This is a genomic window from Nocardioides cremeus (genome assembly GCF_030518195.1).
GTDB classification, from domain to species: Bacteria; Actinomycetota; Actinomycetes; order Propionibacteriales; family Nocardioidaceae; genus Nocardioides; species Nocardioides cremeus.
In genome coordinates this window covers 111,562-165,361 of record NZ_JAULSC010000007.1, presented here as the reverse complement: position 1 = coordinate 165,361, position 53,800 = coordinate 111,562, and the positions used below count along the sequence as shown (strand labels likewise).

Annotated in this window: 55 protein-coding genes and 1 riboswitch (1 of these 56 cut by a window edge); of the genes, 29 read left to right on the top strand and 26 right to left on the bottom strand. The window is 73.1% G+C overall.

The genetic code is table 11. The features are described 5' to 3' along the window. Together QWJ41_RS09820 and QWJ41_RS09815 are read right to left on the bottom strand one after the other, a co-directional pair. Window positions 1-180: the 5' end (the start) of an SRPBCC family protein gene (locus QWJ41_RS09820; RefSeq protein ID WP_302707756.1), read on the bottom strand. Its footprint begins 258 nt before the window's first position; only the first 180 of its 438 coding nucleotides appear in the window; its start codon is at window positions 178-180; its stop codon lies off the left edge, out of view. Next, window positions 180-1,373, bottom strand: coding sequence for a serine/threonine-protein kinase (locus QWJ41_RS09815; protein WP_302707754.1), 1,194 nt, complete (start codon window positions 1,371-1,373; stop codon window positions 180-182). The genes QWJ41_RS09820 and QWJ41_RS09815 overlap by 1 nt, the downstream gene beginning before the upstream one ends. 74 nt (window positions 1,374-1,447) lie before the next feature. Here QWJ41_RS09815 and QWJ41_RS09810 point away from each other — a divergent pair, with 74 nt between their 5' ends. After that, window positions 1,448-2,149, top strand: coding sequence for a haloacid dehalogenase type II (locus QWJ41_RS09810; protein WP_302707753.1), 702 nt, complete (start codon window positions 1,448-1,450; stop codon window positions 2,147-2,149). A 91-nt stretch (window positions 2,150-2,240) separates the two neighbouring features. Here the strand turns inward: QWJ41_RS09810 and QWJ41_RS09805 are convergent, their stop codons facing one another. Further along, on the bottom strand, window positions 2,241-4,403 hold the full coding sequence (locus tag QWJ41_RS09805) for a hypothetical protein (RefSeq protein ID WP_302707751.1): 2,163 nt from the start codon (window positions 4,401-4,403) through the stop codon (window positions 2,241-2,243). A gap of 413 nt (window positions 4,404-4,816) precedes the next feature. Between QWJ41_RS09805 and QWJ41_RS09800 the strand changes: the two genes are divergently transcribed. The 5 genes from QWJ41_RS09800 to QWJ41_RS09780 all read left to right on the top strand — a co-directional run bounded on the left by QWJ41_RS09800 (window position 4,817) and on the right by QWJ41_RS09780 (window position 9,643). Beyond that, window positions 4,817-5,329, top strand: a complete 513-nt coding sequence (locus tag QWJ41_RS09800; RefSeq protein WP_302707749.1) for a sigma-70 family RNA polymerase sigma factor — start codon at window positions 4,817-4,819, stop codon at window positions 5,327-5,329. Further along, entirely contained in the window at window positions 5,326-6,045 is a 720-nt protein-coding gene (locus tag QWJ41_RS09795; RefSeq protein ID WP_302707747.1) for a zf-HC2 domain-containing protein, read from the top strand. Before QWJ41_RS09800 ends, QWJ41_RS09795 begins: the two co-directional genes overlap by 4 nt. A gap of 181 nt (window positions 6,046-6,226) precedes the next feature. After that, window positions 6,227-7,603, top strand: coding sequence for an ABC transporter substrate-binding protein (locus QWJ41_RS09790; protein ID WP_302707746.1), 1,377 nt, complete (start codon window positions 6,227-6,229; stop codon window positions 7,601-7,603). A gap of 124 nt (window positions 7,604-7,727) precedes the next feature. Continuing rightward, on the top strand, window positions 7,728-8,690 hold the full coding sequence (locus QWJ41_RS09785; protein ID WP_302707744.1) for a carbohydrate ABC transporter permease: 963 nt from the start codon (window positions 7,728-7,730) through the stop codon (window positions 8,688-8,690). Next, window positions 8,687-9,643, top strand: coding sequence for a carbohydrate ABC transporter permease (locus QWJ41_RS09780; RefSeq protein ID WP_302707742.1), 957 nt, complete (start codon window positions 8,687-8,689; stop codon window positions 9,641-9,643). Before QWJ41_RS09785 ends, QWJ41_RS09780 begins: the two co-directional genes overlap by 4 nt. 38 nt (window positions 9,644-9,681) lie before the next feature. Here the strand turns inward: QWJ41_RS09780 and QWJ41_RS09775 are convergent, their stop codons facing one another. Beyond that, on the bottom strand, window positions 9,682-11,049 hold the full coding sequence (locus QWJ41_RS09775) for a GH1 family beta-glucosidase (RefSeq protein ID WP_302707740.1): 1,368 nt from the start codon (window positions 11,047-11,049) through the stop codon (window positions 9,682-9,684). Window positions 11,050-11,096: 47 nt separating this feature from the next. Here QWJ41_RS09775 and QWJ41_RS09770 point away from each other — a divergent pair, with 47 nt between their 5' ends. Continuing rightward, window positions 11,097-12,173 (top strand): LacI family DNA-binding transcriptional regulator, encoded by a 1,077-nt coding sequence (locus tag QWJ41_RS09770; RefSeq protein WP_302707739.1) that lies wholly within the window; start codon window positions 11,097-11,099, stop codon window positions 12,171-12,173. Further along, a complete protein-coding gene (locus QWJ41_RS09765; protein ID WP_302707737.1) occupies window positions 12,170-13,063 on the top strand; it encodes a DUF1353 domain-containing protein in 894 nt (297 codons plus the stop codon). Before QWJ41_RS09770 ends, QWJ41_RS09765 begins: the two co-directional genes overlap by 4 nt. 6 nt (window positions 13,064-13,069) lie before the next feature. Here the strand turns inward: QWJ41_RS09765 and trhA are convergent, their stop codons facing one another. Then, window positions 13,070-13,804 carry a PAQR family membrane homeostasis protein TrhA gene (trhA, locus tag QWJ41_RS09760; protein ID WP_302707736.1) on the bottom strand — a complete coding sequence of 245 codons (735 nt, stop codon included), beginning with the start codon at window positions 13,802-13,804 and terminating at the stop codon, window positions 13,070-13,072. A gap of 111 nt (window positions 13,805-13,915) precedes the next feature. Here trhA and QWJ41_RS09755 point away from each other — a divergent pair, with 111 nt between their 5' ends. The 5 genes from QWJ41_RS09755 (at window position 13,916) to QWJ41_RS09735 (ending at window position 18,545) form a co-directional block, all read left to right on the top strand. Beyond that, window positions 13,916-14,689, top strand: a complete 774-nt coding sequence (locus QWJ41_RS09755) for an isoprenyl transferase (protein ID WP_302707734.1) — start codon at window positions 13,916-13,918, stop codon at window positions 14,687-14,689. A 619-nt stretch (window positions 14,690-15,308) separates the two neighbouring features. Beyond that, window positions 15,309-16,646, top strand: a complete 1,338-nt coding sequence (phoH2, locus tag QWJ41_RS09750) for an RNA 5'-3' helicase PhoH2 (RefSeq protein WP_302707733.1) — start codon at window positions 15,309-15,311, stop codon at window positions 16,644-16,646. Window positions 16,647-16,871: 225 nt separating this feature from the next. Further along, window positions 16,872-17,534: an aggregation-promoting factor C-terminal-like domain-containing protein gene (locus QWJ41_RS09745; protein ID WP_302707731.1), complete on the top strand. Its 663-nt coding sequence runs from the start codon at window positions 16,872-16,874 to the stop codon at window positions 17,532-17,534. Between the two features lie 25 nt (window positions 17,535-17,559). After that, window positions 17,560-18,021 (top strand): acyl-CoA thioesterase, encoded by a 462-nt coding sequence (locus tag QWJ41_RS09740; RefSeq protein WP_302707729.1) that lies wholly within the window; start codon window positions 17,560-17,562, stop codon window positions 18,019-18,021. A 35-nt stretch (window positions 18,022-18,056) separates the two neighbouring features. Beyond that, window positions 18,057-18,545 (top strand): hypothetical protein, encoded by a 489-nt coding sequence (locus tag QWJ41_RS09735; RefSeq protein WP_302707727.1) that lies wholly within the window; start codon window positions 18,057-18,059, stop codon window positions 18,543-18,545. A 4-nt stretch (window positions 18,546-18,549) separates the two neighbouring features. Here the strand turns inward: QWJ41_RS09735 and QWJ41_RS09730 are convergent, their stop codons facing one another. After that, window positions 18,550-19,959 (bottom strand): class II fumarate hydratase, encoded by a 1,410-nt coding sequence (locus QWJ41_RS09730; protein WP_302707703.1) that lies wholly within the window; start codon window positions 19,957-19,959, stop codon window positions 18,550-18,552. An 88-nt stretch (window positions 19,960-20,047) separates the two neighbouring features. Between QWJ41_RS09730 and QWJ41_RS09725 the strand changes: the two genes are divergently transcribed. After that, a complete protein-coding gene (locus QWJ41_RS09725) occupies window positions 20,048-20,614 on the top strand; it encodes a hypothetical protein (RefSeq protein WP_302707701.1) in 567 nt (188 codons plus the stop codon). Here QWJ41_RS09725 and QWJ41_RS09720 read toward each other — a convergent pair. Further along, window positions 20,611-21,309, bottom strand: coding sequence for a spermidine synthase (locus QWJ41_RS09720; protein WP_302707699.1), 699 nt, complete (start codon window positions 21,307-21,309; stop codon window positions 20,611-20,613). The genes QWJ41_RS09725 and QWJ41_RS09720 overlap by 4 nt on opposite strands. Window positions 21,310-21,417: 108 nt before the next feature. Between QWJ41_RS09720 and QWJ41_RS09715 the strand changes: the two genes are divergently transcribed. Continuing rightward, window positions 21,418-21,651: a hypothetical protein gene (locus QWJ41_RS09715; RefSeq protein WP_302707697.1), complete on the top strand. Its 234-nt coding sequence runs from the start codon at window positions 21,418-21,420 to the stop codon at window positions 21,649-21,651. 64 nt (window positions 21,652-21,715) lie between these two features. Here QWJ41_RS09715 and QWJ41_RS09710 read toward each other — a convergent pair whose 3' ends face one another. Then, complete coding sequence (locus tag QWJ41_RS09710) at window positions 21,716-23,401, bottom strand: fumarate hydratase (RefSeq protein ID WP_302707695.1); 1,686 nt, start codon at window positions 23,399-23,401, stop codon at window positions 21,716-21,718. A gap of 44 nt (window positions 23,402-23,445) precedes the next feature. On the opposite strand from QWJ41_RS09710, the gene QWJ41_RS09705 reads away from it, so the two are divergent. From QWJ41_RS09705 to QWJ41_RS09665, 9 genes are all read left to right on the top strand, one after another. Next, the gene (locus tag QWJ41_RS09705; RefSeq protein ID WP_302707694.1) at window positions 23,446-24,090 is read left to right on the top strand and encodes a DUF1707 SHOCT-like domain-containing protein; all 645 of its coding nucleotides are present in this window, start codon (window positions 23,446-23,448) and stop codon (window positions 24,088-24,090) included. A 433-nt stretch (window positions 24,091-24,523) separates the two neighbouring features. Next, a riboswitch (TPP riboswitch) is annotated at window positions 24,524-24,633 on the top strand. Beyond that, window positions 24,629-25,231, top strand: coding sequence for a thiamine phosphate synthase (locus tag QWJ41_RS09700; RefSeq protein WP_336623284.1), 603 nt, complete (start codon window positions 24,629-24,631; stop codon window positions 25,229-25,231). (Overlaps the previous riboswitch by 5 nt.) Beyond that, window positions 25,228-26,289 (top strand): FAD-dependent oxidoreductase, encoded by a 1,062-nt coding sequence (locus tag QWJ41_RS09695; protein ID WP_302707690.1) that lies wholly within the window; start codon window positions 25,228-25,230, stop codon window positions 26,287-26,289. Before QWJ41_RS09700 ends, QWJ41_RS09695 begins: the two co-directional genes overlap by 4 nt. Beyond that, window positions 26,286-26,480 carry a sulfur carrier protein ThiS gene (thiS, locus tag QWJ41_RS09690; protein ID WP_302707688.1) on the top strand — a complete coding sequence of 65 codons (195 nt, stop codon included), beginning with the start codon at window positions 26,286-26,288 and terminating at the stop codon, window positions 26,478-26,480. Before QWJ41_RS09695 ends, thiS begins: the two co-directional genes overlap by 4 nt. Continuing rightward, on the top strand, window positions 26,477-27,280 hold the full coding sequence (locus QWJ41_RS09685; RefSeq protein WP_302707687.1) for a thiazole synthase: 804 nt from the start codon (window positions 26,477-26,479) through the stop codon (window positions 27,278-27,280). Before thiS ends, QWJ41_RS09685 begins: the two co-directional genes overlap by 4 nt. Further along, complete coding sequence (locus QWJ41_RS09680; RefSeq protein WP_302707685.1) at window positions 27,277-27,882, top strand: thiamine phosphate synthase; 606 nt, start codon at window positions 27,277-27,279, stop codon at window positions 27,880-27,882. The genes QWJ41_RS09685 and QWJ41_RS09680 overlap by 4 nt, the downstream gene beginning before the upstream one ends. Then, a complete protein-coding gene (gene thiD / locus QWJ41_RS09675) occupies window positions 27,879-28,700 on the top strand; it encodes a bifunctional hydroxymethylpyrimidine kinase/phosphomethylpyrimidine kinase (RefSeq protein WP_302707683.1) in 822 nt (273 codons plus the stop codon). Before QWJ41_RS09680 ends, thiD begins: the two co-directional genes overlap by 4 nt. Then, on the top strand, window positions 28,697-30,379 hold the full coding sequence (thiC, locus tag QWJ41_RS09670; protein ID WP_302707682.1) for a phosphomethylpyrimidine synthase ThiC: 1,683 nt from the start codon (window positions 28,697-28,699) through the stop codon (window positions 30,377-30,379). The genes thiD and thiC overlap by 4 nt, the downstream gene beginning before the upstream one ends. Window positions 30,380-30,550: 171 nt before the next feature. Next, a complete protein-coding gene (locus QWJ41_RS09665; RefSeq protein WP_302707680.1) occupies window positions 30,551-31,630 on the top strand; it encodes an ABC transporter ATP-binding protein in 1,080 nt (359 codons plus the stop codon). A gap of 72 nt (window positions 31,631-31,702) precedes the next feature. Here the strand turns inward: QWJ41_RS09665 and QWJ41_RS09660 are convergent, their stop codons facing one another. From QWJ41_RS09660 to QWJ41_RS09640, 5 genes are all read right to left on the bottom strand, one after another. Continuing rightward, complete coding sequence (locus QWJ41_RS09660; protein WP_302707679.1) at window positions 31,703-32,905, bottom strand: ABC transporter ATP-binding protein; 1,203 nt, start codon at window positions 32,903-32,905, stop codon at window positions 31,703-31,705. A 24-nt stretch (window positions 32,906-32,929) separates the two neighbouring features. Then, the gene (locus QWJ41_RS09655; protein WP_302707678.1) at window positions 32,930-33,760 is read right to left on the bottom strand and encodes a carbohydrate ABC transporter permease; all 831 of its coding nucleotides are present in this window, start codon (window positions 33,758-33,760) and stop codon (window positions 32,930-32,932) included. Window positions 33,761-33,765: 5 nt separating this feature from the next. Next, a complete protein-coding gene (locus tag QWJ41_RS09650) occupies window positions 33,766-34,719 on the bottom strand; it encodes a carbohydrate ABC transporter permease (protein ID WP_302707676.1) in 954 nt (317 codons plus the stop codon). Further along, a complete protein-coding gene (locus QWJ41_RS09645; RefSeq protein ID WP_302707674.1) occupies window positions 34,716-36,044 on the bottom strand; it encodes an extracellular solute-binding protein in 1,329 nt (442 codons plus the stop codon). Before QWJ41_RS09645 ends, QWJ41_RS09650 begins: the two co-directional genes overlap by 4 nt. A 91-nt stretch (window positions 36,045-36,135) precedes the next feature. Continuing rightward, complete coding sequence (locus tag QWJ41_RS09640) at window positions 36,136-37,044, bottom strand: alpha/beta fold hydrolase (RefSeq protein ID WP_302707672.1); 909 nt, start codon at window positions 37,042-37,044, stop codon at window positions 36,136-36,138. Window positions 37,045-37,141: 97 nt separating this feature from the next. Here QWJ41_RS09640 and QWJ41_RS09635 point away from each other — a divergent pair, with 97 nt between their 5' ends. After that, a complete protein-coding gene (locus tag QWJ41_RS09635) occupies window positions 37,142-37,981 on the top strand; it encodes an esterase/lipase family protein (protein WP_302707671.1) in 840 nt (279 codons plus the stop codon). Window positions 37,982-38,020: 39 nt separating this feature from the next. On the opposite strand, the gene glpX is transcribed toward QWJ41_RS09635, so the two are convergent. Genes glpX through QWJ41_RS09610 form a run of 5 tightly spaced genes read right to left on the bottom strand, consistent with a single transcriptional unit; the run spans window position 38,021 to window position 42,021 of the window. Further along, entirely contained in the window at window positions 38,021-39,037 is a 1,017-nt protein-coding gene (gene glpX, locus QWJ41_RS09630) for a class II fructose-bisphosphatase (protein WP_302707669.1), read from the bottom strand. After that, window positions 39,034-40,047 carry an ABC transporter ATP-binding protein gene (locus QWJ41_RS09625; RefSeq protein ID WP_302707667.1) on the bottom strand — a complete coding sequence of 338 codons (1,014 nt, stop codon included), beginning with the start codon at window positions 40,045-40,047 and terminating at the stop codon, window positions 39,034-39,036. Before QWJ41_RS09625 ends, glpX begins: the two co-directional genes overlap by 4 nt. After that, window positions 40,044-40,871, bottom strand: coding sequence for an ABC transporter permease (locus tag QWJ41_RS09620; protein ID WP_302707665.1), 828 nt, complete (start codon window positions 40,869-40,871; stop codon window positions 40,044-40,046). The genes QWJ41_RS09625 and QWJ41_RS09620 overlap by 4 nt, the downstream gene beginning before the upstream one ends. Next, on the bottom strand, window positions 40,868-41,635 hold the full coding sequence (gene modA / locus QWJ41_RS09615; protein WP_302707663.1) for a molybdate ABC transporter substrate-binding protein: 768 nt from the start codon (window positions 41,633-41,635) through the stop codon (window positions 40,868-40,870). The genes QWJ41_RS09620 and modA overlap by 4 nt, the downstream gene beginning before the upstream one ends. Beyond that, window positions 41,632-42,021, bottom strand: coding sequence for a TOBE domain-containing protein (locus QWJ41_RS09610; protein ID WP_302707661.1), 390 nt, complete (start codon window positions 42,019-42,021; stop codon window positions 41,632-41,634). The genes modA and QWJ41_RS09610 overlap by 4 nt, the downstream gene beginning before the upstream one ends. A 119-nt stretch (window positions 42,022-42,140) precedes the next feature. Between QWJ41_RS09610 and QWJ41_RS09605 the strand changes: the two genes are divergently transcribed. Then, the gene (locus QWJ41_RS09605) at window positions 42,141-42,737 is read left to right on the top strand and encodes a DUF4245 family protein (protein ID WP_302707659.1); all 597 of its coding nucleotides are present in this window, start codon (window positions 42,141-42,143) and stop codon (window positions 42,735-42,737) included. Window positions 42,738-42,949: 212 nt separating this feature from the next. Here the strand turns inward: QWJ41_RS09605 and QWJ41_RS09600 are convergent, their stop codons facing one another. Beyond that, window positions 42,950-43,180, bottom strand: a complete 231-nt coding sequence (locus QWJ41_RS09600; protein ID WP_302707657.1) for an exodeoxyribonuclease VII small subunit — start codon at window positions 43,178-43,180, stop codon at window positions 42,950-42,952. After that, on the bottom strand, window positions 43,173-44,444 hold the full coding sequence (gene xseA / locus QWJ41_RS09595; protein WP_302707655.1) for an exodeoxyribonuclease VII large subunit: 1,272 nt from the start codon (window positions 44,442-44,444) through the stop codon (window positions 43,173-43,175). Before xseA ends, QWJ41_RS09600 begins: the two co-directional genes overlap by 8 nt. A gap of 88 nt (window positions 44,445-44,532) precedes the next feature. Here xseA and QWJ41_RS09590 point away from each other — a divergent pair, with 88 nt between their 5' ends. Next, a complete protein-coding gene (locus QWJ41_RS09590; RefSeq protein WP_302707779.1) occupies window positions 44,533-45,531 on the top strand; it encodes a 4-hydroxy-3-methylbut-2-enyl diphosphate reductase in 999 nt (332 codons plus the stop codon). A gap of 14 nt (window positions 45,532-45,545) precedes the next feature. Further along, window positions 45,546-46,166: an L-threonylcarbamoyladenylate synthase gene (locus QWJ41_RS09585; protein WP_302707654.1), complete on the top strand. Its 621-nt coding sequence runs from the start codon at window positions 45,546-45,548 to the stop codon at window positions 46,164-46,166. Here the strand turns inward: QWJ41_RS09585 and QWJ41_RS09580 are convergent. From QWJ41_RS09580 to QWJ41_RS09570, 3 genes are read right to left on the bottom strand one after another with little or no spacing between them, the layout of a single operon-like run. After that, on the bottom strand, window positions 46,087-46,602 hold the full coding sequence (locus QWJ41_RS09580) for a DUF6542 domain-containing protein (RefSeq protein ID WP_302707652.1): 516 nt from the start codon (window positions 46,600-46,602) through the stop codon (window positions 46,087-46,089). The genes QWJ41_RS09585 and QWJ41_RS09580 overlap by 80 nt on opposite strands. Before the next feature lie 41 nt (window positions 46,603-46,643). After that, entirely contained in the window at window positions 46,644-47,750 is a 1,107-nt protein-coding gene (locus QWJ41_RS09575) for a DNA recombination protein RmuC (RefSeq protein WP_302707650.1), read from the bottom strand. A gap of 32 nt (window positions 47,751-47,782) precedes the next feature. Next, window positions 47,783-48,562, bottom strand: a complete 780-nt coding sequence (locus QWJ41_RS09570) for an exodeoxyribonuclease III (RefSeq protein WP_302707648.1) — start codon at window positions 48,560-48,562, stop codon at window positions 47,783-47,785. An 88-nt stretch (window positions 48,563-48,650) separates the two neighbouring features. On the opposite strand from QWJ41_RS09570, the gene QWJ41_RS09565 reads away from it, so the two are divergent. After that, window positions 48,651-49,829 carry a DUF8462 domain-containing protein gene (locus QWJ41_RS09565; RefSeq protein ID WP_302707647.1) on the top strand — a complete coding sequence of 393 codons (1,179 nt, stop codon included), beginning with the start codon at window positions 48,651-48,653 and terminating at the stop codon, window positions 49,827-49,829. Between the two features lie 37 nt (window positions 49,830-49,866). On the opposite strand, the gene QWJ41_RS09560 is transcribed toward QWJ41_RS09565, so the two are convergent. From QWJ41_RS09560 to QWJ41_RS09550, 3 genes are read right to left on the bottom strand one after another with little or no spacing between them, the layout of a single operon-like run. Continuing rightward, window positions 49,867-51,069 (bottom strand): acyl-CoA dehydrogenase family protein, encoded by a 1,203-nt coding sequence (locus tag QWJ41_RS09560; RefSeq protein ID WP_302707645.1) that lies wholly within the window; start codon window positions 51,067-51,069, stop codon window positions 49,867-49,869. 46 nt (window positions 51,070-51,115) lie between these two features. Next, window positions 51,116-51,970: a poly(3-hydroxyalkanoate) depolymerase gene (phaZ, locus tag QWJ41_RS09555; protein ID WP_302707643.1), complete on the bottom strand. Its 855-nt coding sequence runs from the start codon at window positions 51,968-51,970 to the stop codon at window positions 51,116-51,118. Window positions 51,971-51,977: 7 nt separating this feature from the next. Continuing rightward, entirely contained in the window at window positions 51,978-53,723 is a 1,746-nt protein-coding gene (locus tag QWJ41_RS09550; RefSeq protein ID WP_302707641.1) for a PHA/PHB synthase family protein, read from the bottom strand. Window positions 53,724-53,800: the final 77 nt, after the last annotated feature.

The window sequence follows — 53,800 nt, the reverse complement described above, 5'->3', positions numbered from 1 at the left end:
GAGCAGCAGCACGACCTCGCCGCCGGCGCGGGGCGTGACCTCGATGCCGCCGAAGGTCTCCGGTGCGGGCGTGGAGGCGGGGTCCCACCACGCGCCCAGGTCGGTGAAGACCTCGAAGGCGCGGGCCGCGTCGCTGGCCACGTCGACCGCGTGGTGCAGCGGGTCGTCGGGCGCGCTCATCAGCGCCGGCTCTGCTCGTCCTGCTGCTGGCTCTGGCCCCGCTGGCCCGGGGGCTGCTCGCCGGACGCGTCGTCGCCCCCGGAGGCCAGCCCCGCGACGAGCACCAGCAGGAGGACCGCCGCCACCGCGCCGGCCACGCCGCGCTGGTGGGCGGGGGTCTCGCGCAGCCGGGCCCACAGCCGGCCCGGCGCGTGCGCGATCGCCGCGCCCGCCCGGTCGGGGAAGGTCTCGCCCGGCACCCGGGGCGCACGCCGCTGCTCGGGCTGCTCCTGGTCCTGCTCCGGCTGCTCCCGCTCGGGCTCCTCCCGCTCGGGGGCCGGCTCCTCGGGCTGCGCTACGGGCACCCGGGAGGTGACCGCCACCGGGGCGGTCATCACCGCGGTCGGGTCGGCCCCACGGGGCGCACGCAGGTCCTGCAGCGACGCGGCGACCTCGGGGGCGGTGGGGCGCTGGGCCGGGTCGGCTGCCGTCATCGCGAGCAGCAGCCGTCGCCAGCGGTCGTCGAGGGTGCTGGGCACCTCGGGGTCGCGGTTCAGCCGGGCCAGCGCCGACTCGGTGGGGCTGCCGGGGAAGGCGCGCTCGCCGGTCAGCGCCTCCAGCAGCACCAGGCCCAGCGAGTAGACGTCGACGGCGGTGCTGACGTCCTCGCCGCGGACCTGCTCGGGGGAGAGGTAGGCCGCGGTGCCGACCGCGGTGCCGGTGCGGGTGTGGCGCACGGTGTCGCCGATCAGCCGGGCGATGCCGAAGTCGGCGAGCTTGACGCGCCGGTCGTCGCCGAGCAGGACGTTGGCGGGCTTGAGGTCGCGGTGCACCACGCCCCGGTCGTGGGTGTGGGCCAGGGTGGCCGCCAGCTCGGCGCCCACCCGCGCGGTCTCCTCCGCGCCCAGCGGGCCCTCGGCGAGCGCGTCCGACAGCGAGCGGCCCTCGACCAGCTCCATCACCAGGAACGGGTGCTGCTCGTCGATGCCCGCGTCGAGGACGGTGACCAGGCCGCGGTGGGACAGGTTGGCCAGGGTGCGCGCCTCGGCGGTGAAGCGGTCGCGGTCGGCCGGGTCGCCGGCCACGTCGCGCAGCACCTTGACCGCCACCTGGCGGTCCAGGAGCCGGTCGGTGGCGCGGTGCACGTCGGCCATCCCGCCCGAGCCCAGCAGCGGGCCGAGCTCGTACCTGTCGTTGAGGAGGGGGGAGACCACCTGCGCAGTCTGGCACCATCCGGGCGCCCCTTCGGGGTGGTGGGGCGGGACCAGGGCGTCGTTAGGCTCGCCGGATGGACGATCAGACAGGTGCCCCCCGCGTGGTGGTCCTCGACGTCAACGAGACGCTCTCGGACCTCTCGCCCCTCGACGAGGCCTTCACCGAGGTGGGACTGGCCGCCCACGAGCGGCAGGCGTGGTTCGCCGGCGTGCTGCGCGACGGCTTCGGCCTCGGGCTCGCCGGCGCCTCGACCCCCTTCGCGGAGGTGGCGGCCGGGCTGCTGCGGGCCAGGCTGCTCGAGCAGGGCGCCGGCGCCGACGACGCCGAGGGCGCGGTCGAGCACGTGATGGGCCGCTTCGGCACCCTCACCGTGCACCGCGACGTGGGCCCCGGCATCCGGGCGCTGCGCGCCGCCGGGCTGCGGGTGGTGACGCTGAGCAACGGCTCGGCGGGAGTCGCCGAGGGGCTGCTGGACCGCGCCGGCCTGCGCGACCACGTCGACCTGGTGCTCTCGGTCGAGGACGCGCCCGCGTGGAAGCCCGCGGCTGCGGCGTACGCGCACGCGCTGGAGGAGTGCGGTGTCGAGGCGCACGAGGCGATGCTGGTGGCGGTGCACCCGTGGGACATCGACGGGGCGGCGCGCGCCGGGCTGCGCACCGGCTGGATCGACCGCAGCGGTCACGACGCCTACCCGGCGCACATGCGCGCGCCCGACCTGCGGGCCCCATCGCTGGCCGAGCTGGCCGGCGACGTGCTCACCGCCGAGCTGAAGTAGCCCCGAACGTGCCACCGGCCCGCCCGGGGCGAGGAGCCCCGGACGGACCGGTGGGTGTGCGTGGGCGCCTGCGGCGCTCAGCGCGGGTGGATCACGGGGTCGGCGGCACCGGGGTGCCGTCGATCGTGAAGACGCCGCCGTCGTTGTGGTTGTTCGGGCTGGTCGGCGCGGTGTTGCCGGTGATCACGACGTCGGTGACGGTCAGGACTCCGGTGCTGCTGTTCCACAGCCCGCCGCCCTCGTTGTCGGCGTTGTTGCCGGTGACCCGGCCGCCGTCGTAGGTCACCACACCGGCTGCGGTGATGTGCAGGCCGCCGCCGTTGCCCGGCGAGGCGCCGGTGTCGTTGCCGGTCATCACGACGTCGCGCAGGGCCACGGTCGTGTTGTCGGTGGTCTCGATCGCTCCGCCGGCGCGCACCGAGGTGTTGGCGTCGAAGCTGGTGCCGGTGACCTCGAGGACGCCCTTGTTGAGCAGGCCGCCGCCGGAGCCGGCGGTGCCGGTGGCGGTGTTGTCGTCGACGGTGGAGTCGCGCAGGGTCAGGGTGCCGCCGTCGTTGTAGAGGCCGCCACCGCCCTGGTCGGCGTCGTTGCCGCCGGCGGTGTTGCCGACGATGTCGGAGCCGGTGACGGTGAAGGTGCCCGACGCGCTGTTCCACAGCCCGCCGCCCTCGGCCGAGGCGGTGTTGCCGCTGACCTCGGTGCCGGTGACGTCGACGCTGCCGGCGCCGGTCAGGTGCACCGCGCCGCCGTTGCCGGGCGCCGCGCCCGCGGTGTTGTCGTTGAGCGAGGAGCGCAGCACCCGCGTGGTGCCGACGTTGGCCTCGATCGCGCCGCCGGCGCGCTGGGCGTCGTTGCCCGTGACGTCGCTCTGCACGACGCTCAGGGTGCCCTGGTTGTTGAAGACGCCGCCGCCGGAACCGGCCGCGCCGGGCGCGGAGTTGCCGGTGACGGTGGTGCCGCGCACGGTCAGGTCGCCCATCTCGTTGTAGAGCCCGCCACCGCCCTGGTCGGCGGCCGCGCCCGCGGCGACGTTGTCGGTGACCTCGGAGCCGCGCACGGTGAAGACGCCGCCGGCGCTGTTCCAGAGCCCGCCGCCCTCCGCGAGGGCGAGGTTGCCGCGCACCGTCGAGCCGACGACGTCGACGGTGCCGGTGCCGGTCAGGTGCAGGCCGCCGCCGTTGCCGGGAGCCGCGCCCGCGGTGTTGTCCTCGAGCGAGGAGCGGCGCACGGTCGTGTCGCCACCGACGGCCTCGATGCCGCCGCCGGCGCGCGGGGCCTCGTTGTCGGCCACCGTGGTCTCGACGACCTCGAGGGTGCCGAGGTTGTTGAGGATGCCGCCGCCCGAGCCGGCCGCGCCGGAGGCGATGTTGTCGCTCACGCGCGAGCCGGTGACCTGCAGGAAGCCGCCGTCGTTGTAGATGCCGCCACCGCCCTGGTCGGCGTCGGCGCCGCCGGCGGTGTTGCCCTCGACGCGGGTGCGCTCGACGATGAAGGTGCCGTCGGCGGAGTTCCACAGCCCGCCGCCCTCGGCGCCGGCGGAGTTGCCGCCGATCCAGCTGCTGGTGATCTCGACGGCGCCGGCGCCGGTCAGGTGCAGGCCGCCGCCGTTGCCGGGCTCGTCGCCCGTGGAGTTCTTGACCAGCCGGGTGCCGATGAGCTGGGTCAGCCCCTCGTTGGCCTCGATCGCGCCACCGGCGCGGGTCGCGGTGTTGCGCGCCAGGCGCGAGTCGGAGATGAGCACCTTGCCGCCGTCGTTGAAGACCGCGCCGCCCGAGGCGCCGGTGCCGGTGACCTGGTTGGCCAGCATCGAGGTGTTGCGCACGACGAGCTCGCCGTTGACCAGGATCGCTCCGCCGCTCTCGCCGGCGGCGGGTGCGCCGCGGCGCAGCCGGGCGTTCTTGACCACGAGGCGAGCGCCGTCGGCCACGGTGAAGACGCGGTCGACGCCGGCGGCGTCGATCGTGTAGCCGCGGGCGTTGAGCACCAGGTCGTCGGTGACCTCGATGGCCCCGCCGAGGCGACCGCTGAAGCGGACGTCGTCGCGCAGCTTGACGCGGTCGAGGCCGCCCTTGCGGTTGGCCTTGGCCACGGCCGCGCGCAGCCCGGCCTCGTTGTTGGCCTTCGAGCTGCGCTGCTCGGACGGCCGCTCGGCCGCCTGCGAGATGCTGGGGGCGGCCGCGACCGCTGCCAGCGCGAGCGCCCCGGCTGCGGCGCCGCTGAGCAGCCGCGCGCCTCGGGTCCTGGGTGTCGTCATGTCGTGCCCTTCTCCTGGGGTGCGACCGGGCGGTCGCGCGAGCGCGCCCCGACGGGACGCGGTGGTGTGTCAGGGGTGGGTACGCCGCTCGGGCGCCCCGCGTTCAGCCGTCCCGCGGAATTCCCGACCCGGCCCGAACTTCGCGCCGACCCGGCCCGAACTTCGCGTCGAGTCGGCTCGCGACCATCCCTGGCGGGCCGGGTTCCGAATGAACGGTGAGCAGGCCGCCGCCGTACACATCGACAGGGATGGGCGCGACGGGTCCTGGAGAGGGCGGCGACATCCACATGGGGACGCAGGTCGAGGGGTGGGCTGGTGCTCGGAGGACGGCGCGGGGCGCGCGGACGGGTCGAGGTGGGCGGAGTGCGGCCCGGCCCGGCGGCGACGGCGCAGGGCTGCACGACGAGGACGCCGTGCACGCCGCCTACCTGCGCCACGGGCCGGAGATCTACCGCTTCGTGCTGCGCTCGCTCGGTGACCGCGGCGCTGCCGAGGACGTCACCCAGGAGACCTTCCTCAAGGCCTGGCGGCACGCCGAGCGCTACGACCCCGCGCTCGCGTCGCTGCGGGTGTGGCTCTTCGGGATCGCGCGCAACGTCGTGATCGACCACGCGCGCGCCGCCCGGGTGCGGCCCTGGCAGTCGGCCCTCGCGGGCGACGAGGCGGTGCAGGCCGCGGTCCACGACGCCGGCGGCACCGAGGGCGACCCCTCCGAGCGGCTGGTGGGACAGTGGGTGGTGGAGGAGGCGCTGAGCCGCATCAGCGAGCACCACCGGGTCGCGATCGTGCAGACCCACCTGCGCGAACGGCCCTACGACGAGGTCGCCGCCGAGCTGGGGGTGCCGGTGGGGACGCTGCGCAGCCGCGTCTTCTACGGGCTCAAGGCGCTGCGCGCCGCGATGGACGAGATGGGGGTGGCGCCGTGAGCGACGACCACGAGCGGCTGCGCGAGCTGCTGGGTGCCCACGTGCTGGGCCACCTCGACGACGTCGAGGCCGGCGCGGTGCGCGCCCACCTCGACGGCTGCGTCGCCTGCCGGGCCGAGGTCGCCGACCTCGAGCCGCTGGTGGCGCGCCTCGACGCCGTCGACCCCACCCACCTCGACGAGCGACCCTCGCCCGCCGCCGGCCTCGGGGCCCGCATCCGCAGCGCCATCGCGGCCGAGCAGGCCGAGCACGAGCGGCGCGACCTCGCCGACCGGCGCGAGGCCGCGCACCACCGCTCCCGACGTCGTACGACGCTGCTGGCCGCGGCCGCCGCGGTGGTCGTGCTGGCCCTCGGCGTGGGCGTGGGGCTGGGCCGGGCCACGGCGCCGGCGCCCCCGGCCGTGCCGCTGGAGGCGATCAGCCTCGAGGTGGACCCGCCGGGGGAGCGCACCGGCATCGAGGTGGACAGCGCCGGGCTGGTCGCCCACACGTGGGGCACCGAGCTGCGCTTCGAGGGCGCCGGGTTCGAGGAGGGCGCGGTCTACCGGGCCGCGTTCCGTGACGACGCGGGCCGCCTGACGCCGGCGGGGGAGTTCCTCGGCACCGGCGAGGACGAGATGACCTGCCAGCTGCAGTCGGCCCTGCTGCGCGCTGACGTGACGGCCGTGGTGGTGCGTGACGAGGCGGGCCGCACGGTGCTCAGCAGCGCGCTGTAGGGGCTGCCCGTCCGAGGACCGCCCGGCGACTGCACTGGTCCAGACCAGTGGCGCACCGGCGCCCCGTGTGACCTGCGTTACAGAGTCGTGACCCGGTTTTCCTTGACGACGGCACTGCGTAAACGCTTGCATCGACGGTAACGCACCACCGTCCGGAGCACGTCACAGAGAGGGAGCCCCGATGCGCTCACGCAACATCAGGCACGCGACGATCGCGGCCATGGCCGCCACCGGTCTCGTCCTGGCTGGCTGTGCCAGCGACACCAGCACCAGCGAGACGAACACCGCCGAGGGCACCTCGCCCGGCGAGGGCGTCGAGGGCTGCGAGGACCTGACCCAGTTCGGCGACCTCAGCGGCACCGAGGTCAACGTCTACACCTCGATCATCGAGCCCGAGTCCGACGCCCACAAGGCGTCGTACGAGAAGTTCACCGAGTGCACCGGGGCCGAGGTCGCCTACGAGGGCTCCAACCAGTTCGAGACCCAGCTCATCGTGCGCGTGCGCGGCGGCAACGCCCCCGACATCGCCTACGTCCCGCAGCCGGGCCTGCTCGGCACCCTGGTCGACACCGGCTCGGTCGTGCCGGCGCCCGAGCCGACCGCCGAGAACGTCGACGAGTTCTGGGGCGAGGACTGGAAGAACTACGGCAGCGTCGACGACACCTTCTACGCCGCTCCTCTCGGCGCCAACGTGAAGTCGTTCGTCTGGTACTCCCCGAAGATGTTCGAGAAGGAGGGCTACGAGGTCCCCGAGACGTGGGACGAGATGCTCGAGCTCTCCGACGAGATCGCCCAGAAGGGCGACATGAAGCCCTGGTGCGCGGGCATCGAGTCCGGCGAGGGCACCGGCTGGGTGCTCACCGACTGGCTCGAGGACGCCCTCCTGCGCGACGTCGGCCCCGAGACCTACGACCAGTGGGTCAACCACGAGATCCCCTTCGACGACCCGCAGGTCGTGGAGTCGCTCGACCGCGTCGGCGGCATCCTGAAGAACTCCGACTACGTCAACGGCGGCCACGGCGACGTCAACTCCATCGCCACCACCACCTTCCAGGACGGCGGCCTGCCGATCATCGACGGCAACTGCGCGCTGCACCGCCAGGCGAGCTTCTACGCCGCCCAGTGGCCCGAGGGCACCGACGTCTCGGAGAACGGCGACGTGTTCGCCTTCTACCTGCCGGTGACCAACGAGGACAACGGGCGCCCGGTGCTCGGCGGTGGCGAGTTCACCGTCGCCTTCGACGACCGTCCCGAGGTGCAGGCCTTCCAGACCTACCTCTCCAGCGACGTGTGGGCCAACGAGAAGGCCGAGGCCACCCCGGGCGGCGGCTGGGTCAGCGCCAACACCGGTCTCGACATCGAGCTGCTCGGCAGCCCGATCGACCGTCTGTCCGCCGAGACCTTCCAGGACCCCGAGGCCGTCTTCCGCTTCGACGGCTCCGACCTGATGCCCAGCGCCGTCGGCGCCGGCTCGTTCTGGAAGGAGATGACCTCCTGGATCACCGGTGACGACAGCGAGGACGCCCTGCAGAACATCGAGGAGTCCTGGCCCAACTGATCCACCTCGCTCGTACGCCGGGCCGGCAGGGCCTGCGGCCCCACCGGCCCGGCGTACGAGCTGCACCACCCCACCTGCGGTGGGAGCCGTCGAGCCGGGCACGGAAGAAGGGGAGCGGTAGGACGTGACCACGACAGAGAAGCTCATCCAGATGGTCATCGCCATCGCGCTGTTCATCGGTGTGATGGCCGCCATCCTGCTGCTGACCCAACGACTGAAGTCGCGACGCGGTGAACGCATCCAGGCCGTCGCCTTCGTCGGCCCGGCGCTGTTCCTGGTCGCCGTCGGCCTGCTCTACCCGGCCGTGAAGACCGCCTACCAGTCGTTCTTCGGCGCCAACGGCGAGAACTTCGTCGGCATCGAGAACTACATCGACATCTTCACCAACTCCGGTCTGCTGGTCGTGCTGCGCAACACCATGCTGTGGGTGCTGCTGGTGCCGACGCTCTCGACCTTCATCGGCCTGGTCTACGCCGTGCTGGTCGACCGCTCCCGCTTCGAGAAGCTCGCCAAGGCGCTGGTCTTCCTGCCGATGGCGATCTCGCTGGTGGGCGCGTCGATCATCTGGAAGTTCGTCTACGAGTACAAGGGCACCGAGAACACCCAGATCGGCCTGCTCAACGGCGTCCTCAAGGCGCTGGGCTTCGACACCTACAACTTCTTGTTCTACTCGCCGTGGAACACGCTCTTCCTGATCGTGATCCTGATCTGGATCCAGGCCGGTTTCGCCATGACGATCCTGTCGGCCTCGATCAAGGCGATCCCCGACGACATCGTCGAGGCCGCGAGCCTCGACGGCGTGAGCGGGCTGAAGATGTTCTTCTTCATCACCGTGCCCAGCATCCGGCCCTCGCTGATCGTGGTGCTGACGACCATCAGCATCGGCACCCTGAAGGTCTTCGACATCGTGCAGACCTCGACCGGCGGCCGCTTCGACACCAGCGTGCTGGCCTACGAGTACTACTTCCAGTACTTCGTCTCGCTCAACCAGGGCCTGGCAGCGGCGCTGGCCGTGGTGATCTTCGCGCTCGTGAGCCCGATCATCATCTACAACGTCCGTCAGATGCGGAAGCTGGAGGCACGATGACCACCACGCCCACTCCCGAGCCGGCGATGGTCAAGGAGACCCCCGGCCCCACGACCGGCAAGAAGTCGGCCTCCCGGGCGGCCCGCGAGGGCCTGACCAGCAAGACCGCCTCCGGCGTCAGCCTGGTGATCGCGCTGCTGTGGACGCTGCCGACCTTCGGCCTGCTGGTCTCCTCCTTCCGCCCCGAGCGCGAGGCGAAGGGCAACGGCTGGTGGAACGCCTTCACCGACCCCAACTTCACCCTCGACAACTACCGCGAGGTGCTGGGCGGCGAGGGCGACGCCAGCCTGGTGACGTTCCTGGTCAACTCCATCGTCATCACGATCCCCGGGGTGCTGATCCCGATCACCCTGGCCACGCTGGCGGCGTACGCCTTCGCGTGGATGAAGTTCAAGGGTCGCGACGTGCTGTTCGTGGCGATGTTCGCGCTGCAGATCGTGCCGATCCAGGTCACCCTGATCCCGCTGCTCTCGCTCTACACCTCACCGCCCTTCAACCTGCGGCCGCTGGCCGGGCGCGACGCGCCCGCGGGCGGGCTCTACGAGCTGTGGCTCTCGCACGCGATCTTCGCGATGCCGTTGGCGATCTTCCTGCTGCACAACTTCATGCGCGAGATCCCCGGCGAGCTCATCGAGTCGGCGCGCGTCGACGGCGCCGGGCACGTCGAGATCTTCACCAAGATCATGCTGCCGCTGATGGCGCCGGCGATCGCGGCGTTCGGCATCTTCCAGTTCCTGTGGGTGTGGAACGACCTGCTGGTCGCGCTGGTCTTCAGCGGACCGGATGTCGCGCCACTGACCGTCAAGCTGGTCAACCTGGTGGGTCAACGAGGAGAGGACTGGCACCTGCTCTCCGCGGGCGCGTTCGTCTCCCTGGTGATCCCGCTCGCGGTGTTCCTGGGACTGCAGCGCTACTTCGTGCGCGGGCTGCTCGCCGGCAGCGTGAAGGGATGACCCTCCCCCCGTTCCGGGGGGAGGGAGCAGGGGGGCCCTCAGGGTTCGGTGCGCTCGCGCGCGACCCCGGCCAACCAGTCGTACGACGCCTTGGGCGTGCGCGTCTGGTCGGCGGGGTCGATGTGCACGAGGCCGAACGTCTTGGTGTAGCCGTAGGCCCACTCGAAGTTGTCGAGCAGCGTCCAGACCACGTAGGCGCGGACGTCGGCGCCGGCCGCGCGGGCGGCGTCGGTGGCGGCGAGGTGGTCGCGCAGGTAGTCGATGCGGTCCTGGTCGGCGACGCGGCCGTCCTCGACCCGGTCGTCGGCGCAGGCGGCGCCGTTCTCCATCACCAGCAGCGGCAGGGAGGTGCGTCGGTGGGTCTCGACCAGCAGCTCCTCGAGCCCGGAGGCGTCGATCTCCCAGCCGATGTCGGTGCGGGGGTCGCGCTCGACGAGCTCGAAGGGCGCCACGCCGGGGTAGGCCCCGCCCTCGGGGTGCTCGCTGTCCGCGGAGCCCTCGGCCACGCGCACCGGCGTGTAGTAGTTGATGCCGATCCAGTCGGCCGAGCCCTGCATGAGGGCGAGGTCGCCGTCGCGGACCAGCTCGGGGTCGGCCAGCTCGGGGGCGACCCGCAGCAGCCCGTCGTCGTACGCGCCGTCGACCAGGGGGTCGAGCCAGACCCGGTTGCGGATCGCGTCGACGCCGTCCGCGACGTCGTCCGCCTCGGGGCGCTCGGGCCAGATCGGGGCCAGGTTGAGCACGATGCCGACGTCACGGGCACCCGCGGCGCGCATCCGCTCGGCGGCCAGCGCGTGGCCCAGCACCAGGTGGTGGGCGGCGCGGTGGGCGGCGCCGCCCTCGCGACGGCCCGGGGCGTGCACGCCGGCGGCGTAGCCGAGGTAGGCCGCGCACCACGGCTCGTTGTGGGTGGCCCACAGCCCGACCCGGTCGCCCAGGCGTTCGTGGACGATCTCGGCGTAGTCGGCGAACGCCTCGGCGGTGCCGCGCTCGAGCCAGCCGCCGGCGTCCTCGAGGGGCTGGGGCAGGTCCCAGTGGTAGAGCGTGGCGGTCGGCTTGACGCCGCGCTCGAGCAGGCCGTCGACGAGACGGTCGTAGTAGTCGAGGCCGCGGGTCTCGACCCGGCCGCGGCCCTCGGGCAGCACCCGGGGCCAGGCGATCGAGAAGCGGTACCACTGCACGCCGAGCCCGGCGACGAGGTCGGCGTCCTCGGCCCAGCGGTGGTAGGAGTCGCAGGCCGTGGTGCCGTCGCTGGCGTCGCTGATGGTGCCGGGCCGCGCGGCGAAGGTGTCCCAGATCGAGGCGCCCCTGCCGTCCTCGTGCGTCGCGCCCTCGACCTGGTAGGACGCGGTGGCCGTGCCCAGCTCGAGGGTGGAGCCGTCCGGCAGTCGCGAAGGTGTGCTCATGTCCCCACCGTAAGCCACGTGGTTGACCGGTACAAAGAGGAAGCGAGATGACCAGCATCCACGACCTGGCCCGGGAGACCGGGGTGTCCACGGCGACCGTCTCCCGCGCCCTGCGCGGGCTGCCCCGGGTCTCCGAGGACACCCGTCGCCGCGTGATGGAGGCCGCCGTGCGGCTGGGCTACGTGCCGTCCCCGCACGCCGTCGGCCTGGCCAGCGGCGGCCAGACCCGCACCGTGGCGATCGTGGTGCTCTTCGTGACCCGCTGGTTCTTCGCCACCGTCATCTCCGGCGCCGAGCAGGTGCTGCGCGAGCGCGGGTACGACGTGCTGCTCTACAACCTCGACGACGACCAGGAGGCCCGGCGCCGGGTGCTGGGCACCCACCTGCTGACCAAGCGCGTCGACGCGATGCTCATCGTCGGGCTGGGCCCCACGCCCCAGGAGGTGCACTGGCTCAGCAACCAGGGCATGCCGGTGGTGACGGTGGGAGCGCGGGTCGCGCAGTGGCCCAGCGTCCGCGTCGACGACGAGCTGGTCGCGCGCACCGCGGTGGAGCACCTGCTCGAGCTGGGTCATCGCCGCATCGCCTACGTCGGGATGCTCAACGACGCGAGCCTGAGCCTGGCCACGCCGCGCGCCCGGGCGCGCGGCTACCGCGACACGCTGCGCGACGCCGGGATCGAGCAGGACCCCGACCTCGAGCTCGAGGGTGGCTTCACGCTCGAGGGCGGGACGAGCGCCGGGGACCGGCTGCTGGCCCTCTCGCCACGACCCACCGCGGTCTTCTGCGCCTCCGACGAGATGGCCTTCGGCGTGCTGCGGGCGGCTCGCCGCAAGGGGCTCCGGGTGCCGGAGGACCTGTCGGTGGTCGGCGTCGACGACCACGAGATGGCGGCGCTCTTCGACCTCACCACCGTGCGGCAGCCGGTCCTGGAGCAGGGGCGGCTGGCGGCCCGGCACGTGCTGCGGCTGATGGCCCCGCAGGAGAGCGACGAGGTCGTCAGCGACCACGTCGAGCTCGGCACCGAGCTCGTGGTGCGTGGGACCACGGGCCCGGTCCCGGCGCCTGCGTCGGCCTCGCCCGGCGCCGGGGGAGAGGGCGCGAAGGCGGGCGTGGAGCGGTGAGGCCCCCGGTCGGCGGCCAGTGCGGACGCTTCCACGACGGCGGCACCCCCACCCAGCCGCCCGACCCCGACGCGCCGGCCCGGGTGCTGCTCGAGCGCCGCTTCACCGACGGCCAGGAGACCTGGGCGATGCTGCGCCGCGTCGCCTACGACGACCGCCGGCTGGGTGAGCTCCTCGTGCCGGCCGACCTGGGCAGCTTCACCAGCGACCTGACGTCGGTGCCCTCCGTGCTGACGTGGCTGGTGCCGCGCACCGGGGCGCACCTGCCCGCGGCGCTGGTGCACGACGGGCTCGTGGGGCCCGCCGACGACGGGGCGCCGGCGTACGTCTCGGCCGAGGGGCACGTGGTCGACCGGGTCGAGGCCGACCGGGTCTTCCGCGACGCGATGGCCGACACCGGCACCGGCGTCGTACGCCGCTGGCTGGCCTGGTCGGCGGTGACGCTGGTGACCCTGCTCGGGCGCGGCCAGCCGTGGCCCGCGTGGCGGCGCTGGCGCTACCGGCTGGCGGTGCTCGGCAGCCTGCTGCTGGTCGTGTGGCTGGGCTGGTGCGCCACCTGGGACGTCCTCGACCGCAGCGCCCCGGCGGCGCCGGGTGCGCCGTGGATCCCCGAGGGCTCCTTCGCCGCCGAGCTGGTCGCCGGAGCGGCCGGGGCGCTGGTGGTGCCCCTGCTGCTGGCGCTCACGTGGGGCCGCTTCCGGGTGGCCGGCGCGGTGCTGGGCACCGGCCTCGCGTTCCTGCTGCACGTCACCGTCGTGGTGGCTGCGCTCAGCGCGCTGGCCTGGGCGGCGGAGGCGCTGGTCGCGCGAGCGCCTCGGGTCGCGGCCGCGCTGGCCGCGCTGGTCGTCGCGGCGGCCGGCGTGGTGCTGGTGGTCGCGCTGCTGCGCTGAGGCCGCTCAGCGCAGCGAGTACGTCGCCAGCGAGACGCCGACGTAGTGGGTGGTGAAGGCGAGGATCGTGAAGGTGTGGAAGACCTCGTGGAAGCCGAACCAGCGCGGGCTGGGGTCGGGGAACTTGAAGCCGTAGACCGCGCCGCCGAGGGTGTAGAGCACCCCGCCCGCGGCGATCAGCACCAGCACCCCGATGGCCATCCCGGTGCCCAGCCGCGAGGTCGCGCCGTCGATGAAGCCGGGGATGAAGAACAGCGCCGACCAGCCCATGGCGATGTAGATGGGGGTGTAGAGCCAGCGCGGGGCGTCGGTCCAGAAGACCCGGAAGAGCACGCCCAGCACCGCACAGGTCCACACGGTCGCCAGCAGCACCACCCGCTCGGTGCCCTCCAGCAGGATCAGCGCGAGCGGGGTGTAGGAGCCGGCGATCAGCACGAAGATGTTGGAGTGGTCGAAGCGGCGCAGGAACGCCCAGGTGCGCGGCGACCAGGTGCCGGTGTGGTAGATCGCGGAGACCGTGAAGAGCAGCAGCGCCGAGCCGGTGAAGACCGCGGAGCCGATGCGGGTCGTGGAGTCGGGGGAGAGCGCGACCAGCACGATGCCGGCGACCAGCGTCAGCGGGGCGGTGGCCAGGTGCAGCCAGCCACGCAGCTTGGGCTTGATCTCGTCGAACTTGTGGTGCACCGACTCCTGCAGGTGATCCACGCCGTGACGGACCGAGTCGGGGAGATGGGCGCTCATGCCGTCACAACCTACCGGTCCAGTCCGCCTGGTGGGGTGCTCGATCGGCAGGCTGGGGCAAACATCACGTGTCAGGCGCGGGTCGCGGCGTCCAGGCCTTAGCCTGAGCGGGTGGCGGACTGGAAGCGGGGCGTGCGGCGGGTGCTCTACCCGGCGTACGAGGCTCGGCTGCTGCGTCGACTGCCCGAGAACCTGCCGCGCCACATCGGGGTGATGCTCGACGGCAACCGCCGCTGGGCGCGCGCGGTCGGGCACGACACCGCCCACGGCCACCGGGCCGGGGCGGCCAACATCGAGCCGCTGCTGGGCTGGTGCGACGAGGTCGGCATCGAGGTGGTCACGCTGTGGCTGCTCTCGACCGACAACCTCAACCGCCCCGCCAGCGAGCTGGAGCCGTTGCTGCAGATCATCGCCGACGCCGTCGACTCGCTCGCGGTCCAGCGGCGCTGGCGCCTGCACCCCGTCGGGGCGCTCGACCTGCTGCCCGCCGAGACCGCGGAGCGGCTCAAGGCCGCGCAGGAGGCCACCCGCGACGTCGACGGGATGCTCGTCAACATCGCCGTGCCCTACGGCGGGCGTCGCGAGATCGCCGACGCGGTGCGCTCGCTGCTGCTCGAGCACGCCGAGAAGGGCACCTCGATGGAGGAGCTCGCCGCCGTCGTCGACGTCGACATGATCGGCTCCCACCTCTACACCCGCGGCCAGCCCGACCCCGACCTGGTGATCCGCACCAGCGGCGAGCAGCGCCTCGGCGGCTTCCTGCTCTGGCAGAGCGCGCGCTCGGAGTTCTACTTCTGCGAGGCCTACTGGCCCGACTTCCGCCGCGTCGACTTTCTGCGCGCGATCCGGGCCTACGCCCTGCGCGAGCGCCGCCACGGCACCTGACCCGTCGTTGGTCGAGCAGCGACGAGCGCCAGCGAGGAGCGTCGCCTCCGGTGGTCGAGCAGTGACGAGCGCCAGCGAGGAGCGTCGTCGAGACCCGGTGACCTCCGTGCTCGCCTTACGCCATGGGCTCACGGGGTCTCGGCGTCGCTCGAGCCTTCGGCCCTCGCTGCTCGACCAACGATGGGGCCTTTCGTTGGTCGAGCAGTGACGAGCGCCAGCGAGGAGCGTCGCCGAGACCCGGTGGCTGACGTGCTCGCCGTACGCCATGGGCTCACGGGGTCTCGGCGTCGCTCGAGCCTTCGGCCCTCGCTGCTCGACCAACGATGGGGCCCTCGCTGGGTCGACCGACGCCGGGTGTTCACCGCTCGCTCCACACCCATTCTCGGCGTGTTGCTTCGGTACGCCGCCGCGCAGGCGTACTTTCGTGGCAACGGCGAGTGGGGAAGCTCGCCGCACCTGGAGGCCCGATCGTGAGCACTCACGACTGCACCGCACGGCAGGTTCGCCCCTGGCGCGCGGACGGAGGCGGGCACTCCCGCTGTCGGGTCCCCTCCCGGTCCGAGATCAGGTACTAGGGCCGGGGCGACGAGTGCGCGCCGCGACCCGTGAGGGGTGAACCGTGCCGACCAAGGTCACGTCGCAGCAGCCGCAGTCGCTTCACACCACGCGCACCTACGTCCTCGACACCAGCGTCCTGCTGGCCGACCCGGGGGCGCTCAAGCGCTTCGCGGAGCACGAGGTCGTGCTGCCCGTCGTCGTCATCACCGAGCTCGAGGGCAAGCGCCACCACCCCGAGCTCGGCTACTTCGCCCGAGCCGCGCTGCGCGGTCTCGACGAGCTCCGGGTCAGCCACGGGCGCCTGGACACACCGGTGCCGGTGGGGGAGCAGGGCGGCAGCGTGCGCGTCGAGCTCAACCACACCGACCCGACGGCGCTGCCCTCCGGCTTCCGCCTCGGCGACAACGACACGCGCATCCTCGCGGTGGCCAAGAACCTGGCCGACGAGGGCGCCGACGTCACGCTCGTCTCCAAGGACCTGCCACTGCGCATCAAGGCCTCCGCGGTGGGCCTCGACGCCCAGGAGTACCGCGGCGAGGCGATCTCGGAGTCCGACACCGGCTACTCGGGCATGGCCGAGATCGACGTGCCGGCCGCCGAGATCGACACGCTGTACGACGAGGGCGTGATCGACCTCGACGAGGCGCGAGACCTGCCCTGCCACCAGGGCCTGGTGATGCTCTCGGAGCGCGGGACCGCGCTGGGCCGGGTCGGCCCCGACAAGCGGGTGCACCTGGTGCGGGGCGACCGCGAGGCCTTCGGCATCCACGGCCGCTCGGCCGAGCAGCGGGTCGCCCTCGAGCTGCTGCTGGACCCCGACGTCGGGATCGTGTCGCTGGGCGGGCGCGCCGGCACCGGCAAGTCGGCGATGGCACTGTGCGCCGGGCTGGAGGCGGTCCTCGAGCGTCGCCAGCACCAGAAGGTCGTCGTCTTCAGACCGCTCTTCGCCGTCGGCGGTCAGGAGCTCGGCTACCTGCCCGGCTCGGAGTCGGAGAAGATGTCGCCCTGGGGGCAGGCCGTCTTCGACACGCTCGGCGCGATGACCTCGCGCGAGGTGGTCGACGAGATCCTCGACCGCGGGATGCTCGAGGTGCTGCCGCTGACCCACATCCGCGGGCGCTCGCTGCACGACGCGTTCGTGATCGTCGACGAGGCGCAGTCGCTGGAGCGCAACGTGCTGCTCACGGTGCTCTCGCGCATCGGGGCCAACTCCAAGGTGGTGCTGACCCATGACGTGGCGCAGCGCGACAACCTGCGGGTGGGCCGGCACGACGGCGTGGTGGCGGTGATCGACAAGCTCAAGGGCCACCCGCTCTTCGCGCACGTCACGCTGACCCGTTCCGAGCGCTCGCCCATCGCGGCCCTGGTCACCGAGATGCTGGAGAACGTCACGCTCTGACTCCTGAGACTGCTGTGGCCTCATGGGACAGCAGAGACCGGTGGGGCGCGTCCGGTCGAGACATGCCCCACCGGTCGGCCCGTCCGGTTTGCGTGCGCACGCCGCCTCCTGCACAGTGGCCCGTGATCGTTTCGTGACCTCGTCCTTCCCCCAGCAGGTCACGACGGCCCCCGTCGCTCGCGATGGGCGCCGCGTCCTGTCCTCGAGCATCGCGAGCCATCCCCTGTGTCGAAGAACCCCAAGTACGTCGGCAAGCACGCCGCCCCCAAGACCCACCGTGCCAGCGCCGCGCCCCGCGCTGCCCTGCGCTCCACCGTCGTGATGTCGACGCTGGCGGTCGGGGCGACCGGGGCCGCGGTCACCGGCGGGGTCATGGGTGGCCCGGCCACCACCGCCGGCGCCGAGTCGCCCGCCTCGATCGTGCCGCTGGCCGCCGAGGTCGTCTCGGCGGCCGAGCGCGAGTCGGCGCTGGAGGGCCGCGACGACGCGGTCGTCTCCCGCACCGACCGGCGCGAGAAGGCCGACCCGGCCAAGAAGGCCGCGCTCTCGACCGACGACGGCCAGGCGATGACCCAGTCCGAGCGGCTGGCCGACGCCGACCCGCGCGAGATCGGCCGGGCCCTGCTCGACGACTACGGCTTCTCCGCCGACCAGTTCGGCTGCCTCGACTCCCTGTGGGTCAGCGAGAGCGACTGGGAGGTCGACGCCGACAACCCGACCTCCTCGGCCTACGGCATCCCGCAGGCGCTGACGCAGCTGCACGACCTGCCGGCCGACTACATGACCTCCGCCGAGAGCCAGATCCGCTGGGGCCTGGGCTACATCCAGGACTCCTACGGCTCGCCGTGCAGCGCCTGGTCCTTCAAGCAGGCCAACAACTGGTACTGATCCGCCCGGCTGCGAGGATGCCCGCGTGAGCGACGTCTTCGAGTGCGAGATCCAGGCCCGGCTGCGCGACATCAACCTCGGCGGCCACGTCGACAACGTCGAGGCGATCCGGATCCTCGACGAGGCGCGCATCCTCTTCCACGCCCACGCCGAGCTGCAGCCGCCCGTCGGGCGCCGCCCCGGCCTGCTGGGCGCCCTGCCCGACGGTGTCGTCGAGCTGGTGGGCTCGCAGCGCGTCGACTACCACGCCGAGATGCGCTACGTGGCCTTCCAGCCGTTCCTGCTACGGCTGTGGGTGCAGCGCGTGGGCGGCTCCTCCTTCACCGTGGCCACCGAGATGCGGGTCCGCGCCGACCACGGCCCGGCCCTGGTCGCCGCCACCACGGTGGTGCTGTGGGACCACGCCACGCAGGCGTCGTGGCCGATGAACGACGAGGTGCGCGCTGCCCTGCAGCGCTACGAGGGCGACCCGGTCGCGCTGCGTTGAGCCTCGGGGCCGCGCCGGCGTGAGAGTGTGGCGGCGTGGACGAGAAGCTCGCCGACCTGGCCGCGCAGGGGTACGACGTCGGCAACGACCCCCGCGAACGGGCCCGGCGGCGCCGCCGGCACCGGCTCGCCCTGGTCCTGGGCAGCCTCCTCCTGCTCGCCCTCGGCCTCGGCGGGGTGGTCGGGCTCGACCGGGTGGACCGGCAGCGGGCCGAGGCCGTGCTCCCGGACCTCGCAGCGGCCCTGGACGACCGGGTGGAGGAGGCCGACGCCGGCCGCGGCGGGCCCGCGCCGCTGGCCGAGGTCGCGGACGCCTTCCTCGAGGACCCGCCCGTCGACCTGCCCGACGCGGGCACCTACCTCCTCGCCGACCCGGCCTCGCGCGACGAGCCGCTCTCGGCGTGCGTCGAGCTCGACCCCCGGCTGGGCGCGAGCGGCTACTCCTGCGTGCCGCTCGCCGAGCCCGACGCGGAGCCCACGAGCCCCGTCGGCGGCGTGGCCTTCTTCGTCGTCGGCCCCGAGTAGCCGCTCAGGGGTGGGTCATGCTCTCCACGTCGAGGGCGGCGTCGAGCTGCCCCTCGGTGAGGTCGCCCCGCTCGACGTAGCCCATCGCCAGCACCTGCTCGCGGATGGTGCGGCCCTCGGCCAGCGCCGCCTTGGCGACCTTGGCGGCCTCCTCGTAGCCGATGTGCTTGTTGAGCGGGGTGACCACCGAGGGTGAGGACTCGGCGTAGGTGCGCATCCGCTCGGCGTCGGCGGTGATGCCGTCGACGGTGCGCTCGGCGAGCACCCGCGAGGAGGCGGCCAGCAGCCGCACCGACTCCAGCACGTTGCGGGCGATGACCGGCATCGCGACGTTGAGCTCGAAGGAGCCGCTGGCCCCGGCCGCGGTCACCGCGGCGTCGTTGCCGACGACCTGGAAGCAGACCATCAGCGTCGCCTCGGGCAGCACCGGGTTGACCTTGCCCGGCATGATGCTCGACCCCGGCTGCAGGTCGGGCAGGTGGATCTCGGCCAACCCCGTGGTGGGGCCCGAGGCCATCCAGCGCAGGTCGTTGCAGATCTTGGTCAGGCCGACGGCGTACGTCTTGAGCGCGCCGCTGAGCTCGACGAGCGAGTCGCGGGTGCCCTGCGCCTCGAAGTGGTTGCGGGCCTCGGTGAACGGCTGGCCGGTGCGCTCGCCGAGCACCTCGATCACGCGGGCGGCGAAGCCCGCGGGGGTGTTGATGCCGGTGCCGACGGCGGTGCCGCCCAGGGGCAGCTCCCGGACCCGGGGGAGCACGGCCTCCAGCCGCTCGGCGGCGTAGCGCACGGTGGCGGCGTACCCGCCCATCTCCTGGCCGAGCATCACCGGGGTGGCGTCCATCAGGTGCGTGCGGCCCGACTTCACCAGGCCGGCGAACTCCTCGGCCTTCGCCTCGAGGGAGCCGGCCAGCGTGTCGAGGGCGGGCAGCAGGTCGTCGACGACGGCCAGCGTCGCTGCCACGTGGATGGCGGTGGGGAACGTGTCGTTGCTCGACTGACTGGCGTTGACGTGGTCGTTGGGGTGCACCTCGGTGCCGGCGCGGGCCGCGAGGGAGGCGATCACCTCGTTGGCGTTCATGTTGGACGACGTGCCCGACCCGGTCTGGAAGACGTCGACGGGGAAGGCGTCGTCGTGCTCGCCGGCCGCGACCTCCTGGGCCGCGCGGGTCACGGCCTCGGCCTGGGCAGGCTCCAGGATGCCCAGCTCGCCGTTCACCGTCGCCGCGGCGGCCTTGACCTGGCCGATGGCGTGCACCAGCGCCGGCTCGATCGGGGTGCCGCTGATCGGGAAGTTCTGCACCGCCCGCTGCGTCTGGGCGCGCCACAGCGCGTCGCGGGGCACCTCCACCTCGCCCATCGAGTCGTGCTCGACGCGGACCTCGCGGCCGGCCTGGCTCTCAGCGTGCTCGCTCATGCGGCCACGCTAGCGACTGCCTGAGGGGCGGCGCCTCACCGCTACGGTGGGCCTGCTCGACGCGACCACGGGTGAGGAAGGGCCGACGATGACGCAGTGGCTGGAGGACCTCAGCACGCTCCAGGTGCTGCTGCTCGTGGTGGCCGTGCTGCTCGGCGGCTCGGTGCTGGCGGCGCTCCTGGGCGCACTGCTGGTGCGGATGGGGATGCGGCGGCCGTGGGTGCTGCGGCTGGCCAGCCGGCTGGCGTTCAAGGGCCTCGAGCTGATCAAGCGGCCGCTGACGATCACGGTGCTCGACGAGGTGGCCGCGGTGATGCGCACCGGCCACTACACCAAGAACATCTCCGACGCGCTGATCGAGAACCACGACGAGCTCAAGGCGCTGGTGGCCGAGAAGGTCCGCGAGGACCCCAACGCGCGCCTGGTCTCGCGGCTGCCCGGCTACGACACCATCGTCTCCGAGGTCACCGAGACCACGCTGCGCGTGATGATCGAGATGCTGTCCGACCCGCGCACCGACGAGCTGGTCTCCGACCTGCTGCGCAACAACCTCGAGCAGATCAGGATCGCGGTGCGCCAGCGCGACCACGAACAGCTCGAGGGGCACGACCCGGCCGACCCCGCGCCGCCCGGCGCACCCCGGCCCGGGTCCTAGACCGGGTCCTGGGCCGGGTCCTGGGTCGGGCGGGCGACGTAGAGCAGGTACTGCTCGTCGCGGTCCTGCAGCCGCACGTCGTGGCGGCGTACGTCGACCTCGTCGAAGACCGAGCCCAGCGCCGACTCGAGCTCGGGGGCCTCCGCCGCCGACCACACCACCAGCGCACCACCGGGACGCAGGGCGGCCCGCACGGTGCGCAGGAACGCGCGCTCGTAGAGCCGGGCGTTGCCTTCGTGCACCAGGTAGCCGGGGCCGTTGTCGACGTCGAGCAGCACCAGGTCGTAGGTCTCGGGGCGGGCCTCGGCCATCGCCACCGCGATGTCGGCCGCCACGACGGTGACGCGCTCGTCGGCGAGCAGTGCGGGGCCGTGCGGGACGGTGCCGTCGCGCATCCAGCCGACCAGCGACTCCTCGATCTCGACCACCGCGCACTTCTCGACCCGCGAGTCGGCGAGCACCTCGTGCATCGTGTAGCCCAGCCCGAGCCCGCCGACCACCACAGCCCGTGGCTCGTCCACGACGGCGAGCGCCGCGGAGGCCAGGGCGCGCTCGGTGGCGACCTCGACGGTGTCCATCACGAAGACGCCGTTGACGCGCAGCTCGAGCGCGGCCGGGGCGTTCTCGTCCCGGCGCTCGCTGAGCACCAGTTCTCCGCGCTCGGTCTCGGCCCGGGCGATCTCCACGTGGTCCACGCACGCATCCTGCCCGACCGGGCGGCAGGGTCACGCCCGCCGTGGGGGTGAGGCTGGTCCTGGGACCACCTGGCTAGCGTCGAGGTGACACCCACACGAGGAGGACCTGTGAGCCAGGGCCAGCACGAGCGCGAGCAGGAGCGCAAGCGCGACAAGCAGCGCGACACCGACGAGGCCGGCGAGGCCGAGGGCGGCCAGGTCTCGGAAATCCAGAGCATGGACTCGGCCGGGGAGGAGATCTCCGACGACCAGGCGGTCGCCGGTCAGCCCGACGGCGAGAGCGGGAGGGTCGACGAGGGCCCCACCGGCCCCAACGCCCGCAGCGGCTCCAACGAGAACTGACCCGAGCCGGCTGGTGTGAACCAGCCGGCTCGCGAGTCGGCCGGTTCGAACCGGCCGGCTCGCGCTACTCGGCCGAGCGCACCCGGATGCCGGAGATCGGCACTGTCACCGCGCCACCGGGGTCGGTGAAGAAGTCGTTGCCCTTGTCGTCGACGACGATGAAGGCGGGGAAGTCCTCCACCTCGATCTTCCAGACCGCCTCCATGCCGAGCTCGGGGTACTCCAGCACCTCGACCGACTTGATGCAGTCCTGGGCCAGGCGCGCGGCGGGCCCGCCGATCGAGCCGAGGTAGAAGCCGCCGTGCTCGTCGCACGACTCGGTGACCTGCTTGGAGCGGTTGCCCTTGGCGAGCATCACCATCGAGCCGCCCTCGGCCTGGAAGGACTTCACATAGGAGTCCATCCGGCCAGCGGTGGTCGGCCCGAACGACCCGGACGCGTAGCCCTCGGGAGTCTTGGCCGGGCCGGCGTAGTAGACGGCGTGGTCCTTGAGGTACTCCGGCATGCCCTGGCCGGCGTCGAGACGCTCCTGGATCTTGGCGTGCGCGATGTCGCGGGCCACGACCAGCGGTCCGGTCAGGGAGAGCCGGGTCTTGACCGGGTGCTTAGTGAGCTCGGCCAGGATGTCGGCCATCGGCTGGTTGAGGTCGATGCGCACCACGTCGGCCTCGGCCTGCAGGGCCTCGTCGGTGGTCTCGGGCAGGTAGTGCGCAGGGTCGGTCTCGAGCTGCTCGAGGAAGACGCCCTCGGGGGTGATCTTGCCCAGCGCCTGCCGGTCGGCCGAGCACGAGACGGCGATCGCCACCGGGCACGACGCGCCGTGGCGCGGCAGCCGCACGACCCGCACGTCGTGGCAGAAGTACTTGCCTCCGAACTGGGCGCCGATGCCGAACGACTGGGTCAGCTCGAAGACCTGCTCCTCCAGCTCGAGGTCGCGGAAGCCGTGGGCGTCCATCGAGCCCTCGGTGGGCAGGTTGTCGAGGTAGTGCGCCGAGGCGTACTTGGCGGTCTTGAGCGCGAACTCCGCGCTGGTGCCGCCGATGACCACGGCCAGGTGGTACGGCGGGCAGGCGGCCGTGCCGAGCGAGCGGATCTTCTCGTCGAGGAAGCTCAGCATCCGCTTCGGGTTGAGGATCGCCTTGGTCTCCTGGAACAGGAACGACTTGTTGGCCGACCCGCCGCCCTTGGCCATGAAGAGGAACTTGTACTCGGGCTTCCCCGAGGTCTGGGGCGTGGAGTAGATCTCGATCTGGGCCGGCAGGTTGGTGCCGGTGTTCTTCTCGTCGTACGTCGTCAGCGGCGCGAGCTGCGAGTAGCGCAGGTTGAGCTTGGTGTAGGCCTCGTGGACGCCGCGGCTGATCGCCTCGCCGTCGTCGATGCCGGTCAGCACGCCCTCGGACTTCTTGCCCATCACGATCGCGGTGCCGGTGTCCTGGCACATCGGCAGCACGCCGCCGGCGGAGATGTTGACGTTCTTGAGCAGGTCGGTGGCCACGAACCGGTCGTTGCCCGACGCCTCGGGGTCGTCGATGATCTTGCGCAGCTGGGCCAGGTGGGCCGGGCGCAGGTAGTGGGCGATGTCGTGCATCGCCTCGGCGGTCAGGCGCTGGATCGCCTCCGGGCTGACCTTGAGGAAGGTCTGGCCGTCGACGTCGACGGTCGAGACGCCCTCGGTGGTGACCAACCGGTAGGGCGTGTCGTCCTTGCCGGTGGGCAGCAGGTCGGAGTAACGGAACTCGGCTTCGCTCACGAGCGCCCAGGGTACGCCGCGCGCTCCGGCACTAACCTGCGGGCATGGGAGAGATGGAGGGACGCGCGCCCGACCCGTTGTCGATGCGGGTGTCGCACGCCGACCGGGAGCGGGTCGCGGAGGTGCTGCGCGTCGCGGCCGGCGAGGGCCGGCTCGACCTCGACGAGCTGGAGGAGCGCCTCGACCTCACCTGGGCGGCCAAGACGTACGCCGACCTGGTGCCGATCACGCACGACCTGCAGCCCGCCGTCGAGCCGGCGCCGCACAAACCCGTGCCCCGCCCGGGCGGCACCCCGCCGCCGGCGCCCGAGCACCTGTCGTCGCGCTCGATCATGGGCGAGTGCAAGCGCCAGGGCGTGTGGCGGGTGCCGGCGCAGCACACGGCGTTCGCGTTGATGGGCAGCGTCCTGATCGACCTGCGCGAGGCGGTGCTCGAGAGCCACGAGACCCTGATCCAGGCCAGCGCGGTGATGGGCGAGGTGAAGGTCGTGGTGCCTGCCCACGTGCACGTCGTCGTCGACGGCACGCCGGTGATGGGCGACTACGGCCAGGGCAAGGACAAGGTGCCGGCCGACCTCGGTCCCGACTCGCCCGTCGTACGCGTGCAGGGAGTGGCGGTGATGGGCTCGGTGCAGGTGCAGCGGCTGCCCCCGCCCGGCACGCCGAAGAAGTACCTCGGCACCTACTGAGGCTGCGGCGGCGGCAATCGATCTCCTGCGTGGAGGTGCTTGTGCGGCTGGGCCGGATGCATGGGCACGCTCCCCATGGAGGGGGCATGCGCTCATGTCGAGCCTCGGGTGGCCGGCTGATGCGGGCGCGACGTAGCCGGAAGGACCGAAGGGCCCTTGACCGTCATCCGCTCCGCGGTGCCCCCTGCGTCGTTGGACCCTTCGGTCCTTCTGGCTACGAGAGGCCCCGAAGCGCCCGCTCACGCCGAGATCCGCGCAGCTCAGGGGACTCCGCTCCCGGCCCGTAGTCGAACGGGCACAACGGCATGATCCCTCGGGATGAGGTCCGTCCAAGGCGGGACCCTGATGCCGGATGGCGGGTTGTGCCCGTTTGACTACGATCCACCGACCTTAGGGCCTTGACGTCCCCGCCCACCCTCGCGCTAGGTTCCCTCTCGTCCACCACGGGAGCTCGCGGCAGCGGGCTGAGAGGGAGCTGAGCCGCTCCGACCGTTGAACCTGATCCGGGTAAAGCCGGCGAAGGAAGCGAGGAGCGATGGTGCTGCCACGTCTGTTCTGCCTGGTCGGCCCTGCCGACGACCTGTCCGTCCTGCCCGACCTGGCCCGGCTGGGGGTGCGCGGCTTCCAGGTGCGGGCCAAGCACGAGCTCGTGCCCCTGGGCGACCGTGAGGCCCTCGTCCTCGCGCGCAGCGTGGTCGCGGCGGTGCGCGCGCACGGCGCCACCGTCGTGGTCGACGACCGGGTCGACGTGGCCCTGGCGGCGGGCGCCGACGGGGTGCACCTGGGAGCGCTCGACCTGCCGGTCGCCGACGCGCGCCGGCTGGCGCCGGGCCTGCTCATCGGGGCGACCTGCCGCGACGCCGACGACGTACGCCGCGCCGCCGACGACGGTGCCGACTACGCCGGTCTCGGCCCGGTCTTCGACACCACGAGCAAGCCCGGCCTGCCGGCGGCACTGGGCCTCGAGGCGATCAGTGCCGCGACCGGCACCCTGCCGCTGCTGGCCATCGGTGGCGTCGACGCCGGCCGGGCTCGGCAGGCCCGGGAGGCCGGCGCCCACGGGGTCGCCGTCATCGGTGCCCTGTGGCGACAACCCGACCCGCTGCACGCCGCCCGGGAGCTGCTCGACGCCGTCGCGTGAGCGCGGGAAGCACGGGCGGCACGGGCAGCACGGCCCGGGTCGAGGTGCTCGGGGCCGGGATCGTGGGTCTGGCGGTCGCCGACGAGCTGTGCCGGCGCGGGCACGACGTGCGCGTCGTCGACCCCGCACCTGCACGCGGCGCCTCGTGGGCCGCAGCCGGGATGCTGAGCCCCGCCGCCGAGGTCTCGCACGACGAGCCGGCGCTGCTCGACCTCGGCCGCCGCAGCCAGGCGCTGTGGCCGCGGTGGGCGGCCCGGCTGGGCCTGGCGACCTCGACGACCGGCACGCTGCTGGTCGGGCGCGACGCCGCCGACCTGCAGGAGGTCGACCGCCAGGTCGCGCTGGTGCGCCGGCTGGGCGGCCGTGTCGAGGAGCTCGACGCCCGCGGCGTCCGTGACCTCGAGCCCGGTCTCGCCGGCCGGGTGCTGGGGGGCGCGCTGCTGCCCGACGACCACAGCATCGACCCCCGCCTGGTCCTGGCCGCCCTGCTCGAGCGGGTGCCGGTGCAGCCCGAGCCCGTGCCGCCCGGCTGGGCCGAGGTCACGGTGCTCGCCACCGGCTCGACGCCGCCGGCGGCGTACGTCGACCGGGCGGGACTGCCGCCCGGCCTCGTGCGCGGCGTGCGCGGCGAGGTCCTGCGGGCGCGCACTGACGACCCGCCCAGCCGCACGGTGCGGGGCTGGGCGCGCGGACGAGCCGCCTACGTGGTGCCCCGGGCGGGCGGCCAGGTCGTCGTGGGCGCCACCAGCGAGGAGCACGACGCGCCACCGGTGGTCACCCTCGGCGGGCTGCACGCGCTGCTCGAGGCCGCCCGCGAGCTGCTGCCCGGCCTCGACCGCGCCGAGCTGGTCGAGGCGCTGGCCCGCGACCGGCCGGGCACCGTCGACGGGCTGCCGCTCGTCGGCCCCACCCGCGACCCCGCGCTGGTCATGGCCACCGGCCACTTCCGCCACGGCGTGCTGCTGGCGCCGCTGACCGCCGAGCTGGTCGCCGACCACCTCGACACCGGCCGGGTCGACCCGGCCACCGACCCCCGACGACTCCTGGAGACCCGATGAGACCCACCGAGCAGATCCTGCTCAACGGGCGGCCGGCGCCGCTCGTCGAGACCGTGCGCGACCTCGTGCCCGACCCCGACGGCCGCGCGGTCGCCGTCAACGGCGACGTGGTGCCGCGCGCCGAGCACGCCTCGCGCCGGCTGCACGCCGGCGACGTCGTCGACGTGGTGACGGCGGTGCAGGGCGGATGAGCGGCGTGACGACCAGCCAGCTGACGACCAGCGGGCTGCCCGCCCTGCGGGTGGCGGGGGAGGAGCTCTCCTCACGCCTCTTCCTGGGCACGGGCGGGCTGCCGAACCTGTCCCTGCTGCCCGCCGTCCTCGAGGCCGCCGACCCGGCGCTGGTGACGGTCTCGGTGCGCCGCACCTCGAGCACCGGGGCCGGTGGCCTCCTCGACCTGCTGCGCCGAGCCGGCGTGCGGCTGCTGCCCAACACCGCCGGCTGCACCTCGGCGCGCGAGGCGGTGCTGACCGCCCGCCTGGCCCGCGAGGCCCTCGGCACGTCGTGGGTCAAGCTCGAGGTGATCGGTGACGAGACGAGCCTGATGCCCGACGTCGTCGAGCTCCTCGACGCGGCCGCCACGCTGGTGCGTGACGGCTTCACCGTGCTGCCCTACACGACCGCCGACCCGGTGCTCGCCCGCCGGCTCGAGGACGTCGGCTGCGCCGCGGTGATGCCGCTGGGCTCCCCGATCGGCTCGGGGCTGGGCGTCCTCGACCCGTACGCCGTGGAGGCCGTCGTCGCCGCCGTCGACGTGCCCGTCGTGCTCGACGCCGGGGTCGGCACCGCCAGCGACGCCGCCCTGGCCATCGAGCTGGGCTGCGCGGCGGTGCTCGCCGCGAGCGCGGTCACCCGGGCCGAGGACCCGGTGGCGATGGCCGGCGCGCTGGCCCGTGCCGTCGAGGCCGGCGCACTGGCCCGCGCCGCGGGCCGGATCCCGCGCCGTGCCGTGGCCCGCGCCTCGAGCCCGACCGCCGGGAGGATCGCGTGAACGCGCCGCCCCCGCCGATGCCCCCGCCGCTGCCCAGGCTGCTGCTGCTCACCGACCGGGCCCAGCTCGCCAAGGGCCGCGGACTCAGCGCCACGGTCGTCGAGTGTGCGGCCGCCGGTCTCGAGGCCGTGCTCGTGCGTGAGCACGACCTCGAAGCCCGGGCCCACGCCGCCCTCGTCGAGACGCTGCTCGCGGTGCCGGGCCTCACGGTCCTCACCTCCCGCCGGCCCCATCCCGCGGCCCACGGGCACCACCTGGCCGCCCACCAGCCCGCGCCCAGCGGCGGGCGCTTCGGACGCTCCTGCCACGACGCGGGCGAGCTGGCCCGGGCCGGAGCCGAGGGAGCGGCGTGGACCACCCTCTCGCCGTACGCCGCCACCGCGAGCAAGCCCGGCCACGGACCGCCGGTCGACCCGGCGCTGGCGCGGCTGCCCGGCGCGCCGCCCGTCTGGGCGCTGGGCGGCATCGACGCCACGAACGCCGCCGACGCGCTGCGCCACGGCGCCGCCGGGGTGGCGGTGATGGGCGTGGTGATGCGCGCCCGCGACCCGGCCGCGCAGGTCGCCGACCTGCTGGCGGCCCTCGACGAGGAGGAGCGATGACACCCGCGCACGCGACCCCGCCGGTGGTGCTCAGCATCGCCGGCACCGACTCGGGCGGCGCCGCCGGCGCCGCGGCCGACCTGACCACCTTCGCCGCCCTCGGCACCCACGGGGCCTGCGTCATCACTGCGGTGACCGCCCAGGACACCACCGGGGTGCGTGACGTGCACCCGGTGCCCCTGGCCAGCGTCGCCGCCCAGCTCGACGCGGTGCTCGAGGACCTGCCGGTGGCCGCCGCCAAGACCGGGATGCTCGGCAGCGCCGAGGTGGTCCGCCTGGTCGCCGAGCGGCTCGGCGGGGGCCGGCTGGTCGTTGACCCGGTGCTGGTCGCCACCAGCGGCGCGGTGCTCGGCGGCGCCGACGTGGCGCGTGCCTACGTCGAGCACCTGCTGCCGGTGGCCGCCGTGGCGACCCCCAACGCCGACGAGGCCGCCGCCCTGCTCGGGCGCGACGGGCCGCCGTGCGACCTCGCGGCCGCACTGGCCGACCTCGGCTGCGCCGTCGTGGTGACCGGCGGACCCGACGCCGACACCGCGGGGGAGACCTGCACCGACTGGCTCGCGCTGCCGGGCCGGGCCGCCCGCGCCCTGCGGCACCCCGCGCTGGCCACCACCAACGACCACGGCACGGGGTGCACCTTCAGCGCCGCCCTGGCCGCCGGCCTGGCGCACGACCCCGGCGACCTCGAGGCCGCCGTCGCCCGGGCCGGCGCCCACACCCTCGCCGCGCTGCACCGCAGCCGGCACTGGCAGCTGGGCCGCGGTCGCGGCCCGGTCGCCCACACGACCCCCGACCAGACCCAAGGAGACCCCCGATGACCCAGCAGCCCGTACACCCCGCCCACTCCCGCGTGCTCGTCGACCACGACGACGTGCAGGTCCCGGTCACCCGGGTCGCCCTGACCAACGGCGAGACCTTCGACCGCTACTGCACCACCGGGCCGGGCAGCGACCCCGCGGTCGGGCTGCCCGCCCTGCGCGAGCCCTGGATCGCGCAGCGCTGCGACTCCACGGCGTACGACGGCAGGCGCGCCGACCCGCTCGACGACGGCCGCGGCGCGGCCCGCCGCGGCGGCACCCGCCAGGCCTGGACCGGCCCGCGTCGGGACCCCCGCCGCGCCACCAGCGGCGCGGTCACCCAGATGGCCTATGCCCGCCGCGGCGTGGTGACCGAGGAGATGCGCTACGCCGCTGCCCGCGAGGGCTGCGACGTCGAGCTGGTGCGCAGCGAGGTGGCCGCCGGCCGGGCGATCATCCCCGCCAACCTCAACCACCCCGAGGCCGAGCCGATGGTCATCGGCAAGCGGTTCCTGGTGAAGATCAACGCCAACATCGGCAACAGCGCCGTCACCTCGAGCATCGACGAGGAGGTCGAGAAGCTGACCTGGGCCACCACCTGGGGCGCCGACACCGTCATGGACCTCTCCACCGGCGACGACATCCACACCACGCGGGAGTGGATCCTGCGCAACTCCGCGGTCCCGATCGGCACCGTGCCCATCTACCAGGCGCTGGAGAAGGTCGACGGCGAGGCCGACCGGCTGACGTGGGAGGTCTACCGCGACACGGTGGTCGAGCAGGCCGAGCAGGGCGTCGACTACATGACCGTGCACGCCGGGGTGCTGCTGCGCCACGTGCCGCTGACCGTCGACCGGGTCACCGGCATCGTCTCGCGCGGCGGGTCGATCATGGCCGGCTGGTGCCTGGCCCACCACGAGGAGAACTTCCTCTACACCCACTTCGACGAGCTCTGCGAGATCTTCGCGGCGTACGACGTCGCGTTCAGCCTCGGCGACGGGCTGCGCCCGGGCAGCGTGGCCGACGCCGACGACGAGGCCCAGCTGGCCGAGCTGCGCACCCTCGGCGAGCTGACGCTGCGGGCCTGGGAGCACGACGTGCAGGTGATGGTCGAGGGTCCCGGGCACGTGCCGCTGCACCTGGTGGAGGAGAACGTGGTCCTGCAGCAGGACTGGTGCCACGGCGCGCCGTTCTACACCCTGGGCCCGCTGGCCACCGACGTCGCGCCCGGCTACGACCACATCACCAGCGCCATCGGGGCCGCCGCGATCGCGATGCACGGCACCGCGATGCTCTGCTACGTCACGCCCAAGGAGCACCTGGGCCTCCCCGACCGCGACGACGTCAAGACCGGGGTGATCACCTACAAGCTCGCCGCGCACGCCGCCGACGTGGCCAAGGGGCACCCCGGCGCCCGGGCCTGGGACGACGCGCTGTCCAAGGCGCGCTTCGAGTTCCGCTGGCACGACCAGTTCGCGCTCTCCCTCGACCCGCCCACCGCGCAGTCGATGCACGACGAGACGCTGCCGGCCGAGGCCGCCAAGACCGCCCACTTCTGCTCGATGTGCGGCCCGAAGTTCTGCTCGATGCGGATAAGTCAGGACGTGCGCGACCGGTTCCGGGAGAAGTCGCGCGAGTTCGTCGAGCTCGGTTCCTCGGTGTACGTCGACCCCTCGGCCACGGCGACGGCGGCGCGGTAGTGCCCACTCGGGCAGGCCCGCCTCCTGGGCCTGCCCGACCTGCGGGCCCGGGCTGCCCGAGCGGTGGGACCTGTGGGCAACCGGGCAGCGGCACCCTAGAGTGACTCGTGTCACTTCACGACGGATCGTCCGGCACGTACCTGCCGGTGAAGGAACGAGGAGAAGCAACTCATGGCAACTGTGTCATTCCAGAAGGCTCAGCGCTGGTATCCCGGCTCTGACACCCCCGCCGTCCCCGGCATCGACCTGGACATCAAGGACGGCGAGTTCATGGTCCTGGTCGGCCCGTCCGGCTGCGGCAAGTCCACGACCCTGCGGATGCTCGCCGGGCTCGAGGAGGTCAACGAGGGCCACATCTACATCGGTGACCGCGACATCACGCACCTGCCGCCCAAGGACCGCGACATCGCGATGGTCTTCCAGAACTACGCGCTGTACCCGCACATGAGCGTCGCCGAGAACATGGGGTTCTCGCTGAAGATGGCCAAGGTGCCCACCGACGAGCGGAACAAGCGCGTCGAGGAGGCCGCGGCGATGCTCGGGCTCACCGAGTTCCTCGAGCGCAAGCCGAAGGCGCTCTCGGGCGGCCAGCGCCAGCGCGTGGCCATGGGCCGCGCGATCGTGCGCCAGCCGCAAGTCTTCTGCATGGACGAGCCGCTGTCGAACCTCGACGCCAAGATGCGCGTGCAGACCCGCACCGACATCGCCAAGCTCCAGGCCGACCTGGGCATCACCACCGTCTACGTCACCCACGACCAGGTCGAGGCGATGACGATGGGCGACCGGGTCGCAGTGATGAAGCTCGGCGAGCTGCAGCAGGTCGCGACCCCGCTGGAGCTCTACGACAAGCCCGCCAACCTGTTCGTGGCCGGGTTCATCGGCTCGCCGCAGATGAACCTGATGGAGGCCGTGGCCAAGGACGGCCGGGCCAACATCGGCGGCTACGAGGTGCCGGTCGACCCCGCGGCCGAGCGCAAGATGGAGGGCGCCATCACCGTCGGCGTACGCCCGGAGGCCTGGCGCGTGGTGGGACCCGGTGAGGGCCTGCCGATCAAGGTGACGGTCGTCGAGGAGCTCGGCGCCGACAACTACATCTACGGCACCTCCGACGTCGAGGGCGTGCCCAGCACCGTGATCGTGCGCGTCCACGGCCGCAACCACGCACGCAAGGGCGAGATCATGCACGTGACCACCGACCCGCACCACGTGCACGTCTTCGACACCAAGAGCGGCGCGCGCCTCAGCGACTGAGCCGCCCCTGCCACACGCCGAGCCGGCGCCACTTCCTGCGGAAGTGGCGCCGGCTCGTGCGTTGCGTCGTGCTCAGCCCGCGGTGACCAGGGCATGGTCGGGGATCTCGCCGGCGTGCTCGCGGTCGACGGTGAGGTTCTCGCCGGTGGCGGGGTCGAAGAGGTGCATCTTGGTGGCGTCGACGTAGATCTCGGCCTTGTCGCCCTCCTTGATCCGGCTCGAGCCGTCGAGCGAGACCACGAGCTGGGTGCGCAGCCCCTCGCCCTCGAGGTCGGCCTCGAGCTCGCGCATCTTGGCCTCGACCTCCGGCGGTGCCTCGAAGGGGATGTAGGCGTAGGTCTCGTTGCCGAGCCACTCCACGAAGTCGATGTCGGCGGTGAAGGTGGAGTCGGAGCCCACCTTGTCGGCGATCTGGGCGTCCTCGAAGAACTCCGGGCGGATGCCGGCCATCAGCACGCCCTTGCCCTGCGCCCGCTCGGCCTTCTCCTCCGGGATCTGCACGGTCCCGAAGGGCAGGGTCACCGTGGTGCCGTCGACCTCCGCGGGCAGGAAGTTCATCGGCGGGGAGCCGATGAAGCCGGCGACGAAGAGGTTGCCGGGGTTCTCGTAGAGCTCGCGCGGGGTGGCCAGCTGCTGCAGGTAGCCGCGCTTGAGCACCGCCACCCGGTCACCGAGGGTCATCGCCTCGGTCTGGTCGTGGGTGACGTAGACCGTGGTGATGCCCAGGCGCTTCTGCAGCCGGGCGATCTCGGTGCGCATCTGCCCGCGCAGCTTGGCGTCGAGGTTCGAGAGCGGCTCGTCGAAGAGGAACGCGTCGGCCTCGCGCACGATCGCGCGGCCCATCGCGACCCGCTGGCGCTGGCCGCCCGACAGGTTGCCCGGCTTGCGCTCCAGGTGCTCGTCGAGCTCGAGGGTCTTGGAGGCATTGCGGACCTTCTCGTCGACCTCCTGGTCGGGCGCCCCGGCCAGCCGGAGCGGGAACGCGATGTTCTCGTAGACCGACAGGTGCGGGTAGAGCGCGTAGTTCTGGAAGACCATCGCCAGGTTGCGGTCGCGCGGGGCCAGGTCGTTGACCTTGCGGTCCCCGATCATCATGTCGCCGGAGGTGATGTCCTCCAGTCCCACGATCATCCGCAGCAGCGTCGACTTCCCGCAGCCCGAGGGGCCGACCAGGATGACGAACTCGCCGTCGGCGATGTCGATGGAGACGTCGTTGACGGCAGCGAAGCCGTCTCCGTACTTCTTGACGATGTTCTTGAGCGTGATGGCGGCCATCGGACCTGCCTTTCTGTGTCTGACTCAGCCCTTGACGGCGCCGGAGGTCAGACCGGCGACGATCTTGCGTTGGAAGACGAGCACGATGAGCACGATCGGGATCGTGGCCACCACGGCCGCGGCGGCCAGGAGGCCGGCGGGACGCTGGAACGGGTCGGGACCCACGAAGAACGACAGCGCCGCCGGGATCGGGCGCGCGTTCTCGGTGGAGGTGAGGGTGATGCCGAAGACGAAGTCGTTCCAGGCGAAGAAGAACGTCAGGATCGCGGCGGTGAAGACGCCGGGCGCGGCCAGCGGCACGATCACCTTGCGGAACGCCTGCCACGACGTGGCGCCGTCGACCTGGGCGGCTTGCTCCATCTCCCACGGGATCTCGCGGAAGAACGCCGAGAGCGTCCAGATCGCCAGCGGCAGCGTGAACGACATGTACGGCAGGATCAGCCCGGGCCAGGTGTCGTAGAGCCCGATCGTGCGCCACAGGTCGAAGAGCGGGCTGACCAGCGAGACGACCGGGAACATCGCGATCGCCAGCGCGGTGGTGAGCACCAGCTTCTTGCCCTTGAACTCCAGGCGCGCAATGGCGTACGCCGCCAGGGTCGCGATCATCACCGACAGCAGGGTCGCGATCAGGCTGATGCCGATCGAGTTGATGATGGCGCGACGGAACTGGTCGTCGGCCAGCACGTCGGCGTAGTTGGCGAAGCCGGTGAAGGAGTCCAGCGGCAGGAATCCGGGGTCGGTGCCGCCGGAGACAGCCGCCTGGCTCTTGAAGGACAGCGAGATGATCCACACGACGGGGAGCAGGCACCACACCAGCACCGCTCCGACGCCGGCGACCAGTCCGATCTTCCTCATCGAGATCACTCCCCTCGGGCCTGGGCGAGGTCGACCTTGAACATCTTGACGATGAGGAAGGCCACCAGCAGCACGGACAGGAACAGCAGGACCGCCAGCGCCGAGCCCATGCCGAGCTGGAACTGCTCGATGCTCTGGCGGTAGGTCAGGAACGAGATCGACTCGGTGCCCTGGGCGCCGGCGGTCATCACGAAGATGTTGTCGAAGATCCGGTAGGCGTCGAGCGCCCGGAACAGCACCGCGACCATGATCGCGGCCTTCATGTTGGGCAGGATCACCTTCCACAGCCGCTGCCACCAGGTGGCGCCGTCGACCTTGGCGGCCTCGACCATGTCCTCCGAGACCTGCGCCAGGCCGGCCAGCAGCAGCAGCGACATGAACGGCGTGGTCTTCCAGATCTCCGAGACCATGATCGCGATCACCGCGGGCACCGGGTCGCCGAACCAGTTGAAGTCGTCCTCGATGAACGGCAGCCAGCCGTTGACGAAGCCGTTCTGGTAGGTGAAGGCGAACTGCCAGGCGAAGCCCGAGACCACGGTGATGATGCCGTAGGGGATCAGGATCGAGGTGCGGATCAGGCCGCGGGCGAAGATCACGCGGTGCATCACCAGCGCGAACGCGAAGCCGATCACCAGCTCGATGGCCACCGTGACGACCATGTAGAGCACGGTCACGCCGATGTCGCGCCAGAAGAGCGTGTCGGTCAGCGCCGTGAGGTAGTTGGACAGCCCGATGAACTGCCGGTCCTCGGGCGCGGTCAGCGAGTAGTTGTAGAGCGAGAGGTAGAGCGCCCGCATGATCGGGAAGGCGGTGACCACGAGCATCACCACCACCGCCGGGGCGACCAGGCGCTGGCCCAGCCGGTTCTCGTGGCGGGCCCGGTCGCTGACCTCGGGAGGAGCGGACTTGGGGCCCTTGCCGGCGTCGGTGGCCGGTGTGGCGACGGTCGCGGAGGTCACAGCAGCGCCTTCCCTTCCAGCACGGCCTGCAGGTACTCCTGCGACCTCTCGGGCGTGGTCTCGGGGTCGACCTCGCTGGGCGGGTGCCAGCGGGACTGGATGGCCCCGGAGATGGTGGCGTAGAAGGCGCTCTTGGGGCGCGGCCCGCCCTCGTCGACGCTGGTGCGGAACAGGTCGAGCAGGTCGGGCGGGTAGGCCTTCGCCAGCTCGTCGGCGTCGTACGCCGACTGGGTCGCGGGCATCAGGCCGTCGGTGACCGCGAGCTCGACCTGGTTCTCCACCGAGGTGATGCAGGCGGCGGCCTCGCGGGCGAAGTCGGGGTGGTCGGTGAACGCGCCGACGCCGATGTCGATGCCGCCCACCGGGGGAGCGGACTCCTGGCCGTCGACGGTGCGCGGGTAGCGCGCCCAGCCCAGGTCGTCGAACTGCTCCTTGGTGTAGTCGTTGGCGTCGCCGGGCTCGAAGTTCTTGTAGACGAACGTCCAGTTGACCATGAAGGCGCCGGGGCCGTCGCCGAACATGTAGGCCAGCGCGGTGCCCTCGTTGGAGACCGAGAGGTCGGCCTGGGCGGCGGGGGAGGAGGCGAGCTCGTCGACCACCCGGGCCGCCTCGCGCGCGGCGTCGGAGTCGAGGGCGACCTCGGCGTCGACCCCGGCCTCGGGGTTCTCCAGGATGGCGCCGCCGGCACCCTCGATCATCGCGTTGATCCACACCACGTAGGCCTCGTACTTGTTGGCCTGCACGCCGACCGTGGCGCCGTCGACCGACGAGGCCGCCTCGACGACCTGCGACCAGGTGACCGGCTGGCTCATGTCGAGCCCGGCCTCCTGGGCCAGCGACTTGCGGTACCAGAGCACCTGGGTGTTGGCCCACAGCGGCGAGGCGTAGATCTTGTCCTCCCAGCGCACCGTCTCGGCGATGCCCTCGAGGGTGTCGTCGGTGACGGTGTCGCCGGGCAGCTCGAGCAACCAGCCGGCGTTGGCGAACTCGGGCACGAAGACCGGGTCGAGGTTCATCAGGTCGGTCTGGCTGTCCTCGGCGGCCAGGCGCCGAGCCAGCTGGACGCGCTGGTCGGTGGCGCTGGTGGGCAGCAGCCGGGTCTGGATGTCGTACTCGTCGGTGCTGCACTGCTCGGCGAAGACCTCGAAGGTCGCCTGGCCGTCCGGGTTGAGGTACCACGTCAGCGTGGGCTTGCCCTCGGAGCCGCAGGCGGCCAGCAGGCCGGCCGACAGCGCCAGGGCGGCGGCGGTCGCCAGGCCGCGCCGGCGGCGTACGCCGCGCGGTCGCCGTCGCGACGACGGCGGGGGTGGGCTCTCCTGCGGCATGTGTCCTCCCGGTGGTACGGCTGGGACCACAGGTCTAACGCTGGGTAAAGAGCGTCGCCACACCCCCTTGGGCGCAGGGTGGGAAGGGTGCTCAGGCGCGGTCGGCGGTGCGCCTGATGGCCGCGGCGAGGCTCTCGTGCAGCGCGGTGGGCAGGTCGTGGCCCATGCCGTCGATCAGCAGCAGCTCGGAGCCGCGCAGCGCCCGTGCGGTGGCGCGACCGCCCGAGGGGTGCACCATCTTGTCGGCCAGGCCGTGCACCACCAGGGCGGGCAGGGCGAGCGCGGCCAGGCGCGGCCCGCGGTCGGGCTGGACCAGGATGGCCACCATCTGGCGCAGGGTCCCGCCGGCGCTGACGCCGTGGTCGTAGGTGTCGGCGGCGCGCTGGCGGTTCTCCTCGGGGCTCAGCGGGTAGCCGGGGGAGCCGATCAGGCGCCACAGGCGGGCGCTCTGCTTGATGTAGGCCTCCTTGCCCTGGGCGCCGCTGCCGATCAGCATCGGCAGCAGCGCGGGGTGCTGCCAGCCCACGGTGCGCCGACCGGTCGTCGACATGATCGAGGTCAGCGAGCGGACCCGGGCGGTGTGCTCGACGGCGAGGGTCTGCACGATCATCCCGCCCATCGACACCCCGGCCACGTGGGCCGACTCCAGGCCGAGGTGGTCGAGCAGGCCGACGACGTCGCCGGCCATGTCGCTGAGCGTGTACGGCGCCCGCGTGGGCAGGCCGGCGAAGGCGCGCAGCAGGGTGGCCCGGGTGACCCGGCCCGTCATCCGGCTGGAGCGCCCGGCGTCGCGGTTGTCGAAGCGCACGACGTAGAAGCCGCGCCGGGCCAGGCGCGTGCACAGGTCGTCGTCCCACCAGGTCAGCGGGGCGCCGAGGCCCATCACCAGGACCAGCGGGTCGGCGTCGGGCTCGCCGAAGGTCTGGTAGCACAGCTCGACCTGCGGCCCCACGGGGGCGCGCAGCTGCTCGGACACGGTCACCGGGTTGCGGGCAGACATGTGTCAAGTACACCGCACCCGGCAGGTTGACCGGACGCACCATCACAATTGGGTGTCACACCTCACAGGGTGGTGCACGTCACGCTACCGTCGAAGGATGAACGAGTCTCCGCTCGCCTCCTTCCTCCTCCCGGAGGGCTACCGCCGCCCGCCGGTGGTGGCCGTGCTCAACGAGGCACGAGTCGCGGGCGAGGCTCGTCGCTGGGCCACGGCGGCCGTGAGCGGCCTGCGCGAGCGCCGCCGCACGCCGTACGTCGCGGGCGCGCAGCAGCGCGACCTCGACCCGGTGCTGCTGGTGCCGGGCTTCCTGGCCGGCGACCTCACGCTGCGGCTGATGGCCGGAGCGCTGCGCGGCCAGGGGATGCGCACCTACCGCTCCCACATCCTGGCCAACGTCGGCTGCACCCTCGACGCCGCCGAGCTGATCGAGCAGCGCCTCGAGGTGATCGCGGCCAAGCGCGGCTCCCGTGTGCAGCTGGTCGGGCACAGCCTGGGCGGCATGCTGGCCCGCGGCATCGCGGTGCGCCGCCCCGACCTGGTGGCCGGCATCGTGACGATGGGCAGCCCGATGATGGCCCCGGCCGCTCACCACCGGGCGCTGACCGCGAGCCTGGGCGGGGTGATCGCGCTGAGCAAGCTGGGGGTGCCGCGCACCATGACCGGTGACTGCGTCGGCGGGCCGTGCGCGCGCCAGAGCTTCGAGGAGAGCCGCGCCCCGCTGCCCGAGGGCGTCGAGTTCACCGCGATCTACTCGCGCCGCGACGGCATCGTCGACTGGCGCGCCTGCATCGACCCCGAGGCCACCGCGCAGGTCGAGGTGCGCACCTCCCACGTCGGCATGGCCGTCGACCCCAGCGTCATCAGCGCCGTCAGCGAGGCGCTGGTGCGCCACCGCAACGCGCGCGAGGAGGCGCAGAGCTGGGTGGCCACCGCCTGAGCGGCGACCACCCGCTACCTCGGCCGGCCTCGGCCCGCGTCAGCGGTCGAAGTCGACCGCGGAGTAGGCGCGCAGCTTGTGCAGCTGGTGCTCGGAGTGGATCTGGCGGATCGTGCCCGAGCGCGAGCGCATCACCAGCGAGTGCGTGGTGACCCCGCCGGCGCTGTAGCGCACGCCGCGCAGCAGCTCGCCGTCGGTGATGCCGGTGGCCACGAAGAAGCAGTCGTCGCCGGTGACCAGGTCGTCGGTGGTCAGCACCTGGCCCAGGTCGAGTCCGGCGTCGATGGCCTTGCGGGTCTCGTCGGCGCCCTGCGGCCAGAGCTTGCCCTGGATGGTGCCGCCCATGCACTTCATCGCGCAGGCGGTGATGATGCCCTCGGGCGTGCCGCCGACGCCCAGCAGCAGGTCGATGCCGGTCTCGGGGCGCGCGGCCATGATCGCGCCGGCGACGTCGCCGTCGCTGATGAACTTGATCATCGCGCCGGTGGCGCGGATCTGGGCCACGAGGTTCTCGTGGCGGGGCCGGTCGAGGAGCACGACGGTGACGTCCTCGGCGCGCTTGCCCTTGGCCTTGGCGACCGCGGCGATGTTGTCGGCGACGGGGGCCTCGATGTCGACGACGTCGGCCGCCTCGGGGCCGGTGACCAGCTTCTCCATGTAGAAGACCGCGGAGGGGTCGTACATCGAGCCGCGCGGCGAGACCGCGAGCACCGAGACGGCGTTGGTCATCCCCTTGGCGGTCAGGGTGGTGCCGTCGATCGGGTCGACCGCGACGTCGCACTCCGGGCCGGTGCCGTCGCCGACCTGCTCGCCGTTGTAGAGCATCGGGGCGTTGTCCTTCTCGCCCTCGCCGATCACCACGGTGCCGTTCATCCCGATCGTCGAGATCAGCACCCGCATCGCGTTGACGGCCACGCCGTCGGCGCCGTTCTTGTCGCCCCGGCCCACCCAGCGTCCGGCTGCCATCGCGGCCGCCTCGGTGACCCGCACCAGCTCGAGCGCGAGGTTGCGGTCGGGGGTCGAGGAGGGACTGTCGAACGGCGAGAGCGAGGTCATGGGCGCATGCTATCGGTCTGCACGGCCGTCGCCTTGACGCTCAGCCACACCTCGGCGCCGGGCTCGAGCCCGAGCTCGACCGCGGAGGCCGGGGTGACGTCGGCGATCAGCTCGGGGCCGTCCTCGGTGCTCACCAGCAGCCGCACGGCGTCGCCGTGCGGGGCGACCGCCGCCACCCGGCCGGCCCAGCGGTGCCGGGCCGAGGTGGCCGGGGCGTCGTGCCCGCTGCGCGCGCGGGGGGAGACGGCGACCGCGCTGGGGGCGAAGGAGCGCAGCTCGTCGCCCTCGCGCACCACGTTGAGGCCCACCAGCCGGGCCACGTGCTCGGAGCGGGGGCGGGCCGCGACCTCGCGGGGCGTGCCGGTCTGCACGACCCGGCCCTCGTCGAGCACCAGCACCTCGTCGGCCAGGGTGAGCGCGTCCAGCGCGTCGTGGGTGACCAGCAGCGCGATGCCGGCGTACGCCGCCAGGTGGCGCGCCAGCTCGATGCGCAGCCCGGTGGCGACCCCGACGTCGAGGCCCGCGAAGGGCTCGTCGAGCAGCAGCAGGTCGGGCTCCCCGGCCAGCGCCCGCGCGATCGCGACCCGCTGGGCCTGCCCGCCCGAGAGCTGGGCGGGACGCCGGTCGGCCAGGTCGCCGACCCCGAGCCGCTCGAGCCAGCCCAGGGCGCGCCGGTCGGCCTCGCGGCGCGGCACGCCGCGGGCTCGCAGCCCGAACGCGACGTCGTCGCGGGCGCGCAGGTGGGGCAGCAGCGAGCGGTCCTGGAAGACCACCCCGAGGCGGCGCTCGCGCACCGGCAGGTCGCTCCAGTCGCGGCCGGCGACCTCGACACGGCCGGTGGCCCGCACGGTGCCGGCCAGGGCGCCCAGCAGGGTGGACTTGCCCGCGCCGTTGGGGCCGATGACGGCCACCACCCGGCCCGGCTCGGCATGCAGCGTCGCGTGCAGGCGGCCCTCGACGGTGACGTCGGCGTGCAGGCCGGTCTCCTGGTGGATCTGCTGGCCGGTCACAGGGGCCTCAGCCAGCGGTGCCGCAGGCCGGCGAGCACGCCGACCGAGACCACCAGCAGGATCATGCTCAGGGTGCGCGCGGCGGCCGGGTCGGCCTGCAGCGTGGTGTAGATCAGCGACGGCATCGTCTGGGTGGTGCCGGGGAAGTTGCCGGCGAAGGTGATGGTCGCGCCGAACTCGCCCAGGCTGCGCGCCCAGGCCAGCACCGCGCCCGCGACCAGCCCGGGCAGCGCCAGCGGCAGCGTGACCCGGCGGAAGGTCGTCCAGCGGGTCGCGCCGAGGGTGGCGGCGACGACGTCGTACCGCTCGCCGGCGGTGCGCAGCGCGCCCTCGACGCTGAGCACGTAGAAGGGCATCGAGACGAAGACGTGGGCCACGACGACCGCGGTGGTGGTGAACGGCACGGTCAGGCCGGTGGTCTCGCGCAGCAGCGAGCCGACCAGGCCGTTGCGGCCCAGGGCGGTGACCAGCGCGACGCCGGCCACCACCGGCGGCAGCACCAGCGGCACCGCCACCGCGGCGCGCAGGAGGCCACGCCCGCGGAACTCGACCCGGGCCAGCAGCCAGGCCAGCGGGGTGCCGAGCACCACGCAGACCAGCACCGTGAGCAGCGAGGTGAGCGCGGAGAGGGCGAGCGCCCGGCGTACGGGTTCCGAGCGCAGCTCGGTGAGGAAGGTGCCCCACGGCGTGTCGAGCACCAGCGTGACCAGCGGCAGCACCAGCAGCACCGCGGCCAGCACGGCCGGGGCGAGCAGCACCAGCGGCGGGCGGCCCAGGTGGTGGGCGGCCTCGCCGGTGCGCGGGGCGGGGGCGGTGAGGGTCACGGCACGCCGAACCCGGCGTCGGTGAGCACGCCGCGGCCGGTCTCACCGAGCACCAGGTCGGCGAAGTCCTGGGCGAGCGCCGGCTCGCTGCTCTGCTCGAGCAGGCCCAGCGCGTACGACGTCACCTGCTCCTCGGAGCCCGGCAGGTCGAGGGTCTCGACGGCGTCGCCGGCCGCGACCGCGTCGGAGGCGTAGACGATGCCGGCGTCGACCTCGTCGGCGACCACGCGGGCCAGCACCGCCTTGACGTCGACCTCGAGGCTGGCCGGCTCGGTGTCGATGCCCTGCTGGTCGGCGAGCGCGGCCCAGCTCGCACCGCACGGGGCGGTCTCGACGCAGGCGACGTAGGTGGCGCCGGCGAGGTCGTCGACCGACTCGATGCCGGCGGGGTTGCCGGCCGGCACGACCAGCACCAGCGTGTTGGTCGCGAAGACCTCGGGGGCCGCGGCGAGCGCGTCGGCGGCCGACTCGATGGTGCGGGTGTCGGCGGTGGCCAGCAGGTCGGCCGGCGCCCCCTCGAGAACCTGCTGGGCCAGGGTCGCGGAGGAGTCGAAGGCCAGGGTGACCTCGACACCGGGGTTCTCCGCCTCGAGCTCGCGGGCCAGCTCGGTGAAGGTCTCGGTGAGCGAGGCGGCTGCCAGCACTGTGAGGCGCTGCTCGGCGCCCGCGTCGCTCGCGGGGCCCTCGTCGCTGCCGCCGGTGCTGCAGCCGGCGCCGATGAGGGCGAGCAGCAGGGCGGCCGCGGCCGTCGCGCGGGCCCTCACGGGAGCTCCACGACGACGTTGGTCGACTTCACCGACGCCACGACCCGCGAGCCGGGGGACAGGGCGAGGTCGTCGGCGGCCTCGGCCGACATCAGCGAGACCATCCGGTAGGGCCCGCAGACCATGTCGACCTGGGCCATCACGGTGTCTTTGCGGACCCGGGTGACGATGCCGACCAGCCGGTTGCGGGCGCTGACCGCGGAGGCGCGCGCCGGGTCGGGGGCGTCGGCCAGCGACTCGGCCAGCGCCGCGAGGTCGGGGCCGGCGATGGTGGTGCGGCCCTCGCTGTGGTCGGCGCGCACCCGGCCGGCCTCGACCCAGCGGCGCACCGTGTCGTCGCTGACGCCGAGCAGGTCGGCTGCTTCCGCGATCCGGTAGGTGCTCACGCTGCGAGTATGCCGCACCTGCGGTTGTTCTCGCGCGCTACGACCGTATCTGCGTCGTCGGTCGGTGTCGGCGGTGCCCCGGAGCGGGGTGGGCTGGGGCGGCACGGGACAATCGGGGCATGAGCGAGACGGGCCGTCCGGGCCGCTACACCCGATCGACCAGCGGTCTGGTCGGCGCGATGCTGATCCTCTTCGTCGCGGTCATCGGGTTCGTGGTCTTCCGCGGCCTCTTCCGCACCGAGCCCGAGTACACCCCGCCCGACACCGACTACGTCGAGGTGGTCCGGGCGGTGCAGGGCGAGGGCGGCGACCTGGTCTACCCCGAGGACCTCCCCGAGGGCTGGGTCGTCAACAACCTCGACTACCTGCCCGGCCTCCCGCCGACCTTCTCCCTGGCGCTGCTCACCGACGAGGAGGAGTTCGCCGGGATGATCGACACCGGCACCGAGCCCGACGAGCTCGTCGAGGCCTACGTCGACGAGGTCGCCGTCGAGGGCGACCCGTTCGTCCTCGAGGCGTCGGAGGTGGCCACCGAGTGGCGCACCTTCACCGACGACGGCGGTGACACGGCGTACGTCGCCGAGATCGGCCTCGACCCCGCGACCGCCGACGCGGCCGGCGAGGACGCGACGCGCACGGTGATGGTCTACGGCTCCGCCGACCCCGAGGTGCTGCAGGACCTCCTGGCCTCCCTCACCACCGCCCCGCTGCGCTGACCCGTCCCCAATCTCGCGCTGACCCGTCCCTAATCTCGCACCGACCCGGCCTGAACCTCGCACCGACCCGGCCCAGACCTGCAGTGCGGGAACGGCGCCCGACGAGGGGTAGATCCCGGCCGACTCGGTGGGAAGTTCAGGCCGGGTCAGTGGGAAGTTCGGGCCGGGTCAGCGGGAAGTTCGGGCCGTCTCGGCGGGAAGCTCGGGCCGGGTCAGTCGTCGGCGTCGAGGACCTCGTCGAGGCGCGCGCGGGCGCCGTCCAGCCAGCGCTGGCAGGTGCCGGCGAGCTGCTCGCCGCGCTCCCAGAGCGCGAGCGACTCCTCGAGGGTGGTGCCGCCGGCCTCGAGGCGGCGTACGACGTCGACGAGCTCCTCGCGCGCCGCCTCGTACGACGGCTGCTCGGGGTCGGTCGTGGCGGCGGGGTCGGTGGTGGGCTCAGCCATCGGGCTCGTCCTCTGCGGTGGGGGAGGTGGAGGCGGGGCGCTCGAGCAGCGGCTCGAGCCGGGTGGTGGTGGCGTGCACGCGGCCGTCGGCGACCCGCACGCTGACCTCGGCGCCGGGGGCGACCCCGTCGACGGAGGTGACGACGTGGCCGTCGGGGCCCTGGAGCACGGCGTAGCCGCGCCGCAGGGTGGCCAGCGGCGAGAGCGCCCGGGCCCGGGCCTGCTGGTGGTCGATCTCGTCGGCGGCCCGGTCGAGGCGGTGCGACAGCGAGCGCCGGGCCCGCTCGCGCAGGGCCACCAGCTCCTCGGCCCGGCCGTCGACCAGCGAGCGCGGGTCGGCGAGCGCCGGGCGCGAGCGCAGCGCGTCGAGGCCGGCCTGCTCGCGGGCCACCTGGGCGGCCACCAGCGAGCGCAGCCGGTCGCGGGCCCCGGCGACGCCCTGGAGCTCCTCGACCACGTCGGGCACGACCAGCTTGGCGGCGTCGGTGGGGGTGGATGCGCGCACGTCGGCGACCAGGTCGAGCAGCGGGGCGTCCTGCTCGTGGCCGATCGCGGAGACCACCGGGGTGCTCATCCGGTGCACGGTGCGCACCAGCGCCTCGTCGGAGAACGGCAGCAGGTCCTCGACCGAGCCGCCGCCGCGGGCGACGACGACGACGTCGACGTCGCCGTGGCGGTCGAGGCGCTCGAGGGCCGACATCACCTCGCCGGCGCAGCGGGTGCCCTGCATGGTGGCGTGCACGACCTCGAACTCGACCGCCGGCCAGCGCCGGCGCGCGTTCTCGAGCACGTCGCGCTCGGCGGCGCTGTTGGGGGCGGTGACCAGCCCGACCCGGCCGGGCAGGAACGGCAGCCGGCGCTTGCGCGCGGGGTCGAAGAGCCCCTCGGCGGCCAGCAGCTGGCGGCGCCGCTCGAGCTGGGCGAGCAGCTCGCCGAGCCCGACCATGCGGATCTCGCGCACCTGCAGCGACATGCTGCCGCGGTTGGCGTAGTACGACGGCTTGGCGTGCACCACGACGCTGGCGCCCTCGACCAGCGGCGGGTTGAGCGAGTCGACGAGGGTGCGCGGCGCGGTCAGCGGCACCGAGACGTCGGCGACGGTGTCGCGCAGCGTCATGAAGACCGTGGCCATGCCCGGACGGCGGTTGACCTGGGCCAGCTGGCCCTCCACCCACACCGCGCCGAGCCGGTCGACCCAGCCCGCGATCGCCGTGGCGATCTGGCGCACCGGGGCGGGCGCGGCGGCGGAGGTCTCGAGGGTCATGGCCGCGAGGTTAGGCCATCACGCCGACACGCCTACGATGGAGCGCATGAGCACCGACGCAGCGACCAGCACGGGCCCGGGAGTCAGCATGGGCATGCCCCCGGTCCTGAGCCCCGACGAGGCCGAGAAGGCGGTGCTGCTGGCGGCGCCGCGCGGCTACTGCGCCGGCGTCGACCGCGCGGTGGTCACCGTCGAGCAGGCCCTGGACCTCTACGGCGCCCCCGTCTACGTGCGCAAGCAGATCGTGCACAACAAGCACGTGGTGGCCGACCTGGAGTCGCGCGGCGCGGTCTTCGTCGAGGAGATCGCTGAGGTGCCGACGGGTGCCACCGTCGTCTTCTCCGCCCACGGCGTCAGCCCCGAGGTGCACCAGCAGGCCGCCGAGCGCGAGCTCAAGACGATCGATGCGACCTGCCCGCTGGTCACCAAGGTCCACCACGAGGCCAAGCGCTTCGCCTCCGACGACTACGACATCCTGCTGATCGGCCACGAGGGCCACGAGGAGGTCGAGGGCACCGCCGGCGAGGCGCCCGAGCACATCCAGCTCGTGCAGAGCCCCGCCGACGTGGCGAACATCGAGGTGCGCGACCCCAGCCGGGTCGCCTGGCTCTCGCAGACCACGCTGTCGGTCGACGAGACCCTCGAGACGGTCGCGGCCATCCGTGAGCGCTTCCCCGAGCTGCTCGACCCGCCCAGCGACGACATCTGCTACGCGACCCAGAACCGCCAGCTGGCGGTCAAGGAGATCGCCCAGGGCAGCGACCTGCTGATCGTGGTCGGCTCGGGCAACTCCTCCAACTCCGTGCGCCTGGTCGAGGTCGCCCTGGAGGCCGGCGCCAAGGCGTCGTACCGCGTCGACGACGCCAGCGAGATCGACGAGGCCTGGCTCGAGGGCGTGCGCACCGTCAGCGTCACCTCGGGTGCGAGCGTGCCCGAGGCGCTGGTCGAGGGCGTGCTGGCCTACCTGGCCGAGCGCGGCTACCCCGACGCCAAGGCGGTGCACAGCGCCGAGGAGTCGCTGATCTTCTCGCTGCCCAAGGAGCTGCGCCGCGACATGAAGGCCGCCCAGGCCGCGGCCCGCGGCTGAGGCGGGCGCAGCAGATGGCCAGGTACGTCGACCTGCACCCCGTCGACCCGCAGCCCCGACTCGTCGCCCAGGTCGTCGAGGCGCTGCGCGACGACGCGCTGATCGCCTACCCGACCGACTCGGGCTACGCCCTGGGCTGCCGGATCGGCAACCGTGACGGCCGCGACCGCATCCTCAAGATCCGCGGTCTCGACGACAAGCACCACTTCACGCTGGTCTGCCGTGACTTCTCGCAGCTCGGCCAGCTGGTGCACGTCGACAACTCCGCGTTCCGGGCGATCCGCTCGTCGACCCCGGGGCCCTACACCTTCATCCTGCCCGGCACCCCCGAGGTGCCGCGCCGGCTGCTGCATCCCAAGAAGAAGACCGTGGGGGTGCGGATCCCCGACCACGTGGTGGTCACGGCGCTGCTCGAGGAGCTCGGCGAGCCGCTGCTGTCGAGCTCGCTGATCCTGCCCGGCGAGAGCGAGGTCCGCACGATGGGCTGGGACATCAAGGAGGAGCTCGAGCACCAGGTCGACATCGTGATCGAGGCCGGCGAGACGACCGCGGAGCCTACGACGGTCGTGGACTGGTCGGGCCCGGAGCCCGAGGTGCTGCGCCACGGCTCGGGCGACGCGTCGCGCTTCGAGTAGGCCAGGCGATGGCCGCGCCGCGACCGTGGGCGCGGGCGAAGCGGTCGCGCACCACCAGCACCGCCAGGGCCAGCGCGTAGCCCAGCACCAGCGCCAGCGCGTGGTCGGCCAGCCCGGAGAAGACCGCCTGCACCGCGCCGTCCTGCGCCCGGGCGATCGCGCCGGGGCTGACCAGGCCGAGCAGCACGAGGGCGGCGAGCATCAGCGGCGGCGGCAGCACGCCGACGGTGAAGAAGTCGCGGGGGCGCACCAGCAGCGCGCAGCCGACGCAGACCAGCACGAAGGCCGCGTCGAAGACCCACCCGAGGCCGGGGGAGAACAGCAGGTCGAGGGCCACCGCGGTCAGGGTGAGCGCAAGACCGAGCGCCACCACCTGGCGGCCGGGCGTGGTGCCCTCCTCCCACAGGGTGGGCGCGCGACCGGGGCTGCTGCTCATCGCTCGTCGCACCTCCGCTCGGGTGGGGGCGGCCCGGGGGCCTACAGCGCCACGCTAGGGCGCTCGTCGGGATCGTCGTGCGCGCCGCGCCGGTCGACCGCGCGCAGCTCGACGGTGCGCGGGGAGCCGAGCTCCTCGTCGGTGACCGCGAGGTCGGTGAAGCGGCGCGCCGAGACCAGCACCCGCGACTCCAGCGAGGCGACCGCGCTGTTGTAGTGCCCGACCGCGGCGTTGAGGGAGCGCCCGACGGCGTCGACGTGGCTGCCGAGGGTGCCCAGGCGTCCGTGCAGGTCGCGGCCCAGCCGGTGGATCTCGCGGGTCTGCTGGGCCAGGGCCTCGTGCTGCCAGCCCTGGGCCACGGTGCGCAGCAGCGCGATCAGCGTGGTGGGCGAGGCCAGCACCACCTGGCGGGTCGCGGCGTGCTCGATCAGGCCCGGGTCGGTCTCGAGCGCCGCGGCCAGGAACGACTCGGCCGGCACGAAGAGCACCACGAACTCGGGGGTCTGCTCCAGCGAGCGCCAGTAGGACTTGGCCCCGAGCTGCTCGACGTGGGTGCGCACCTGCCGGGCGTGGCGGGCCAGGTGGGCGCGCTGGGTCTCCTCGTCGTCGGCGGAGGTGGCGTCGAGGTAGGCGTCGAGCGGCACCTTGGCGTCGACGACCACCTGGCGCTCGCCGACCAGCTGGACCACCAGGTCGGGGCGCAGCGCCCCGTCGTCGAGGCGCACCTGCTCGCGGAAGTCGCAGCGGTCGACCAGCCCGGCCAGCTCGACGGCGCGGCGCAGGTGCAGCTCGCCCCACTGCCCGCGCACCTGCGGCTTGCGCAGCGCCGTGCTCAGCGCGCGGGTCTCCTTGCTGAGCAGGTCGGTGGTGTGGCGCATGTCGGCGACCTGCTGGTGCAGCTGGCCCTGCCACGAGACGCGGGTGTGCTCGAGGTCGCGCAGCTGGTCCTGCAGGCGCTCCAGCCCCTCGCGCACCACCGCCTGGTCGGCGGCGCGCTGGTCGAGCGCGGCGCCCACGCGCTCGTCGTACGGCCGCTCGACCGCGGCCTCGGCGTGCCGCAGGCGCGCCCAGAGCAGCCCCAGCACGGCCCCGATGGTCAGGCCGAGCAGGAGGGTGGTGGTCAGGGAGGCGACCGTCGAGACGTCCATGGGCCCAGCATGGACCTGGGCGCCGACAGTCCTCAGTCGGCGAGGTCGACGACCACCGGCGCGTGGTCGGAGGCGCCCTTGCCGGCGCGCTCGTCGCGGTCGACGAAGGCGCCGGTGGTGCGCGCGGCCAGGGCGGGGGAGCCGAGCACGAAGTCGATGCGCATCCCGCGGTTGCGCTCGAAGCGCTGGCGGTAGTAGTCCCAGTAGGTGTAGCTGTCGGGCTCGGGGGTGAAGGGCCGCGCCAGGTCGGCGTACCCGTCGTCGAGGAAGCCCTGGAAGGCCGCGCGCTCGGGCGCGGTCACGTGGGTGCTGGTCTTGAACTGGGCGATGTCGAAGACGTCCTCGTCGCGCGGCGCGATGTTCCAGTCACCGACCAGGGCGGTCGGGGTCGCGGCCCAGTCGCGGGCGGCCGTGCGCAGGCGGGCGAGCCAGTCGAGCTTGTAGGCGTAGTGCGGGTCGTCGACCTTGCGGCCGTTGGGCACGTAGAGGCTCCACACCCGCACCCCGCCGCAGGTCGCGCCGATCGCGCGCGCCTCGGCGGCGACCGGGTCGCCCCACCCGGGCATGTCGGGGAAGCCGACCTCGACGTCGTCGAGACCGACCCGGCTGATCACGGCCACGCCGTTCCACTGGTTCACCCCGGCGGCCGCGACCTCGTAGCCCGCCGACTGCAGGCCCAGCAGCGGCAGCTGGTCGAGGCGCGCCTTGGTCTCCTGCAGGGCCAGGACGTCGACGTCGTGGCGGGCCAGGAAGGCCTCGACGCGGTCGATGCGGGAGCGGAGCGAGTTGACGTTCCAGGTGGCCAGGCGCACGCTGACAACGTACGCCGCAGCGGCGGCGACAGTGTCGGTGGGGGCGGTTATGGTTCCTTATGGAAACCACGGTCCATAAGGAATCATCATGACGCTGCCCAGCCCGTACACGCCCGGCGCGGCGCCCATCGTGCTGGCCGGACGCCGCGAGCAGCTGGAGGAGGCCGAGGCCGAGCTGGCCGTGCTGGCCGTCTACGGCCGGTTCCAGGGCCGGGTGCGTGTCGACATCGGCCCGCGCGGGGTCGGCAAGACCTCGCTGCTCAAGACCGTGCGCGAGTCGGCGGCGGGCATCGGCATGGTGACGGCCTGGGTGACCGCGCGGGGCGACGAGTCGCTGGTGACCACGATGGTGCACGCCCTGGCCACCGAGCTCGACCGGATCGGCATCGACGTCGCCCGGCGGGCCCCGTGGCGCGAGCGCCTGGAGCGGCTGAGCGTCGAGCTCGGGGTGGGGCCCGCGAAGGCCGGCGTCGAGGTCGACGTCAGCCCGGCGGACGCGGCCACTGGGCGGCGCGCGGCCTCGGCGGCGTTCGGCGAGCTCGTCACCAGCGCCGCGCTCGAGGCGCGTGAGCGCGGCTCGGCCGGGCTGTGCCTGTTCGTCGACGAGATCCAGGCCGCCCCGCGTGCCGACCTGCGCACCCTGGCCTACGCCTGGCAGGAGCTGCAGAACGCCGTGCCCGAGCCGCCGGCGGTGCTCTTCGCGGCCGGGCTGCCCAACGCTCCCGACGTGCTGACGGCCGCGGTCACCTTCAGCGAGCGCTTCGGGTTCCGCACCCTGGAGCGCCTCGACGAGGCCGATGCGGCCGAGGCGCTGGTGGTGCCCGCCTCCCAGCACGAGGTCACCTGGAGCCCGGGGCTGCTCGACGCCGTCGTCACCCTGGCGCAGGGCTATCCCTACTTCCTCCAGCTCTACGGGGACGCGGTGTGGCGACGGGCCAGGCCGGCGGCCGGCGCCGAGCTCCACCTCGGCGACCTCGTCGACGCGCACGCCGACGTCGAGCGCGAGCTCGAGACGATGTTCCGGGCCCGCTGGGCCAAGGCCGCGCCGGGGGAGCGCCGGCTGCTGGAGGCGATGGCGGCCCTGGGCGACGACGACGTACGCCGCGGCGACGTGGCGCAGCGGATGGGCGTGGGCACCAACGACATCAGCGTCGCCCGGCGCAGCCTGCTCGACAAGGGGCTCATCGAAGTGGCCGCGCGCGGGATGCTGCGCTTCACCGTGCCCGGCTTCGCGGCCTTCGTGCGCAGCGAGACCGGCGCGGCCTGAGCGCCGAGCCGGCCGGTTCACACGAGCCGGCTCGGCGTCAGACGAAGGCGCTCTCGCCGGTGATGGCGCGGCCCACGATCAGGGTGTTGATCTCGCGGGTGCCCTCGTAGGAGTAGATGGCCTCGGCGTCGGCCACGAAGCGGCCCACGTGGTGCTCGAGCAGGATGCCGTTGCCGCCCAGCACCTCCCGGGCCCAGCCGACGGTCTCGCGCATCCGCACGGTGCTGTGCACCTTGCACAGCGAGGCGTGCTCGTCGCGCAGCAGCCCGGCGTCCTGCAGCTGCGAGGCGCGCACGTTCATGGCGGTGCCGGCGGTGACGTTGGAGAGCATCTTGACCAGCAGGTCCTGGACCAGCTGGAAGGAGGCGATCGAGCGGCCGAACTGCTCGCGGGCCTTGGTGTAGCGCACCGCGTGCTCGTAGGCGCCGCGCGCGCAGCCGACGGCCTGCCAGGCCACCCCCATCCGGGTCACCCGCAGCACCTCGGAGGTGCTGGCGAAGCTGCTGGCGCCCTGCAGCCGGTTGGTCTCGGGCACGTGCACGTCGCGCAGGTGGATCTCGGCGTTCTGCACCACGCGCAGCGCGATCTTGTCCTGCTGGACGTCGAAGTGCATGCCTTCGGTGCCCTTCTCGACCACGAAGCCCTTCACCTCGCCGTCGTCCTCGTCGCGGGCCCAGACGATGACCAGGTCGGCGAAGGAGGCGTTGCCGATCCACTTCTTCTCCCCGTTGAGCACCCAGCCGTCGCCGTCGCGGCGGGCGGTGGTGGCCAGGCCCATCGAGATCGCCGAGCCGACGTCGGGCTCGGTGAGCGCGAAGGCGCCGATCAGCTCCATCCGTGCCATCGCCGGCAGCCACCGCTCGCGCTGCTCCTCGGAGCCGCAGAGCTGGATCGAGCCCATCGCCAGCCCGCCGTGCACGCCCATGAAGGTGCCGATGGAGGGGTCGGTGCGGCTGAGCTCCATCGCGACCATGCCGTCGACCAGCGCACCGCGGCCGGGGCAGCCGGGGCCGTCGTAGGCCAGCCCGGCGATGCCGAGCTCGGCGATCTGGGGCACCAGCTGGTGCGGGAACTCGCCGCGGGTCCAGTGCTCGTTGATGACCGGCTCGACCTCGCGGGTCATGAAGGCCCGCACCCGGCTGAGCAGCTCGCGGTCCTGCTCCTCGAGCAGCAGCTCGAAGCCCAGGAAGTCGGAGAAGGGGGAGTCGTCGAGGTCGGCGACCTCGGGCTCGTGGGTCATCGACAGGGCCTTTCGACGGTGTGGATCAGGGGTGCGGGTCAGGGCGTCACAGGTCGTGGTCGGGCGCGAGCAGGAACTTCTCGACGACCGGCACCAGGGTCTCGGCCTCGGTCACGATGTCGAGGTGGCCGCCCTCGTAGAGGTGCAGCCGGGCGCGGGGGATCAGTCGGGCCTGCAGCCGCGGGTTGGCGGCCGGGATGATCGGGTCGTCGTCGCCACCCATCACCAGCGTCGGCTGGCGCAGCAGCCGCAGGAACGGCAGGCTCGACCAGCCCGCCATCGCGCCGAGCTGGTAGTAGTAGCCGCGCCGCGGACCCGACCGGGTCACCGAGTGCAGCAGCCGGGCGCCCTTCTCGGGGTCGGTGCGCATCGTGCCGCCGTAGATCTCCCCGGCGATGCTGGCGGCGTACGCCGGGTCGCGGTGGCGCCGCGGCGTCGACATCTTCATCAGCACCGAGGGGTGGGCCGGCACCATCAGCATGCCGGTGCCGGTCGCGACCAGCACCACGCGGCGTACCCGCCGCCACGACTGCACCGCCAGCTGCTGGGCCAGCCCGCCGCCCCACGAGAGCCCGAGCACGTCGAAGCGCTGGTGGCCCAGGTCGGCCATCAGCCGGGTGACCCACGAGGCGAGCGCCGCGATCGGGTACGGCGCCGGCGGCGGCGCGCTGCCGCCCACGCCCGGCACGTCGAAGCGCACCACGCCGCGGCGTGGGTCGAGCGCGTCGACCAGCGGCTGCAGCACCTCGAAGGAGACGCCGATGCCGTTGCACAACAGCAGCGGCGGCTCGTTGACGAACGGGCCGACGCCCGGGCGCACCGAGACGCGCGCGGTGATGCCGCGCACCGACACGGTGCGCACCCGGTCGGGCGCGGACTCGGGGGTCTCGGGGGTGGTCACTGGTGGCTCAGCGGTCGTGGACATAGGTGCCCGGCGCCTCGCAGACCGGCTCGTACGCGGCCGAGCCCGTACGCCGGGGCCGGTTGCGCTCCGGGCCGGAGCGCGCGGCCAGCCACTCGACGTAGTCCTCCCACCAGCTGCCCCGGACCTTGGTGGCCCCGGCCAGCCACTCGGCGGCGTCGGCCGGGTTGGTCTCGGCGGTCTGGAAGCTGGCCTTCTCGTTGCCCGGCGGGTTGACCATCGCGGCGATGTGGCCGCTGGTGGAGAGCACGAAGCGCGACTGCCCGCCCATCAGCTGGGTGGTGCGGTAGCAGGACTCCCACTGGCACAGGTGGTCGGCGATGCCGGCCACGACGTAGGAGTCGACGTCGACCTTGCTGAGGTCGACGGGGGAGCCGAGCATCGTCGAGGCGTCCGGCTCGACGAGGGCGTTGCGCACCGCCAGGTCCATGAAGTCGCGGTGCATCGCAGCGGTCATCCGCACCGGGTCGGCGTTCCAGTAGAGGATGTCGAAGGCCTTGGGGGCGTGGCCCATCAGGTAGTTGTTGACCCAGTAGTTCCAGATCAGGTCGTTGGGTCGCAGCCAGGCGAAGATCTCGGCCAGCGCCCGGCCGTCGAGGTAGCCCTTCTCGCGAGATGCCCGCGTCGAGGCGGCGGCGCCCCGGTGGGAGAGCAGCGCACTGGGCAGCCCGGCCTGGTGCTGGTCGAGCACGGTGACGGCCAGGCTGAAGGCGGCGACGCGGTCGAGGTCGCCGGTGGCGGCCAGGTGGGCCATCACCATCGAGGCGATCATCCCGCCCGAGCAGATCCCCAGCAGCGCCACCTTCTCCTGCCGGGCGATGTCCTGCGCGGCGCTCATCGCCTCGAGGATCGCCTGGCCGTAGGTGTCGAGGCCCCAGTCGGCGTGCCGGGCGTCGGGGTTGCGCCAGGAGATGCAGTAGACCTGCTGGCCGGCCTGCACCAGGTGCTCGACCAGGCTGCGCTGCTCGGCCAGGTCGATGACGTAGTACTTGTTGATCGTCGGCGGCACGATCAGCAGCGGCACGCTGCGGACCTTGGTGGTCTGCGGGGTGTACTGGATGAGCTCGAAGACCTCGGTGCGCAGCACCACCGAGCCGGGCGTGACCGCGAGGTCCTCGCCGACCGCGAAGGCATCGGGCTCGACCATCGAGGGCACGCGGGGCGCGGTCGCGTAGTCCTTGACGAAGCGGCGCCCGCCGGCCAGCAGGTTGCCGCCGCCGGTGTCGATGGTGCGCTTGAGGACCTTGGGGTTCAGCGCGGGGCTGTTGGTGGGGGAGAGGGCCTCGACGACGTTGTCGACGATGAAGCCCATCCGCTGCGCGTCGCCGTAGTCGAGACCGGCGTCGGCGACCAGTCCGCGCAGCGCCTGCCCGGTGGCCAGGTAGCTCTGCAGCGTGCGCTTGAGGAAGGGGTTCTTGGCCCACGCCTCGTCGGCGAAGCGGCGGTCCTTGGGGTGCGGGGCCACCTCGGAGCGTCCCACCTGGACCCGCGCCAGCTCGGCGCCCAGGCCGGCGGCCCGACCGACCACGGCGCGCGGTCGCCGCGCCAGGCTGGTCGCGAGGCGCACGCCCGACATGCCGGGCAGGAAGCGGCGCAGCGGGCCGCGCCCGGCCTCCGAGAGCAGCAGGTCGAGCGGCGTGCTGAGCTCGGAGCCGCCCGGCTCGTCGCGGGCCCCTGCCTCGCTGATGCGGTCGTCGGCCCGGCGTGCGGGCTCGGAGCGGGTCGCTGTCATGTGCTTCCTCCCGAGGTGCGTCCGGCTCCCGCTCCGGGCCGGTGCGGGGGCAGGTCTCGAGTGTGACCCACACCACC

What these genes read in the sequence shown, in the direction of transcription:
- QWJ41_RS09810 (WP_302707753.1), top strand. Translation starts at nt 1,448, where the DNA reads ATGGACGATCAGACAGGTGCCCCCCGCGTGGTGGTCCTCGACGTCAAC.
- QWJ41_RS09805 (WP_302707751.1), bottom strand. Translation starts at nt 4,403, where the DNA reads ATGACGACACCCAGGACCCGAGGCGCGCGGCTGCTCAGCGGCGCCGCA.
- QWJ41_RS09790 (WP_302707746.1), top strand. Translation starts at nt 6,227, where the DNA reads ATGCGCTCACGCAACATCAGGCACGCGACGATCGCGGCCATGGCCGCC.
- QWJ41_RS09780 (WP_302707742.1), top strand. Translation starts at nt 8,687, where the DNA reads ATGACCACCACGCCCACTCCCGAGCCGGCGATGGTCAAGGAGACCCCC.
- QWJ41_RS09775 (WP_302707740.1), bottom strand. Translation starts at nt 11,049, where the DNA reads ATGAGCACACCTTCGCGACTGCCGGACGGCTCCACCCTCGAGCTGGGC.
- QWJ41_RS09770 (WP_302707739.1), top strand. Translation starts at nt 11,097, where the DNA reads ATGACCAGCATCCACGACCTGGCCCGGGAGACCGGGGTGTCCACGGCG.
- trhA (WP_302707736.1), bottom strand. Translation starts at nt 13,804, where the DNA reads ATGAGCGCCCATCTCCCCGACTCGGTCCGTCACGGCGTGGATCACCTG.
- QWJ41_RS09730 (WP_302707703.1), bottom strand. Translation starts at nt 19,959, where the DNA reads ATGAGCGAGCACGCTGAGAGCCAGGCCGGCCGCGAGGTCCGCGTCGAG.
- QWJ41_RS09725 (WP_302707701.1), top strand. Translation starts at nt 20,048, where the DNA reads ATGACGCAGTGGCTGGAGGACCTCAGCACGCTCCAGGTGCTGCTGCTC.
- QWJ41_RS09705 (WP_302707694.1), top strand. Translation starts at nt 23,446, where the DNA reads ATGGGAGAGATGGAGGGACGCGCGCCCGACCCGTTGTCGATGCGGGTG.
- thiS (WP_302707688.1), top strand. Translation starts at nt 26,286, where the DNA reads ATGAGACCCACCGAGCAGATCCTGCTCAACGGGCGGCCGGCGCCGCTC.
- QWJ41_RS09685 (WP_302707687.1), top strand. Translation starts at nt 26,477, where the DNA reads ATGAGCGGCGTGACGACCAGCCAGCTGACGACCAGCGGGCTGCCCGCC.
- thiD (WP_302707683.1), top strand. Translation starts at nt 27,879, where the DNA reads ATGACACCCGCGCACGCGACCCCGCCGGTGGTGCTCAGCATCGCCGGC.
- thiC (WP_302707682.1), top strand. Translation starts at nt 28,697, where the DNA reads ATGACCCAGCAGCCCGTACACCCCGCCCACTCCCGCGTGCTCGTCGAC.
- QWJ41_RS09665 (WP_302707680.1), top strand. Translation starts at nt 30,551, where the DNA reads ATGGCAACTGTGTCATTCCAGAAGGCTCAGCGCTGGTATCCCGGCTCT.
- QWJ41_RS09660 (WP_302707679.1), bottom strand. Translation starts at nt 32,905, where the DNA reads ATGGCCGCCATCACGCTCAAGAACATCGTCAAGAAGTACGGAGACGGC.
- QWJ41_RS09655 (WP_302707678.1), bottom strand. Translation starts at nt 33,760, where the DNA reads ATGAGGAAGATCGGACTGGTCGCCGGCGTCGGAGCGGTGCTGGTGTGG.
- QWJ41_RS09645 (WP_302707674.1), bottom strand. Translation starts at nt 36,044, where the DNA reads ATGCCGCAGGAGAGCCCACCCCCGCCGTCGTCGCGACGGCGACCGCGC.
- QWJ41_RS09640 (WP_302707672.1), bottom strand. Translation starts at nt 37,044, where the DNA reads ATGTCTGCCCGCAACCCGGTGACCGTGTCCGAGCAGCTGCGCGCCCCC.
- QWJ41_RS09635 (WP_302707671.1), top strand. Translation starts at nt 37,142, where the DNA reads ATGAACGAGTCTCCGCTCGCCTCCTTCCTCCTCCCGGAGGGCTACCGC.
- glpX (WP_302707669.1), bottom strand. Translation starts at nt 39,037, where the DNA reads ATGACCTCGCTCTCGCCGTTCGACAGTCCCTCCTCGACCCCCGACCGC.
- QWJ41_RS09605 (WP_302707659.1), top strand. Translation starts at nt 42,141, where the DNA reads ATGAGCGAGACGGGCCGTCCGGGCCGCTACACCCGATCGACCAGCGGT.
- QWJ41_RS09600 (WP_302707657.1), bottom strand. Translation starts at nt 43,180, where the DNA reads ATGGCTGAGCCCACCACCGACCCCGCCGCCACGACCGACCCCGAGCAG.
- xseA (WP_302707655.1), bottom strand. Translation starts at nt 44,444, where the DNA reads ATGACCCTCGAGACCTCCGCCGCCGCGCCCGCCCCGGTGCGCCAGATC.
- QWJ41_RS09590 (WP_302707779.1), top strand. Translation starts at nt 44,533, where the DNA reads ATGGGCATGCCCCCGGTCCTGAGCCCCGACGAGGCCGAGAAGGCGGTG.
- QWJ41_RS09585 (WP_302707654.1), top strand. Translation starts at nt 45,546, where the DNA reads ATGGCCAGGTACGTCGACCTGCACCCCGTCGACCCGCAGCCCCGACTC.
- QWJ41_RS09580 (WP_302707652.1), bottom strand. Translation starts at nt 46,602, where the DNA reads ATGAGCAGCAGCCCCGGTCGCGCGCCCACCCTGTGGGAGGAGGGCACC.
- QWJ41_RS09575 (WP_302707650.1), bottom strand. Translation starts at nt 47,750, where the DNA reads ATGGACGTCTCGACGGTCGCCTCCCTGACCACCACCCTCCTGCTCGGC.
- QWJ41_RS09565 (WP_302707647.1), top strand. Translation starts at nt 48,651, where the DNA reads ATGACGCTGCCCAGCCCGTACACGCCCGGCGCGGCGCCCATCGTGCTG.
- QWJ41_RS09560 (WP_302707645.1), bottom strand. Translation starts at nt 51,069, where the DNA reads ATGACCCACGAGCCCGAGGTCGCCGACCTCGACGACTCCCCCTTCTCC.
- QWJ41_RS09550 (WP_302707641.1), bottom strand. Translation starts at nt 53,723, where the DNA reads ATGACAGCGACCCGCTCCGAGCCCGCACGCCGGGCCGACGACCGCATC.